Genomic DNA, 57,671 nt, shown 5'->3' on the forward strand with positions numbered 1-57,671 from the left:
TTAAATATGCGGATGTGGCGGAATGGCAGACGCGCTAGCTTCAGGTGCTAGTGTTCGCAAGGACGTGGGGGTTCAAGTCCCCCCATCCGCACCAAGAAAAGTACTGATTTCGAATGAAATTCAGTGCTTTTTCTTTTTGTAAAACCGACAGGTTTAACTTTGGTATCAAAAGCACCTCCCTTTCATTTCTACTTATTCCATCCATAACATACTACGCAGATCATATTTGTCGTCCATCCACTACGACATCAACATATACCGCGTACCTTCGATACAAAATACAATCTTGCACCATTTGGCAAAAACAGCTTTTCGATACACACCTTTCGGCAACCTCTCACCATCATATGTTGGAACAGAAAGATGCTTGCTCTAATCGTCGTGTGCTATCTACAAACTCTTAACGAAAGCGTCGTGCGGTCGGCATGCCCACTTATGCAATCAATTTCGCATTTCAAACAAGCATTTCTGCAATCTGAAGGTAAATTTCGATATGATACTTAGCTACCGAATTCCATCCCATCAATCATTCGATCCATCTCAGGCAAAACTTCTGCGGCCGATGTTCCTTGCACGCCCTGTTCCCTACTAATCTTGGCGTTCAGCAGATCCGCATACAAAGATTGTTCTGAACTGAGGGCCAATGACAACGGAACCGCAAGCCATTTCTCATTGGGCCTGTCAGCGAAAAATTGGCGACCCAGCAGGTTTTCGGCAAGATGCTGAGGATTCTTGGCCTGTCTGGTACAACCGTGGTTATTGCATTTCACAGTAGACTGTATATCTCCAGCCAGACAGGTACGCAGAGTTCTCTTGTCATTGACGCCGATCCTCCAAGCCGGCTTCTCCCATCCGCTCAAAGCGAAGCCACCTATTAATAGCTTATTCGGTATTCCAACGCCATCTCGCCGTAGTTTTTCCCGCAGATCTGCATTCTCTAACAATCCGGATGCGTTCTTCTATCGCGGTTTCCCGCCCCTGCTTCATGCAGCTTCCGCCTCCTGACCGTGTTACAGAATGAGCATTTTACACCTAAATTCATCTTCAAAGCTAGTTTTGCTTTCTAACATGACATTTTACACATTTCGATTTGGCTTTCCCTCACAGGATAAGTAATCTTCCACGTCTTGCTGCTTGCGTTCCGGACTGCACACACGATTCTTTTGCGTCAAGAAAATTCTTCTGCTCCATGTGCTTCGTAATTGTACACCCATTGCCTTATTGTTTCTCTCAAGGAACTTCCTTGATGAGCCGCATCTCGATTGCAGAGTTCACACCCGATATCCCGTGCAATTCCCAATAAAATACTGCCGAGCAGATAGCAAAAACCCTATGTAGCACATCCTTATACCGACTTGATAGCATCCTTCATTGCTGAGAGAACCTCTTTAGAGGAATAGCGCCGTCCAGTAAGTAGCGCTTCTTGCTCTGCCTGTTGGAGCTTGCAATATACTTCGCTGTCAAAAAGTTTTTCGCCCATTGTGATATGTTTTTTCAAAGTTTCTTTGTTGATAAAGTCATCCATTTTTAATATCTCCCTTCTTTTTTATCACCAAAACAACCTATAGCCCCCATCCGCAAAGTTCGATGTCCGCTGCAGAGGCTGCATAATGGTTGGCTGGAATATGCTACTTTCCGGATCGTCACAGATCAGAGCATACAGGAAGTCCGTAGTAGTCGTATTGTTCCGAATACATGTTGCCCCCAATTTTGAACGACTGAATGTTTTGCTCTCCAATGTTTTCAGGACACGAGTCGCCAGCCATTCTTCCAGCTTCAGGCCAACATCGGCGCAGAGTGCGCTCTCAAGGTAGCCGCCAACTTCCTTTTCGAAGGCCCACTGATAAAACGGTATAGCAACATTCTTTGTAAAACCCAACTGAAGTGTTTGTTTTACGCTGCAATCGCCCAGCGACGAAGCGCATTCTCCTTTTTCGTTAGTCATAGCATTACTTTTTGTTAAGTGCCAGCTTACAATAGATAGCAAGGTATATGTGCTCAGTCAGCTTCATGCAATACAATTTGACAAAGCCTGGCGCACGGGTATTGTGGGGACGTTCACGAGATAGAAAAGCCCCCCTGCATCTACATCAGATGCAGAGCCTTCTTTCCCTATTATACTATACGCTTTTCGGCGAATGTGCTCTTGGATATCTGAAATTGTTTCAGCCTTGATAAGGCTTGGCGAGTTGAATGAAATGATTTGGAACATTTCGACAACAAGCTTCGCACGCAGAGCAGATACGAATTGAAACGTTACCGAGCCGAGTATTCAAAAAGTAAACGCTCTATGATAGGATAATTGTGCTATCAAGCGCTTTATTCTTACAATACGTTGAGCAATGGGCAAGTACTTGGTATTATACATACAAACAACCTCTCATCGGTATCAAACAGCAAAAAATATAGATGCTATTTTACGCTTACCCATTCTTCTCGCTATTGGTCATATGAAAATTGATAGCGTGAAAAGCTATCATCTCCAATATTTTCTTAATACACAAGCTGGCAAATCCAATTCTCAACTCCAAAAAATCAGAGGCGTTATAACCCAAATATTTGAACGCACTGAATTAGACCGCATCAATAACCACACACCGGCCAGAAAACTTTTTCTACCAAAAGGAACCGAAAAAACCGCGCGATCAATCAAAGAGGTAGAGCGTTTGGCTTTATACAAAGCGATTGAAACCCATAGAGGAAAAATATAGGTTCTTTTCATGCTGCGATGTAGGCTAAGACGAGGAGAAACCATTCCCCTTAGATGGAAGGACATGGACTTTGAGAATAAAATTTTATCTGTCAACAAAGTCATTGCGTATGATGAGGACATTCCTAAGGCTAAATCAACAAGAACCGAGAGCAGTATTAGGCATGTACCCCTCCCGCCAGATTTTTTGCAGCTATTGAAAGAGCGTAAGCAGCTTCGTCATGAGGATGCTAACAACCAGAACGGAAGAATGTTGGATCAAACACAGGTTCGTAGGTTGCAGACGAGCATTCAACGCCAATGCGACATTGCTCTGAGAGCCGAAACCTCCAACCATGGCAAGGTAACTTCGTATGTTCTTGATCAGGACATTACTCCGCATTATCTCCGACACACTTACTGTACGGATTTGCGACGGCAAGGGGCTGCGTTAAGAGAGGCTCAGGCTTTAATGGGCATGGGGACATCAGAACGACAGCCAACATCTACGACCGCTTCGATCTTAATGGTGCCATTGCTACCGAAAAGCGAATCTATGCTCTTTGCGATAAAGAGGTTTCATGATTTTTGTAGATTCGGGCCTCAAAACCAGCAGCGCATAATTCATAAATTTATATATGAAAGTTCATGTATTGTTCCACCCATTTTCGATCCATTTCTGAAGCATCTTCGTCAATCGTTTCCACATCTATTGCACACAATCCGATAAAATACAGCAATATTTCCTGTTATTTACAGCTTAAGACCTGAAACATTATTACCGACAATGTTAGCAAAATCAATCAAAAAAAAGCAAAAACCATCCCTTTTGGGATGGTTTTTAATGGTGGACATTGACGGGTTCGAACCGCCGACCTTCCGCACGTCAAGCGGATGCTCTTCCAGCTGAGCTAAATGTCCATAGTTCGGACGATGTCTGCCATCGTCCGGATAAATCGTCTTACTTCTTGCAACGCTCCAGATACTCACCAGTGCGGGTATCAATCTTAATACGCTCACCCTGCTCGATGAACAGCGGAACCTGAACGGTCGCGCCCGTCTCAACAGTTGCAGGCTTGAGGGTATTGGTTGCCGTGTTACCCTTGAAACCGGGATCAGTCTCGGTAATCTCGAGTTCTACAAAGAGCGGTGCCTCAACCGCATAGACATTGCCCTTGTAAGAGCAAACCTTGCAGTTCTCATTTTCCTTCACAAAACGGAAATCGTCACCGAGCGTATCCTTGCTAATCGGAATCTGCTCATAAGTCTCGTTATCCATGAAGTAGTACAGATCGCCTTCATTATAAAGGTACTGCATGTCACGGCGTTCTACAAAGGCCGCCTCGTATTTATCCGTTGGATTGAAGGAACGCTCCGTTACAGCGCCAGTGATGACATTCTTCATCTTTACGCGAACGAACGCAGCACCCTTGCCCGGTTTTACGTGCTGAAACTCAATGACCTGCAGCACCTGACCGTCCATTTCAAAAGTTGTGCCGTTACGAAATTCGCCTGCCAGCATATCGGTATTCCTCCATAGTGATTTATCCTCAATTTGACTGTCTCTCAAACAGTGCTTGTTTATTCTACCGCAAATTTCTTCTTTTTGCAAGAGGTAATTATAATTTTCTTGAAATTTTTTTGCGAGCACGGAAAAAGGCGGCGCAGACATGGCCGCGCCGCCTTTACATCCACTTCGGAAATATGTGGCTCAATCAGCAGCAGCAATTATTGCCGCACGTGCAGCAGCCGTTATCCGAACCGCAACCGCAGCCACAGCCGTTGCCATTGCCCTGCTCACAGCAGATCCAGATCAGAATGATGACAACGATGATCCACCACCAGTTATTCTCGCCGAAAATAGAGTTAGAAGAGCACATAAGGAATTTCCTCCTATCAAAGATTTCACTTCATACTATGGAGCAACTCCTTATGTGGTGACAGATTCGCTAAAGGATTTTTCCACGCAGTCCGTCGCGATGCAAATGCTCCAGCTGCACAGAGACCGGCCCGTTTTTTTCAATCCGTTCCTCTTCTTCTATATATACCGGAAACCCATATGTGCCATGCGCCGCCCAAAATTTTCCCGTGTGATGCTCGGGCAGCACAGTCAGTTCTTTTCCAACAAAACTGCGGCGATATGCTTCGCTCAACCGCAGCGCCACTGCCTTGGCCCGCTCCGCGCGCACCGCCTTCTCCTGCGAAGAAAGCTGCCCCGGCAAAGACGCAGCGCGTGTGCCCTCTCGCACGGAAAACGGGAACACATGCACCGCCGCAAACGCACAGTGCTCAAGAAACGCCAATGTTGTCTCGAACTCTTCCTCGGTTTCCCCCGGAAATCCTACAATCAAATCGGTTGCGATGGAAGCATCGGGCACTGCCGCGCGAATTTTCTCCACCGCCTGATAATATTCCTCTGCCGTGTATTTCCTGCCCATCCGCTGCAGCACGCTATCGCAGCCACTTTGCAAAGACAGATGAAAGTGCCGCGCGAGATTCGGTAAACCCATCAGGCGGCTGCAAAAATCCGCATCAACTACGCGCGGGTCGAGCGAACCGAGCCGAAACCGTATCCCCGGATGCGCCGGCAGCAAATCGCAAAGCAAGTCCGTCAACGAAACAGCAGGCTGCAAATCCCGTCCATACGACGCAATCTCGATACCCGTCAGCACAATTTCGTGCACACCCTGCTGTTCCAGCCGCGCCGCCTCCTGCGCCGCCTGCGCGGGCGGTAGAGAACGCACTCGCCCACGCGCATATGGAATAATACAATAGGTGCAGAAATTATTGCATCCATCCTCAATCTTGAGCAGTGCCCGCGTCCGGCCCCGCGGAACACCGGCCGGCAGCACTTCATAGCTTCCTCGCTCCGGCGCACGGCAGGATACCGCTCGACCCTCCACAACCGCTTCGCACAGCGCAAGCGCCTCCGCGCGGTTTCCCGTTCCGCAGACGAGATCAATCTCCCCTGTTGCGCGCACGCGCTCCGGGTCGGTCTGCGCAAAGCAGCCGCAGGCCGCAATCACTGCCCGCGGATTATCCTTACGCAGCCGATGAAAAGCACGAATATTTTTATGATCGGACACCGATGTGACCGTACAGGTGTTGATGATGACCGCATCCGCATCCCTGTCCACAATCTCGTGTCCACGCGCCTGCGCCAGCTGCTCAAGCGCCTGTGTTTCAAACAGATTAACCTTGCACCCCAAGGTGAAAAAAGCAAACTTCATGAAAGACCCTACCAAATTGTTGTATTTGCCGCCCTATTGTATCACAAAATAGCAGCTTTTCCAACCAAATTTTAATTCCTATTTGACAAACGACGGCAGCCATGCTATACTGTTTCCATAATGTAACTTTGAGATGTAACCGTTTTGTAACTATAAGGAGTGCACAAAATGTCTACCACCGCCAAGAAGAAAGAGCTTCTGGAATATAAAGGCCATCCGCTGATGCGTAAAGAAAACATCATTTATTACGGCTCGATGCGTGATTCCCACATCATTATGATGCAGATTTTGGACGCCGGCGAGGTCAAGGGACTATCGGTCGCCAAGCGCGTTTCCGTTCAGTTGCAGCAGACCAATCCCAATGTGCGAATCAAGGATCGTATTGTGAAAAAGACGGAGAAAAGCAGCCTGTGGGCCGCCATGGACATCGCCTCCATCTGGCTCGGCCGCGCACTGAACAACAAGTAAACCACAGTTCGCTTAAAAAAACGGAGGCTTATCCATGAAATTAACAAAGAAATTCTTCCGCATCGCTGTCACCGGCATGCTTGCCGTATCCATGCTTCTTCCCAACTCGCTTGCAATGTATCAGGCGAAGGTGAAAGCGGATGCGTTGTATCTGCGTGAATCCCCCGGCGGTGAGGTTATCACCACCCTGTCGCAGGACACCGTTGTGGCCGTCCTGAACAACAGCAACAGCTGGTATAAGGTCGTTGCCAACGGCAAGGAAGGCTACGTCAGCGGCGAATATCTGACCGGCACAACCGCCACCGATTTTTCGCTTGGCAAGGCAAAAGTCGTCTGCGACACCACCGTAAACTTCCGTTCCCAGCCGAGCACCTCTTCCAGCGTGCTCGCTTCTTTCAGAAATGGCACGATTGTCGATGTGACCGGCGTGCAAAGCAACTGGTTTAAGGTTACATACAGCGGCAAAACCGGTTATGTACACCCGGATTATATCAGCTTCTCCGGCGTACAGAGCACAAATACCAATGCTGACAGTTCAGCTTCCAATACGGCCAACACTTCTGAAACCATCGCACCTTCTACCACCGTGGTGTCCTATACCGGCACCAGCGAGAAACGCGCAGAGGTTTTGGATTATGCCGCTCAGTTCCTCGGCATCCCCTATGTATATGGCGGCAGCACGCCGAGCGGCTTTGATTGCTCCGGCTTCACCTCTTACGTTTTTGCCAACACAGTTGGCTCTATTCCGCGTGTTGCGCAGTCCCAGTTTGACGCCACCACACGCGTAGCGCTGGAGGAACTTGAACCGGGCGACTTGGTATTCTTTGGCAGCAGCGCCTCTTCCATCAGCCACGTGGGTATCTATGTCGGCGACGATACGTTTATCCACTCCCCGCATACCGGTGAGGTTGTCAAGTATGAACCGCTTTCCGGCAACTATCTGACCCGTTTCCAGGGCGGCGGCCGCGTTATCATTGATTAAAAAGGGACAACCCTATGTTTTTAAACGGCATGGCTCAATCGGCCATGCCGTTTTTCGATTTGTATGCAGGCGTAAATGTATCTACTCCTCCGTTTTTCTCCTTTGTTACGCCGTTAACCGCAATGCACCATCCGTCCACTCTAACTTTTCCGGTACCAAATCAGCTTTTCCCAAGTACGCATTGATGGAAGCCGCCACCTGATCGGTCAACGCTGTGACCAGTTCCGCCGGTACAGAAATCCCGCCGATTTCCGCATTTTGACATTGCAGAGTTATCTTCCCCTCTGCCACCGCAGCCGTCCATGACCCATACATGCGACATTCCTCCGGCAGAAACAGCAGCGCGGTGCGAAGCCCCCCCGGTACCAGCCCGCTATCCTGCAAATCCTGCTTGCTCACCAATATCACTACGGAAATCGTTTCATCCGCTCCAATCTGCGCTGTGATTTCCCGCACCGGTATTGGCAGAGCCTGTTTCATCAGCTCGCATAAATCCGTTTCCCGCAATTCCATTCCCGTCTCCTCCTGCTCCGGTAAAGTCAGACCGTCCGCTTCCGGCGAAGCATCCTGCTCCGGATGACCCAGCAGCATTCTGCCAATCATCAGCAGGCACAGCAGCATGCACACACCCAAAATAATTGTATAGACATGGCTTTTTTCTTCCTGCATCCCAGTCCGCCCCCTTCCTACACGCTCATTCTATGCGCTGAGCGTCGTGCTTATGTATCTGCATACCTTTATACCCTTTGACATTGGGCCAGCACCGATAGACCTCTGATACCTGCAATACAAAAAGGGCGCTCCTTTCGGAGCGTCCCTTTTTCGTTTGGTGAGATCGCCGCTTGCATCAGCCGCCGCACTTGCTGCCGCAGCCGCAGCCGCCCGCATTGCTATTGCCGCTGCCGCAGCCACAGCCGTTCGAGCCACCGCTCAGCGTACCGCACAGATTATCGCCACATTCCTGCTTGGGCGGGAAGAATTCGTCAATCGGGAATTCAAAGTTTGCGAAAATCTCGCAGGGATCCTGCTCACCGCCTACGCCGCTGTTCGAGCAGTCACGGCGCGGCAGGCAGATGTCATACGCCGGCATAAGCAGCTGGATATCGCGCTCCAGACGGATGATGGAAAACTGGCCGAGCGTAACGAACAGCTGATATCCGTCGTTATCCAATACCAGATTGTCTCCGCCGAAGCAGGCGCAAATCGGGCGCGGTACCTCATGCAGTGCGCAGCAGCAGCAGTTGCACGAAGTCTCGGGCGCAACCACGCGCGCGTCCAGCACGATGGGGTCAACCACCTCGACTACAGCAGTCGGCTTATTGCTGTCGGGCGCCAGCTGAACATCCATACCGTCTTCCACATAGCGAGAGGAGAAGATACGGGCGCCGCCTTCGCCGCCGAAGAGTACCACGCGCTTGTCAAATACGGCCAAGCCGTCGATAATGCGCGGACGGCCAACCACGCAGCTGACCTCGCACTCGATGCGATAGAAGAAGCGAATGTCAACCGTATAGCAGCCACGGTTAAACGGCTGCAGAGGATACCACATCCGTTTTTCTTCTTATTTCAACCAAATGCCACCACATCTCACGCCATTATACGGCAAAAGCCGCCCGATTGGGCGGCTTTTCCACTGTGATTGTAGCTTTTCAGGCAGGATAAAGTTGCCCAAGCCGTTTATTCGTCATCCTGCAGCGCGTCAAAGCCCTCCACACCAGTGCGCACCTTGATGACGTTTTCCACATCATAAACAAAGATTTTACCGTCGCCGATGTGACCGGTGTACAGCACCTTCTTGACCGTCTCCACTACGGTTTCCACCGGTATCTTAGACACAACGACTTCCATCTTGATTTTCGGCAGCAGCGTCATATCCACCTCTGCGCCGCGGTAATACTCCGCTGCACCTTTCTGCACGCCGCAGCCGATAACATTGGTTACCGTCATGCCGGAAACACCGATTGCGCCCAGTGCTTCCTTGAGCACCTCAAACTTGGACTGCTTGGTAACAATAACAATTTTGGTCAACTTGTGATCGCTGCCCTCGGTAGTCACCTTGGTGACGGGAACTGCCTTCTCCACGGCAACCGGAATGGTATCCAACATAGATGCTGCCTTCTCTGCTGCCTTGGTGCCCAGCACATTCGGCACCACCGGCATAAAGTCCGCATACGCCGAGGACAGGCCATGCTCAGGCTTATCTAGGCCCATGATTTCTTCTGCCTCAGAAACACGCAGACCGATGGTGTGCTTGATAACCTGGAATACAATCGTCATCGTGATGACAACCCACGCAATGACCGCTACCATACCGAGTGCCTGAATAGCAAGCGCATGCACACCGCCGCCGTAGAACAGACCGACCGGCGCAATTTGCGTGCTGCCGTAAGCATAGTAACCAAAGAGGCCAACCATTAACGTACCGGTCGCGCCGCACAAGCCATGTACGCCAACCGCACCAACCGGATCATCCACCTTGAGCTTCTGGTCGACAAATTCGATACCAAATACTACAACAAAGCCTGCGATAATACCGATAACCGCTGCGCCAAAGGGTGTAACTGTGTCACAGCCCGCCGTAATGGCAACCAGACCGGCCAGAGAACCGTTCAGTGTCATGGAAACATCCGGCTTCTTGTAGCGAATCCATGTAATGCACATCACCGTCACGGTCGCAACCGCAGCCGCCATGTTGGTAGTCACAAAGACACGGGCTGCAACCTCTGCGCCCTCACCGGACAGAGCAACCGTCGAGCCGCCGTTAAAGCCGAACCAGCAGAACCACAGGATGAATACGCCCAGTGCGCCCAGCGTCAGCGAATGACCGGGAATCGCACGCGCCTTTCCGTCCTTGGTGTACTTACCGATGCGTGGCCCGAGGATGGACGCGCCAATGAGCGCCGCGACGCCGCCGACCATGTGCACCGCCGTGGAACCGGCGAAGTCATGAAAGCCCAGCTCAGCCAGCCAGCCGCCGCCCCAGATCCAGTGACCGGAAATCGGATAAACGACAGCCGAAATGATCATAGAGTAAATGCAGTAAGCTGAAAACTTGGTACGCTCCGCCATCGAACCGGAGACAATCGTCGCAGCCGTCGCACAGAACACGGTCTGAAAAATGAGCGTGGTCCAGTTGTATCCTTCGCCTACAACGCCGTCGGCCAGAAAATCAAAGCCACCAAAAAAGCCGTTCATCGAACCGAACATGATGCCAAAGCCCACCAGCCAGAAAATCGGCGTTCCGAGACTGAAGTCCATCAGGTTTTTCATGATGATGTTGCCCGCATTTTTCGCGCGGGTAAAGCCGGTTTCCACCATTGCAAAGCCTGCCTGCATGAAAAATACGAGTGCTGCTGCTATCAGTGTCCAGCCGACGTCCATCGAGGTTGCAAGTGCCGTGAAATCCATTGATAAAACCCCCTAAAAATTAAAATGGCGTGCATCCCCTGCCGCCCTTTGGGGCAAACAGAAAACACACGCCATTGTGTACGAAGATAGATGTATACAAGTATGCAGAACTTATTTCCGCGCGCTGCGCAGATTTGACGGGAAAGAACGGGTTATCGTTCTTTCCATACAAAACCGCGACACGCGCGTGGTTTTGTATACTTCTGGCTGTGAAAAGTTTCGTTCATCGGAACTTTTCGCAGCCTTATGTCCTGTTCGAGCCGTTAGGCCCCGCAGAACATCCTCATTTGCAGCTGTTGCTCAAACGAAGTCTCAAACGTAAAACAGAATGTCCGAATAGGTCGGGAACGGCCAGTACTTCTTGCCCACCAGCATTTCCAGCTGATCAGCCGGTGCGCGAACCGCATCCATTGCGGGCAGAATGGTGTTATGATAGTAATTGGCCAACGTCTCTGCGTCCGCATCCGGCGCTTGCTCTACCGCCGCATCGAGTGCAAGGCCCTTGGTGTACAGTTCCTCGGTCAGAGCAGACACGCGGCCCAGCAGATCGGCTTCCATGCCGCCCGCAACACCGGCTTCTTTCTTGTTCTTGACCGTCTTGGCCAGATCGCTCTGGTATGCCACACAAGCCGGCAGAATCTCCTCGCGCACCATGTCGCTCATGGTCAGCGCCTCGATGTGCAGGGTCTTGTAGTATTCCTCGAGCAACGCTTCCTCACGGGATTCCATCTCCACGCGGCTGTACACACCGTGACGGATAAATAGATCAACATTAGCCTCATCCGTATAGTGCGGCAGCGCGTCCACTGTGGACTTGAGGTTGTGCAGGCCACGTGCCTCTGCCTCAGCTACCCAAGCGTCGTCATAACCGTTACCATTGAAGATGATGCGCTTATGCGCCTTGATTTCACGCTTGATGAGTGCAATCAGTGCAGTCTGGAAGTCATCCGCCTTCTCCAGTTCATCTGCGAACAGGCGGAGCTCCTCGGCTACCGCCGTGTTAATCATGATGTTCGGGCAAGCGATGTTAATCGCAGACCCCAGCATACGGAACTCAAACTTATTGCCGGTGAAGGCAAAGGGCGAGGTACGGTTGCGGTCGGTCGTGTCTTTGGGGATATCCGGCAGAACGGAAACACCCAGATCCATCTTGGTCTTTGCCATGTCGGTGTAGTCCTCACCGGACTCAATCGCATCGAGAATCGCCTGCAATTCGTCGCCAATGAACATGGAAACGATAGCCGGAGGCGCTTCATTCGCGCCCAGACGATGGTCGTTGCCCGCAGAGGCAACCGAAATACGAAGCAGATCCTGATATTCGTCCACTGCCTTGATAACCGCGGTCAGGAAAAGCAGGAACTGAGCATTCTCGCTCGGGGTCTTGCCCGGCTCGAGCAGATTTTCCCCGTCATCGGTGGAAATCGACCAGTTGTTGTGCTTACCCGAACCGTTGACGCCGTCAAACGGCTTTTCGTGCATCAAGCAGATGAAGCCGTGCTTCTGTGCCACACGCTTCATGACCTCCATGGTAAGCTGGTTGTGGTCGGTTGCGATATTCGTAGTGGTGAATACCGGTGCCATCTCGTGCTGAGCAGGCGCAACCTCGTTGTGCTTGGTCTTGGCAAAGATGCCGAGCTTCCACAGTTCCTCATCCAACTCCTGCATGAACGCGGCAACACGCGGGCGGATGGAGCCGAAGTAGTGGTCCTCCATCTCCTGACCCTTAGGCGGCTTTGCGCCGAACAGCGTGCGGCCGGTAAAAATCAGATCCTTACGCTGTGCATAGTCCTTTTTGTCAATGAGGAAATACTCTTGCTCCGGGCCGACTGTCGTGGCCACACGGCGAACATTCTTGCCAAACAGTTTGAGCACACGGCATGCCTGCGTGCTGATGGCTTCCATCGAGCGCAGCAGCGGCGTCTTTTTGTCGAGGATTTCGCCTGTGTAAGAGCAGAACGCAGTCGGAATGTAGAGCGAACCGTCCTTAACGAACGCATAGCTGGTCGGGTCCCACGCGGTGTAGCCGCGGGCCTCGAAGGTCGCGCGCAGGCCGCCGGACGGGAACGAAGAGGCATCCGGCTCACCCTTAATCAGCTCTTTGCCGGAAAACTCCATCATTACGCTGCCGTCATCCGTGGGGGAAATAAAGGAATCGTGCTTTTCCGCCGTCACGCCGGTCATGGGCTGGAACCAGTGGGTGTAGTGCGTTGCGCCCTTGGACACCGCCCAGTCCTTCATCGCCGTTGCCACTACCGCAGCAACGTCGGCATCAATAGCCGTACCTTCCCGCATGGTTTTCTTCAGCTTTCTGTAAACGTCCTTGGGCAGACGTTCCTTCATCACGGTCTCGTTAAAGACCATGCTGCCGAACAACTCCGGAACATTCTTTGATGTGTTCATGAATGGTTCGCTCCTTTGTATGTGAATTTGTTACCCAACGAATGGAATATAACAAAACAGGCGCTGCGGGTCGTGTTCCCACAGCGCCTTTGCTGTTTACACTTTGCATTATAGCGGGCAGTCCCTCCTTTGTCAAGGTCTCCGAACCTTCTTTTTCGCTGAAACAGACGATTTGATGCAACCTTCTGAAAAACTGTAGAAATCGCGGTGCTCATTCTATGCAAATTGCGAAAAAATCATGATTTCCACCGTTTTCCCGCTTGACGCTGTCCCCTGTTTTGCTATACAATAGGGGCGGACAAAGGCGTCCACGATAACCGGAGATCAAAAAGGCGGTCTCCGGTTATCGTGGACGCCTTTTTTATATCGTATCCTGACCCCCGCCCGGCAGCGGTTTCCTGAATGAAAGCGCGCCGGCAACCGGCCTCCCCGCAGCGGGACGCCCTGCAACGCGCATATATAAAGGAGGAAGCACCATGTTGCAAAAAGAAGGCAAAATCCGTATTCCCGCCGGCTGTGCGATCTCCGGCATCTTTCACAAAGACGGCACACGGGAGAACGGCACGCGCATCATCGACTCCATCCGCACCATGCACGACCGTTCCAATGGTCTGGGCGGCGGCTTCGCCGGCTACGGCATTTATCCCGAGTATGCAGACTTCTATGCGTTCCATGTATTCTATGATACACAGAATGCCAAGGAAGAATGTGAAAAAGAACTGGAGCGACACTTCGACATCGTCAATCTTTCCAAGATTCCGACGCGCCGGCACCCCCGCATCACCGATGAGCCGATGATCTGGCGCTACTTCGTCACCCCCCTGCACACCAAACTCACGTCCAGCCAACTTGACGAGCGCGAATTCGTCGCCCGCTTCGTCATCCGCATCAACCACACGCTGGACGGCGCTTACATCTTCTCTTCCGGCAAGAACATGGGTGTATTCAAGGCATCCGGCTTCCCGGAAGATGTTGGCGAATACTATCGTTTGGAGGAATACGAGGCCTACTCGTGGACCTGCCACGGCCGCTATCCGACCAACACCCCCGGCTGGTGGGGCGGCGCGCATCCGTTTGCGCTGCTGGACACCACGGTGGTACATAACGGAGAGATTTCCTCTTACGATGCAAACCGCCGCTTTATTGAAATGTTCGGCTACTCCTGCGACCTGCTGACCGACACCGAGGTTATCACCTACATCGTCGATTATCTCGGCCGCAAGCTCGGGCTGACGCTCGAAGAGATCAGCCGCGTCATCGCCGCACCGTTCTGGTCTACCATTGAAAAGCAGGAGCCGGCTGAACGCGAGCGACTGACCTATTTGCGCAACGCATTCGCCTCTCTGATGGTCACCGGCCCGTTCTCCATTCTGGTCGGCTACGAAGGCGGCCTGATGGCGCTCAACGACCGCCTCAAGCTGCGCAGCATGGTGGTCGGTGAAAAGGACGAAACCGTTTATATTGCCTCGGAAGAGTGTGCCATCCGCGTGATTGCGCCCGAGCTTGACCGGGTTTGGGCACCGCGCGGCGGCGAGGCTGTCATTGTGAGCTTAAACAACGGAGGGAAGCAGTAATGGCTATTGATTTTCTGTATCCGCAGTACGAGGTCGTGCGCAATTACGACCGCTGCATCGCCTGCCGTGCCTGCGAGCGGCAGTGTGCCAACGAAGTGCATTTTTACGATCCGGAATTTGAAAAAATGATGGTGGGTGAGAGCAAATGCGTCAACTGCCACCGGTGCGTCTCGCTCTGCCCGACGCGCGCATTAAAAATTGTCAAAACCGACCACACCTTCAAGGAAAATGCCAACTGGACGGGCAAGGCCATTTCCGAGGTTTACCGTCAGGCGGGTTCGGGCGGCGTGCTGCTGTCCTCCATGGGTAACCCGGAGCCGTACCCGATCTACTGGGATAAAATCCTTATCAACGCCTCACAGGTTACCAATCCCTCCATTGACCCGTTGCGCGAGCCAATGGAAACCAAAACCTTCCTCGGCAAAAAGCCGGGCAAGATTGCGCGCGACGAAAACGGCCGTCTGGTTCCTAATCTGTCCCCGCAGCTTGAGCTGAATGTGCCGATTATGTTCTCCGCGATGAGCTACGGCTCGATTTCCTACAATGCGCATGAGTCTCTCGCCCGCGCCGCCTGCGCGCTGGGTACCTACTACAACACCGGTGAGGGTGGCCTGCATCAGGATTTCTATCAGTACGGCCCGCACACCATCGTGCAGGTTGCATCCGGCCGCTTCGGCGTGCACAAGGACTATCTGGAAGCAGGCGCGGCCATCGAGATTAAGATGGGTCAGGGCGCAAAGCCCGGTATTGGCGGTCACCTGCCCGGCCACAAGGTTGGCCCGGACATCTCCAAGACTCGTATGATCCCGGAGGGCACGGACGCCATCTCCCCCGCCCCGCACCATGACATCTATTCCATTGAAGATCTGCGGCAGCTCGTATTCTCTCTTAAGGAAGCGACTGAATACAAAAAGCCAGTTATGGTCAAGATTGCGGCCGTACATAATGTAGCCGCCATCGCTTCGGGCGTTGCCCGCTCAGGCGCGGACGTTATCTGCATCGACGGCTACCGTGGCGGCACCGGCGCAGCACCGACCCGCATCCGTGACAACGTCGGCATCCCGATCGAGCTGGCACTTGCTGCGGTTGACCAGCGTCTGCGCGACGAGGGCATCCGTGATCAGGTTTCCGTGGTTGTAGGCGGCTCCATCCGCAACTCGGCCGACCTTTTGAAGGCCATCGCGCTCGGCGCAGACGCCTGCTACATCGCCACCTCCGCCCTGCTTGCGCTCGGCTGCCATTTGTGCCGCTCCTGTCAGGAAGGCAAGTGCAACTGGGGCATTGCGACTCAGCGCCCCGAGCTGGTCAAACGCCTCAATCCGGACATCGGCTCTCAGCGTCTCATCAATCTGGTCACCGCATGGGATCATGAACTCAAAGAAATGATGGGCGGCATGGGCATCAACTCGATTGAAGCGCTGCGCGGCAACCGACTGATGCTGCGCGGCCTGGGCCTGACCCAGAAGGAGCTTGACATCCTCGGTATCAAGCACGCAGGCGAATAAGGAGGAAAGACGATGAAACGGGTTTATGTTAACGAAAAATGGTGCCTCGGCTGCCATTTGTGTGAGTATTATTGCGCCTTTGCCAACTCCGGCAAGTCCTCGATGGTCAAGGCGCTCAAAGACCATAAAATTGCGCCGCGTATCCGCATTGAAGAACGCAATAACATTTCCTTTGCGGTCAACTGCCGCCACTGCACCGACCCGCTGTGTGTCAAGGGCTGCATTTCGGGCGCGTTGACCATCGTGGACGGCGCGGTGCATATCGACTCGGACAAGTGCGTCGGCTGCTACACCTGCATCCTGTCCTGTCCGTACGGCGCGCTGTCTACCTCCAACGAAGGCGCCATTCAGAAGTGCGAGCTATGCGCCAAGAACGAGTTTGGCCAGCCTCTATGCGTACAGGGCTGCCCGAACAAGGCTATTGTGTACGAGGAGAGGTGAAACGCATGAATTACGTGATTATTGGCAACGGCACCGCCGCAGTTGGCACGATTGAGGGTATCCGCGCCGTCGATCCCACCGGCCCCATCACGGTCATCTCGGATGAGATTTATCCGGTGTACGGCCGTCCGCTTATCTCCTATTTGCTGCTCGGCAAAACGACCGAGGACAAAATGCTGCACTACCGTCCGGCTGATTTTTACGAGAAAAACGGTGTTAAAACCATGCTCGGCTGCACCGTCACAAAAATCGACCCTGCGGCAAAGGCCGTTATGCTCGAGGGCGGAGAAACCGTGCCGTATGACAAGCTGTGCATCTGCACCGGCTCACGTCCGTTCGTCCCGCCCATGGAAGGCTTGGATACTGTGCAGAACAAAACCAGCTTTATGACGCTGGACGATGCCAAGCGGCTGGGTGCGATGCTGGGCGACGCAAACGACAAGCGCGTACTCATCATCGGTGCGGGCCTTATCGGCCTGAAATGTGCCGAAGGCATCTACCAGCGTGTCAAGGAATTGACCGTCATCGACCTTGCGCCCCGTATCCTCCCCAACGTGCTGACCGAGGTGCCCGCCTCTATCATCCAAAAGCACATCGAAACCAAGGGTGTGCACTTCATTCTTGGGAACAGCGTTGCCCGCTTTGACGGCGACACCGCCACCCTGCAAAGTGGCGGCACGATTAATTTTGATGTGCTGGTCATTGCGGTCGGCGTGCGGCCGAACACCGAACTGGCAGCGAACGCAGGCTGTGAAGTAAACCGTGGCATCCTGATCGACGACCGCTCCGCCACCACCGTGCCAGACATTTACGCGGCTGGCGACTGCACGGTATCGCATGACATCACCGCGGACACCGACCGTATTCTCGCTATCCTGCCCAATGCCTATATGCAGGGCGAAACCGCAGGCCGCAACATGGCGGGCGGCAAAACGTCCTTTGACAAGGCTGTCCCCATGAACGCATCCGGCTTTATGGGTCTGCATATGATTACTGCCGGCTCTTACGACGGCGAAACCTATCTCGAACAGGACGACGAACATTACAAGCTGCTGGTGACGCGGGACAATCATCTGGTCGGCTTCATTATGATTGGCGACGTGGACCGCGCGGGCATCTACACCTCTCTTATCCGCGAGCGCACCCCGCTGGACACCATCGACTTTGACCTCATCCGCGAAAAGCCGCAGCTGATGGCATTCTCCCGCGCCGAACGCGCGAAAAAGTTAGGAGGCGCACACTGATGACTACTGTACAGGCAAACCTTACCTATTATCAGCAGCTTAACGAGCAGATTCGTGCGATTGACGATACTGACATCACAGTGGAAAACGTGATCGGACAGCGATATATCGGCTGTGGCTCGGCAGACCGCACCATCACCATCCACGGCACGCCCGGCAACGGTCTGGGCCAGTACCTGAGCGGCTCAACCATTGAGGTGTTCGGCAACGCACAGGAAGCAGTCGGCGACACCATGAATCAGGGCGACATCATTATCCATGGCAACGTGGGCGACGCCTGCGGCTACGGCATGCGCGGCGGCCGCATCTTCATCCAAGGCGACTGCGGCTACCGCGGCGGTATCCATATGAAAGCCTATGAGCAGCATTTCCCCGTCATCGTCATCGGCGGCAAAGCCGGCTCGTTCCTCGGCGAATATCAAGCCGGCGGTCTGATTCTAGTGCTGGGCCTCGGGCAGGACGGCGCCTATCCCGCAGGAAATTTCTGTGGCACCGGTATGCACGGCGGCAAAATTGTGTTAAGATGTGATAAGGCCCCTGCCGGTCTGCCGCGTCAGGTGCTGGTCAGCCCGGCATCGCAGGAGGATCTCGACGGCATCGCGCCGTATATTGAGGACTATTGCCGCCATTTCGGCGGCGATGCCGCTGCCCTGCTCGGTCAGCAATATTATGTGCTGTCCCCCAATCCGGAGGCCGGTTACCACCAGCTTTATACCTATGAATCCTGATTTTGCGCCTCATTGGCATATCATACTTTTCAGAGAGGAGCGCGGCTCTTATGGATACCACCATGCACGAAGTCATACAATTTATAGAGGAGAATGACGTTAAATTCATCCGTCTGGCCTTTTGCGACATCTTCGGCAACCAGAAAAACATTGCCATCATGCCCACCGAGCTGACCCGTGCGTTTGAACACGGCATCCACTTCAATGCGTCCTCGCTGCGCGGCTTCCTCAACGTGGACGCCTCCGACCTGCTGCTGTTCCCCGACCCGGCAACGCTGTCCGTGCTGCCGTGGCGGCCCGCACAGGGACGCGTGGTGCGCTTCTACTGCGATATCCGGTATCCGGATGGTACTCCCTTCGAGGGAGACGGCCGCCGCCTGCTTCGTGAGGCGAGCCGCCGCGCCCGTCAGTCGGGTTTTTCCATCACGATGGGTACGGCAAGCGAATTTTACCTGTTTGAACTGGATGAAAACGGGCATCCCACCATCATACCGCACGACCACGGCGAATATTTCGACGTGGCCCCGCTGGATAAAGCGGAAAATGTGCGCCGCCAAATCTGCCTGACGCTCGAGGAAATGAATATCCAGCCGGAATCTTCGCATCATGAGCAGGGCCCCGGACAGCACGAAATCGACTTCCGCTATGCGGAAGCGCTTGAGGCAGCGGACAATTTTGTCACCTTCAAATGGGTGGTCAAATCCATGGCGGCGTCGAGCGGCCTGTACGCCTCGTTTCTGCCAAAGCCACTGCCCAGCATCCCCGGCAGTGGCCTGCACCTGTCCATTTCCATCATGCGGAACGGAGAAAACCTGTTCCATCCGGACTTTGACCAAAACCAAGCCGGCCGCAGCTTTGTCGCAGGCATTTTGCAGCACGCGGCGGAAATGACCATATTCGGCAACCCGCTGACCAACTCATTCCAGCGACTGGGCGAGTTTGAAGCGCCCAAGTATATCACATGGTCACATCAGAACCGCTCGCCGCTGATTGCCATTCCGCTGGCAAACGGCAAACTGGCCAATCGCATGAAGGTGCGCTCGTTCGACGGCTGCATCAATCCCTATATCGTTTTTGCCCTGCTTATCCATGCGGGGCTGGACGGCATCGAACAGCAACTCCCCCTTGCTCCCGCGTGCAACGAAAACCTGTTCACCGCCTCGGACGCAGTGCGCGCCCAGTATCAGGCGCTGCCCGGTTCGCTGTGTGAAGCCATCCGCTGCGCACAGGACAGCCCCTTTATCGCCCGTCACCTGCCGACAAAGACACGCGAAGCGTTTTTCGCCGCCAAGCAGGTTGAGCATGACCGCATCGCGCTGGCGGACGACCGCTTTTCCGCTGAACGCGCGCTGTATTTCGAGCGCTACTGATTCCACTCCCATCCTTACCCGAAAGGAGGGAAACGCTGCTTGGAACGCATCATGATCGTTTCCGCCACGCAAAAATCCCATGCCATGCTGACACAATTTCTCACTTCCTGCGGTGTGCAGGCAAAAACCGTTGCGGTTTCTTCCGGTTCGGAGGCCCGTCGCGCACTGGTGGACGGCGACTTTGACCTGATTCTGGTCAATACGCCGCTGCCGGATGAATTCGGCCACGAGCTGGCGCAAACCGCTGCGTGCGACACGCTTGCAGGCGTTATCCTGCTCGCGAAAGCAGAGGTGGCCGACAGCGTTGCCGAAAAAGTAGAGGACGACGGCGTGTTTGTCGTGCCCAAACCGCTCTCGCGCACGCTGTTTTTGCAGGCGCTGCGCATGACGCGCGCTGCACGTTCCCGCCTGACCGGTCTGCGCAGGGAAAACCGCCGTTTGCAGCAGCACATCGAGGATATCCGTCTGGTTGACCGCGCGAAATGTCTGCTGATTGAATGTTGCTCGATGAGTGAGCCTGAGGCGCATGCCTATATCGAACAGCAGGCCATGAATCAGCGGTGTACCAAACGGCAAATTGCGGAGCATATTATTTCCGGCGGCATGCCGGAATGAGCCGCTTTTGTGCGATACCGCCCAAACTATCCGTCCCGCTGCGACAAATTTTTTCCCCTTTTTTTGAAATGGATAGAGAAATTCCCGACGGATTATGATATACTAAATGGTGTATGAGCTATGGCTTGCTGATTGGCCTGCTTATATACCATTTTTTGTTTTATCAAGGAGGGAGCCCGCTTGAAGCTGTCCTTCACCAAGATGCACGGCTGCGGCAACAACTACATTTATTTCAACTGTTTTGACCAGACGGTATCCGATCCTGCGTCGCTCTCCGTCCGGCTGAGTGAGCCGCACTTCGGCATCGGCGGCGACGGCATCATCCTGATTTCCCCTTCGGACAAGGCGGACGCGCAGATGCGCATTTTCAACGCTGACGGGTCGGAGGGCAAAATGTGCGGCAACGGTATTCGCTGCGTCGGCAAATATCTGTACGACAACGGCATGACTGACGGACGCACCACCATTACGGTCGACACGCTTTCGGGCGTAAAAACACTTGAGCTGACCGTCAAAGACGGCAAAATGGTTTCCGCCCGCGTGGATATGGGCGCGGCCATCTTGAAGCCTGCCGACATTCCGGTTGACCTGGAGGGCGACACGGTCATCGGCGCGCCGCTGGTCGTCGATGAAAAAGTGTATCATGTCACCTGCGTCTCCATGGGCAACCCACACTGTGTGATTTTCCTCGATGAGGATATCGACGGGCTGGATCTTGAGCGGATCGGCCCCAAATTTGAACACCACACGCTGTTCCCGGAGCGCGTCAACACGGAGTTTGTCAATGTCCTGCCGGACGGCACGCTCAAAATGCGCGTGTGGGAGCGCGGCTCGGGAGAGACCTGGGCCTGCGGCACGGGTGCCTGCGCAGTGGGTGTGGCCGCAGTGCTGACCGGACGCGCACAGAAAGGCGAGGATATCACCGTACATTTGCGCGGCGGTGACCTGACCGTGCGCTACACCGACCAGACCGTGTTCATGACGGGCGCGGCAACGACCGTATTTAAGGGGGAAATCGAGTTATGACAAAATATATCTTTGTGACCGGCGGCGTTGTCTCCGGTCTGGGCAAGGGCATCACGGCCGCGTCGCTCGGCCGTCTGCTTAAAAGCCGTGGCCTGAAGATTGCCGCGCAAAAGCTGGATCCGTATATCAACGTTGATCCCGGCACCATGAGTCCGTTCCAGCACGGCGAAGTATATGTTACGGATGACGGCGCGGAAACCGACCTCGACCTTGGCCACTATGAGCGCTTCATCGACGAGGACCTTAATAAGTTCTCCAACCTGACCACCGGCAAGGTATACTGGAACGTTCTGAACAAAGAGCGCGCGGGCGAGTATCTGGGCGAAACCGTGCAGGTAATCCCGCATATCACCAACGAAATTAAATCGTTTATTTACTCGGTTGGTAAAAAGACCTCGGCGGACGTGGTCATCACTGAGATCGGCGGCACGACCGGCGATATCGAGTCCCAGCCGTTCCTTGAAGCCATCCGTCAGGTGGCGACCGAGGTTGGCCGCCGCAATTGCCTGTTCATTCATGTCACGCTTGTGCCGTTTATCTCCGGCTCGAACGAACCGAAAAGCAAGCCCACCCAGCACTCGGTCAAGGAACTGCGTGGCCTGGGTATTTCCCCGGACATCATCGTCGCGCGCGTCGATCAGCCGCTGGACGACGACATCAAACGCAAAATTTCTCTGTTCTGCACCGTGCAGGAGGACTGTGTCATCGAAAACCGCACGTTGCCCGTGCTATATCAGGCACCCATGATGCTTGAGGAGAGCCACCTGTCCGATATCGTCTGCCGTGAACTTGCCATCGGCGCGCCCAAGGGCGACATGAGCGAATGGGTTGAAATGCTCGAGCGCATCGCCTCCCGTAAGGATCATGTGAAGATTGCGTTAGTCGGCAAATATGTCAAGCTGCATGACGCATACCTCTCGGTTGCGGAGGCGCTGCAGCACGGCGGCTATGAGACCGGTTGCTTTGTTGACATCGACTGGGTCGATTCCGAAGAGATCAACGATTCGACCGCGGACAAGCTGCTCGGCGAGGTCGACGGCATCATCCTGCCCGGCGGCTTCGGTCCGCGCGGCATTGAGGGCATGATCTGCGCGGCGAACTATGCACGCACGCAGGGTATCCCCTACTTCGGCATCTGCCTCGGCATGCAGATTGCGGTCATGAGCTATGCGCGCAATGTGCTTGGCTTTGAGGACGCAAACTCGTCCGAGTTCGATCAGGATTCCACCCATCCGGTCATCGACCTGATGGAAAGCCAGCAGGGCGTTTCCAAAAAGGGTGGCACGATGCGTCTGGGCGCATATCCGTGCAAAATCCGTCCGGATACCATCATGGCTTCGGCCTACGGCGCGGAGATGATCTCCGAGCGTCACCGTCATCGCTATGAATTCAACAACAGCTTCCGTGAGCAGATCGAAAGCCACGGCATGCAAATCACCGGCACCTCCCCCACGGGCGAGCTGGTGGAAACCGTCGAAATTCCGAACCATCCGTTCTACATCGGCGTGCAGTTCCACCCTGAGTTTAAATCCCGTCCCAATCGCGCGCATCCGCTGTTTAAGGCGTTTGTCGCAGCATCGCTGAAAAGGAGCAAAGAACATGCAGATCAATAAGCACTATGACGATCTGGAGCAGAGCTATCTGTTCTCCACGATTGCACGTAAGGTAAACGAATATTCCGCCGCGCACCCGGAAGCGGATATCATCCGTCTGGGCATTGGCGACGTCACCCGTCCGCTCGTGCCTGCTGTTATCGACGCACTGCACGCGGCGGTCGAGGATCAGGCCAAGCAGGAAACCTTCCACGGCTATGGCGATGAACAGGGCTACGGCTTCCTGCACGAAGCTCTTGTAGGCTACTACAAGACCCACTGTGTTGCGCTCGACACCAGCGAAATTTTCATTTCGGACGGCGCTAAGAGCGACCTTGGCAACATCCTTGACATCTTCGGCGCGGACAATACCGTCCTGATTCCTGATCCGGTTTATCCGGTATACGTGGACACCAACGTTATGGCGGGCCGTAAGGTTGTATTCATGAATGCAACTGAGGAAAACGGCTTCCTGCCGCTGCCGGACGCTTCTGTTCAGGCGGATATTATCTATCTCTGCTCTCCCAATAACCCGACCGGCGCAGCATACGACCGCGCGGGCCTCAAGGCTTGGGTGGATTACGCCAACGCACAGAAAGCGGTCATCCTGTATGACGCGGCGTATGAGTGTTTCATTGAGGACGAGAATCTGCCCCGCTCCATTTATGAAATCGAGGGTGCAAAGACCTGCGCCATCGAGTTCTGCTCGTTCTCCAAGATGGCCGGTTTCACCGGCACACGCTGCGGCTGGACGGTTGTCCCGCAGGCACTGATGGACGGCAAGCTGAATAAGATGTGGCTGCGCCGCCAGACCACCAAGTTTAACGGCGTTCCCTACATCGTGCAGAAGGGCGCAGCAGCCTGCTTCACCGAAGAAGGTATGAAGCAGATCAAGGAAACCCTCGGCTACTACAAGCAGAATGCCAAGGTGCTCTCCGAGACGCTCGATTCGCTCGGTATCTGGTACACCGGCGGCAAGTCCAGCCCGTATCTGTGGCTCAAGTGTCCGAACGGTATGGGTTCGTGGGAGTTCTTCGACTATCTGCTCGAAAACGCCAACGTGGTTGGTACACCGGGCGCCGGCTTCGGTAAAAACGGTGACGGCTTCTTCCGCCTGACTGCCTTCGGCGACCAGAAGCGCACGCTCGAAGCGGCGGAACGCCTGAAAAAGCTGCTTTCCAAGTAAAATCAAAGGGCTGTCCGTCGGACAGCCCTTTGGTCATGCAGGAGGAATCCACATGGGAGTTCTATTTACCAAACATTGCGTACTGTGCGGTGAAATGCTGCCCGCCGCCGGGACAGGCAAAGCCATGCTGTGTCCTCCCTGCGCGGCTGAGGTGCGGCAGCGCTACCGCTGCACGGAAGCAATCCATATTACGGGCGCAACGGACACTGTGGCCGCGCTGTACTACACCGGCAAAGTCAAGCAGGCAATGCAGCGGTTCAAATTCCAGCACAAGCAGCACTATGCGGACTGGTTTGCTGCGCAGATGCTGCCTCTGTTGACCGAGCGGCTGGACACATGGAAGCCCGACCTTGTCACCTTCATGCCGATTGGCTGGCTGCGGAGACGAGAGCGCGGCTACAATCAGGCGGAACTGTTGGCAAAAGCTGTAGCGGAACCGCTTGGCCTCCCCTGTCGAGCGACGCTGCGCAAGCGTGCGTTCACACCTAAGCAATCCGCGCAAAAGGATGCGGCTGCACGACAGCAAAATGCCGAACGGGCACTGCTGCCGCGGGAAAGCGCCGAGACGCGCGGCAAATCCGTTGTGCTGATAGACGACATTGTCACCACAGGCGCAACGGCGGCGGCTGCGGTCAAGCTGCTGCGCGAAATGGGAGCCGCAAAGATTTTTGTGCTGGCTGCGGCGTATACACCCGGAAAATAGAAAACCCTGCTAAAAATTAAAGGTTATTTCTGTTTCTCCACCATCTTTTGCATCCTGTACGAGCTGATGCACGCGGCCATAATTATCGGTATATTCCATCATCAGCTGCAATTGCTCCGGGGGGATGTCCACCGTCCAGTCGACCGCACATTCCGCATGGTAACGCTCCAAATCCGCATCCCACTCAGGTGCCGAAAACGCCGCGCTTTGCAGCTCGGTATCCCCTTGCAGCAATACCATTCGCGCACTGACGGGATGACACCGCATTGGCATGCCATCCAGCCTATACCAAATCTGATAGAAAAACGCCGAAACTGTGCCGGACACAGTGGTGACACCGTTTTGCACCTGCACTACATTATCATCCGGGTTGCTTCCATTATCTCCGGCATGCCATGTGTATCCGCAAGAGATGTCAAACTCTTTTTCCAGCCCGCTGACGGTCTCCAGCAACAGATTACGCACCGTACCGCTCTCCCGGTCGGTTAGCGTCAGATAAACCGTAAAGGCATCCCGCAGCGGAATCTCCGTACTGCCCACATAGGAATTGTCCTGTTCCAGAATCGCAGCGCACGTCCAGCTTTCGCCCGCGCTCTGGATAGTGAATTTGGGTGTTTCGGTATTTTGGTTCAGTTCCTTAGGCCGTGCAGACAAGGACAGCTTGAGCGTGGTCGTCACCGTCTTGTTCGGGTTATACTGCAAGTCATAAGCGATGTCATAATCCGACAAGGCATCTTGTTCGGTTTTCCCCTCTGCCGGAGCATATTCCGTATCCGCCTGCTGCATCTGTGCAGCCACGGATTCTACGCGCAGCCGCAGATTTTCTACCTGTGTTTGCAACATTTGCACATACCCAATCGAAAGCAAGTTACCGATGACGCTGACAAACAACAATAGCGCCACTATAATGATAAACCACTTCGTCTTTTGTGTTAATACCGGTGAGTATGTGACCCTAAATCCGTCCGGTGCAATTGTTATTCCTTCCGACGGCTTCTTCTCTTTATCCGGCAACGGCTCGTCCGGTCGCAACAGTGTATCCACCGGCACACCGAACAAACGGCTCAGTTCCACCAGATTATCCATGGTTGGCACGGCCTGATCGGCCTCCCACTTGCTTACCGCCTGCCGGGACAGACCGAGTTTTTCGCCCAGCGCTTCCTGACTCAAGCCCTTCTCATGCCGGAGCGCTTCAATCTTCTCTCCTGTTGTCATATTTAGGCACCTCCTTACTGTGCTTCCAGTGTGCCTGAAATATCGAAAAAGCACCACCAACCCGGCGTTTCTTTTTGTCAACCAGCAGTTGCCTCTGCTTTTTGGCGGGAAAAAGCCCCGAAAGACGTCTCCTTCGGGGCTTTGCTGGCAGTAAGTAACGCGGGTTTATTCGACTCCCTCGCCCTCACCATCATGACGATTGTTAAATGCGTATTCCGGGCACTTGGCCTTTGCCTCTTCCTCGGTCTCATACGGACAAGTACGAACACGACCCTCTGTCTCGGAAAATGCAACACACATTTTATCATTTCCGGTGGCAAATCGGCGCCGGAACAAGCACCAGAGTTTCTTCATGACATAACATCCTTTCCCGCCAATTGACAATAATATCACAATAATATTATAACGAACCCGACTTCGCTTGTCAATCAGGTTCGTTATTTTTTTATCAAATTCTCAGTACCGCCTTACTCGCCGAAGAATTCCTCGTGGATGGCCTTGACTGCCTTTTCGCTGTCCGCCTCGTTAATCAAAACAGAAATCTTAATTTCCGAGGTGGAGATCATGCGAATATTAATGCCGGCCATAGCCAATGCCTCAAACATCTTAGATGCAACGCCTGCAGAGGATGCCATACCCGCACCAACAATGGATACCTTGGCAACCTTGGTGTTGATTGACACATCCTCATAGCCAATCATCTCGGCGTTTTCCTCCAGAATTTTGCCGACGCGCTCCGCGTCATCCTCACGAATGGTAAAGGAGATAGACTTTTTATTGTCGCGGCCGACCGACTGGAGGATGATGTCGATATTGACATTGTGCTTGGCCATGAGCGAAAACACCTTGAACGCTGTGCCCGGCGTATCCGCTACATTGATAATAGCCACACGCGCACAATTATTATCACGGGCCACGCCCGATACATTCATTTTTTCCATGTGAGAACCCTCCTTGACTTTCGTACCCGGGTTGCGGGTAAAGCTCGAAACGACCTCCAGGTCGACGTTATACTTTTTCGCCATCTCCACCGAGCGGTTATGCAGAACCTGTGCGCCAAGCGACGCCAGTTCCAGCATTTCATCATACGTAATCGCATCCAACTTGCGCGCATTGGAAACGATACGCGGGTCTGCGGTATATACGCCGTCAACATCGGTGTAAATCTGACACAGGTCGGCGCCCAGCGTCGCCGCAATCGCCACAGCAGTCGTATCCGAGCCGCCGCGGCCGAGCGTGGTCACATCCCCGAGCTTATTGATGCCTTGGAAACCCGCTACGATGCAGATTTTTCCGTTATCGAGTTCTGCCTGCAGGCGGTCGCCCACGATGCGCTTGATACGCGCATCCGAATAATTGCTGTTGGTTTCCAGACCAATCTGCCAGCCGGTCAGCGAAACAACCGAAAAGCCGAGCTTCTGAATCGCTATCGCCAGCAGCGACATTGAAATCATCTCACCGGTGTTAAGCAACACATCCATCTCACGTTTGGACGGATGTTCGTTCAGCTCCGCCGCCTTTGCAATCAAGTCATCGGTAGTATCTCCCTGCGCGGAGACCACAACAACCACCTTGTTGCCGGCCTGCGCAGTCTTGGTGACAATATCCGCAACATTTCTCAGCCGTTCGGTGTTCGCCACCGAAGTGCCGCCGAACTTTTGCACAATAAGACTCATACTGATTCCGTTTCCTCCTTATATAGCCTGCCGCAAACGCGGCCTCGCTCACATGCGTTTCACGGTCGCACCAACCTCGTCGCAGCGCAGCTGTACGGCCTTCCAATGCGGATATTTTTCCGCACAGACCGCCTGCGCGCGCGACAGATAGTCGCGGTCCCCCTTATAAACCATCGCAACGATGGACGGGCCGGCGCCCGAGATGAATGCCCCCAGCGCCCCCAACTGCTTCGCCTCGCGGACAATGTCCTCTCCGTTTTCAATCAGGCTGAAGCGATATGGTTGATGCAGACAGTCCCCCGTTGCCACATCCAGATTTTCCAGCTTGCCGGTTGTCAGACTGCCGGCGAGCAGTGCCGCGCGCGCCAGATTATACACCGCATCATGGTGCGCGATGGTTTTGGGCAGCGCCGCGCGCGCCTTCTCGGTCGAGAGCTTGAAATCCGGAATGAACACGATAAAGTCAATCGCGCCGTGCACCGGCACGCGCACATGATGTACATGACCATTCTCCAGCAGCGCCACACAGAAACCGCCCAGAATGGCGGGCGTGGAGTTATCCGGGTGGCCTTCAATCGTCGCTGCAAGGTCGATAACAGCTTGCCGGTCGAGCGGCTCGCCGAGCAGTGCATTCGCGCCCATAATGCCCGCAACCGTGCAGGCCGAAGATGAACCCAAGCCACGCGTCTGCGGGATGGCGCAGTCCTCAATAATTTTCAGGCCGGAAAGCGGCTTACCACATTCATCATATACCCGTTTTGCACACTGATAAATCAGATTGCGTGCATCCTTTGGCACAAACTGACCGTTTTTATCGGAAATATCAATACGCTCGCTTTCTTCCATGTCGATCACGTTATACAGTTCGAGCGCAATGCCGATGCTGTCGTAGCCCGAACCCATATTGGCGCTCGTAGCCGGAACAGTAACACGAACCATTTTCCTGTTATCCTCCTCTTACAGCATACGCATAGCAGCACGCACTTCGCCACAAGCGTTCAGCTTTTCCATCTTTTCCTGCATCTCGGCCGTGGACATCTTGCGTGTCTTGACCACCGTTACACCGTTGACCGGCTCGGTCAGACTTTCCACCGGCAGCAATGCCTCCAAATCACGCGATGCACCCTTGAAACGAACATACCATGCGCTTTGCAACGTGTCAAGCGGACGGAGCAGGTTTTTCGACCCATCGCCCCAGAAAATACGGCGGCGGTGGTCCGCATGCTCAATGCAGTCAAGCATATCCGCCACAACAGCCGAAGCGGTGGCGAGCTTGCCCGCGCCCTTACCGTAGAACATCACGTCACCCGTTGCATTACCATTGACCATAATGGCGTTGAATACATCCTCCACCGCAGCCAACGGGCTTTCTTTATGAATCAGATGCGGCGCAACATACGCATAGGCCGTGCCGTCCTCGCACCGCACCGTGCGGCCGAGCAGTTTAATCACGCAGCCGAGCTTGTCGGCGTTGGCAACGTCCTCCAGAGTAATCTTGGTGATGCCCTCACAGGATACCTGGTCGGGGTTAAACTTGTCACCAAATGCCAAATCCGCCAGAATACAAATTTTACGGCAAGCGTCATGACCCTCGATATCCGCCGTCGGGTCCTTTTCCGCGTAGCCATTGAGCTGGGCCTGCTTGAGTGCGTCCTCAAAGGTGACACCGTTATGAATCATCTGCGTCAAAATGTAGTTGGTCGTACCATTGAGAATACCGCAAATCTCATTGAATTCATTGGCGGCAAGGCATTGCAGCATCGGCCTGATAATCGGGATACCACCGCCGACCGAAGCCTCAAACATGTAATTTACGCCTTTTTCCTCTGCAATTCTCAGCAGTTCTTCACCGCGCGTGGCAACCAGTTCCTTATTAGAGGTGCATACGCTCTTGCCGGCGAGCAGGCAGCGGCGCGTAAACTCGTAGGCGGCGCCCACACCGCCCATGACCTCGGCTACGACCGTAACCTCAGGGTCATTTTCAATAACCGAAAAATCATTCACAAATTTGTGTCCATACGGCAGCGCGGAAAAATCGCGCAAATCCAGTACATATTTTACCTCAACCGGCTGACCAACCACACGCGCAATTTTTTCGGCGTTCATTTCAAACACCTCATATACGCCGGAGCCAACCGTACCGTGTCCCATGATTGCTGCTTTTATCATAACCCAGTTTCCTCTCCTTCGGTTCTATTTCTATTCGGATGCCAGAATTTCCACCTTGCTTACGCCCTCCATCTGTTCTGCACGACGGAGCAGCTCCTCAACCGAGTACTTCATCTCTCCGGTACGGGCGGCAATAGTCACGGATGCCTGCCCGCGCATCGGTATCGACTGATTGACCGTCAGCAAATTTGCGCCCGAGCGGGCCATCAGCCCCAGAATACTCGATAACACGCCCGGCTGGTCGTGCAGCATAAAGTGGAAGGTCACAATCCGGTCGGTTGTCGCCTCGAAAAACGGGCGCACACCATCCTTATATTTGTAATACGCACTGCGCGACAGTCCGGCGATTTTCGCCGCCTCGCTTGCCGTCGCCGCCCTGCCCGAGGCAATCGCCTCGTTCGCTTCGATCACACGCTGGAACACTTCCGGCAGCAGTGTACGTTCGACCAGATAGTATTTTGGTTTTACCATGCGCTGTTTGTCCTCCCTAAAAAGACATGTGTCTTTCTCACGCTTTCCTATCATACCATAAGCAGGCGATAAGTGCAAGGGAATAACTGATAAATTTCCCGAATTTCCGCACGCGCTTTTGTCGGATATGACAAAGCGCTTGTCCTTTTCTGGTGAAATCGCGTATGGCTTTATCCCCACTGTTATGATATACTATATAGACTTGTGAAAAGAAACCGGAGATTGAAAAAATGAATGAAAAAAGTGTGAATGGTACCTTTACCTCCAAAATCGGCTTTGTGCTGGCGGCAGTTGGCTCCGCGGTTGGCATGGGCAACATCTGGATGTTTCCTTATCGTACCGGACAATACGGTGGCGCGGCCTTCCTCATCCCCTATCTGCTGTTTATCGCTCTGTTCGGCTATGTCGGCCTATCCGGTGAATTCGCCTTCGGTCGATTGACCGGCACCGGCCCGATCGGCTCCTATGAATATGCAATGAAAACGCGCGGCAAAAAGAGCGGCGCAATTCTGGGTGCCATTCCGCTGTTCGGCTCGCTGGGCATTGCCATCGGCTATTCGATTATTGTTGGCTGGGTGCTGCGATGTGCGTTTGGTGCACTGACCGGCACGCTCATGTCTACCGAACCGGAAACTTACTTTGCGCAGATGAGCGCCACGCACCTATCCAGTGTTCCGTGGCATGCAATCGTTGTGGTAATAACGGTCGCCATCCTGATTTTCGGTGTTTCGGGCGGTATTGAAAAGATTAACAAAGTGATGATGCCGACATTCTTCATTTTGTTCCTGATTATTGCGGTGCGTGTGCTCTTTTTGCCGGGTGCGCTGGATGGCTATAAATATCTGCTCGTTCCCCAGTGGGAATATCTGCTCAATCTCCGCACATGGATTATGGCGATGGGGCAGGCGTTCTTCTCGCTTTCCGTAACTGGATCGGGTATGATCATCTACGGCTCTTACCTCTCCAAAAAGGAAGATATTGTCCACTCCTCGTGTATGACCGCTGTGCTGGACACCTGCGCGGCCATGCTGGCGGGCTGCGCGGTCATCCCATCGGTATTCGCCTTTGGACTGGACCCCGCTTCCGGTCCCAAACTGCTCTTTATCACGCTGCCGCGTGTGTTCCAGCAGATGCCGCTCGGCCGGCTATTTGCATTCCTGTTTTTCATTTCCGTGCTGTTTGCCGGTATCACTTCGCTGGCCAACATGCTGGAAGCAGTATCTGAAGCTGCGCAGACACGCCTGAAGCTAAACCGTAAGGTCGCCGTTGCAGTGGCAGGCGCGGCAACACTCGCGGTCGGCCTGCTGATTGAGCAGGAAGCCCTGATGGGCCGCTGGATGGATATCATCACAATTTATATCGTGCCAATCGGCGCAATCCTTGGCGCTGTGATGATCTACTGGGTGCTCGGCGTCAAAACCATAAAGAAAGAGTTGATGGAGGGCCGGGACAAGCCCCTCAGTCCTGCGTATGATTTCCTTGCCAAATATGTCTATGTTTTTCTTGCCGCACTGGTTGTAATATGCAGCTTCGTCATCCCCGGCGGCATCGGCTGAAACATCCAAAAGGGAGCGGTTTTCCGCTCCCTTTTCTTGCGCCGGGCAAACAAAATCCCACGGGAAACCGTGGGATTTTTTATTGCAGAAATCAGTTCTGATTGTCCGAATGAGTGGGCGCGGCCTTTTCGTCCTCATCCGACTCGCCTGCGTCAGCGGCTTTGGCAGCGCTTTCCGGCGCCTTGCCAACCTTAGCATCGAGTTCTTCCTTCAACTCGGTCATCAAATCCTCACCGACCACCTTATCCGGTACAACTTCGCCGTTGAACACCTTGACAAAAGTCTCACCGTCCATGGTTTCGTTCCGGATCAGATACTCCGCCACACGAGTCATTTGCTCCAAATGCTCATTCAGCAGCTTTTTGCAGGCCCGGTACGCCTCTTCGATGATGCGATGGACCTCATCGTCAATCTCTGCCGCCTTGACCTCGGAATAGCCCTTGCCCGCTGCAAAATCGCGGCCAAGGAAAATCTCCCCGCTGTCAGAGCCGTAGTCGATGGGGCCGATTTTCTCGCTCATACCATAGCTGGTGACCATCGCGCGGGCCATCTGCGTCGCCTGCTTGATGTCGCCGTATGCACCGGTCGAAATATCCTCCATTGTCAGCTGCTCGGCTACACGACCGCCAAGGCAGACAATGATATACTCCTCCATATACTTACGGGTGCGATAAGCCTGATCCTCTTCCGGCAGCGGCATGGTAAAGCCGCCTGCACCAGAAGAACGCGGGATAATCGTGACATGATGCACGGGATCCTGCGTGGGCAGCACGTGGAAGCAGATTGCATGACCTGCTTCATGGTACGCCGTCAGGCGCTTATCCTTATCGGTGATGATGTGGCTCTTCTTTTCCACACCCATAACCACCTTGAGCAAGGATTCCTCAATCTCCTCCTGAGAAATCAGCTTTTTGTTACGGCGCGCCGCCAGCAACGCCGCCTCGTTGAGCAGGTTTTCCAAATCCGCGCCGGTAAAGCCCGCAGTGGTCTTTGCGATATCCGCGAACTTGACATCCGGATCAAACTGCTTGTTGCGTGCATGCACCTTAAGGATAGCCTCGCGTCCCTTGACATCCGGTGCGCCGACATAAACCTGACGGTCAAAGCGCCCCGGGCGCAGCAGCGCGTTATCCAGAATATCCTTACGGTTTGTGGCCGCGATGACGATAACGCCTTCATTTGCGCCGAAACCGTCCATCTCAACCAGCAGCTGATTGAGCGTCTGCTCACGCTCATCGTGTCCGCCGCCGAGACCCGCACCGCGCTGACGGCCGACCGCGTCAATCTCGTCGATGAACACGATTGCCGGCGCGTTTTTCTTAGCTTGCTCGAACAGGTCACGCACACGCGACGCACCGACGCCGACATACAGCTCGACAAAGTCCGAACCGGAGATGGACAGGAACGGTACGCCTGCTTCGCCCGCAACCGCACGCGCAATCAGGGTTTTACCGGTACCCGGAGGGCCAACCAGCAGCACGCCCTTGGGGATACGTGCGCCGATCTGCACGAATTTCTGCGGATTTTTCAGGAATTCCACGATTTCCTGTAACTCCGCCTTTTCTTCGTCCGCGCCGGCCACATCATTGAACGTCACCTTGCGCTTATCGTCCTGCGCCAGACGCGCACGCGCCTTGCCGAACTGCATCGGACCTGCGCCGCCGCCGGACTGTTTGTTCATCATGAAATACCAGAATGCACCAAGCAGCACAAACAGAATGACATACGGCAGGAACTGCGCCCACCACGGAATGGTGGTAATCACATAATCGACCTCTTTGAGCGTACCATTCCGCATCTGCTCATCAATGGTTGCGCCAAGCTGCGCCCACCAAATATCACGCGAACCGCCCAGATCGTAGCTGACTACGCGATTTTCGTCGCGCAGGTGCATCGTGAGAACCGTGTCGTCTACCTTGTATTCATCTACTTTGCCTTCGATGAAATAGGTATACACATCAAAATAGGTGACCGGTTCGGTCTGCTGGGTCTGGCTGATAACATAACTGACGCCCGCCAGAAGGAACACCAGAATGATGAGATAAAGGCCAAAGCCCTTCATTTTTCCTTTCAAATTGGTTTGACACCTCTTCCTTGTTTGTATTTACTCGCCGCCATAAACGCTCGGCTTCAGAATACCGATATATGGCAGATTGCGGTATTTTTCAGCATAATCCAGTCCGTAGCCGACCACAAATTCATCGGGAATCTCAAAGCCCAGATAATCGATCGGCACATCCACTCTATGTCGCGCGGGCTTGGACAAAAGCGTGCACAGCCGAATGGAGCGCGCGCCGCGCGCGGTCAGCACCTGCATCAGATAACTGAGCGTCACGCCCGAATCCAGAATATCCTCCACAATCAGCAGATCTCGTCCGTCGATCGGCTGCTCAATATCCTTGATGATCTGTACCTCGCCCGAGGTCTTGGTTCCCTTGCCATAGCTCGACACGACCATGAAATCCACGTTGCAGGGCGTGTCAATCTTGCGCGTCAAGTCAGCCATGAACACATAGGACCCTTTCAGTACGCTGACAATCAGCGGGTTCTTGTCCCGATAGTCCTCGGTGATACGGGCACCCAACTCCGCAACCTTTGCCGCCAATTGCTGCTCGGTAAAATAGATTTCCTTGATATCGTCCCGCATATCATATGCCATTTTTCAATACCCCTCTATTTTGATTTGTATACGCGCGCCCCCCTGTGGGGAACGCGAACAATCCATACCTATATCCTGCACGGCAATCACACCGGTTTTATCCGCTATGACCGCCAGCCCATCCCGCTTGCAGCGTGGGATTTTGCGGTCGATGAGCAGTTTTTTGAGCGTCCGACTGCCGCCTTTTTCTGTCAGACGGATACGGTCACCCGCCCTGCGTGTACGAACGCACAATGATACGAAATCTATTGTACCACAATCCACGCAAAAAGTATTGAATGATTTGTAAAAAACTTCGTTATTTTCTAAGACATGCACAGAAACCCGTACACTGCCCTCCCACATCAGCTGATCAGACGGAACAGACAGCGGCACCGCCGGTCGTGTCGGTTGGTTTTCCTCCCGCATCAGCCGCAGCACACCATATTCGCGCCGCGCGGTGAACCTGTGCGGCAAAGCGCAGCAAGCGGATGGATTTTCGCTTTCCAGCAGTCGCTCCAACGCGAGAACATGCTGCGCGGTTACATCCCGCAGCGGCATACCGCTCTGCGCCAGCAAGCGCCGCAGCGCACGCGCACGAACCGCGGGATGTGCTTGCCGCATCGGAGCAATCTCCCATGCGCCGTCGGGACGCGCGGCCTGCGCCAGACATTCCTGCGCCAAACCGCCTAAGCAGTCCTCATCTTGCCGCAGCAGGTCACCCAACCGCGCCACAGCCTGCGCCGCCGACGGCTGAATCGCCCGCAGCGCAGGCACAACTGTGTGCCGGATGCGGTTGCGGGTGTAGGTTTCATCCGCGTTTGTACTATCGGTGACATAATCCTGCCCGAGCAACGCAAGGTACGCTTCCACCTGCGCGCGCTCCACCCGCAACAGCGGACGGATGATCTGTCCGCGCACAGGCGGGATGCCCGCCAGCCCCTTGGGGCCAGTGCCGCGCACCAGATGAAACAGCACGGTTTCCAGATTGTCGTCCGCGGTGTGTGCGGTGGCAATCTTTGCGCCCTGCGCAGCTTCTTGCAGCCGCGCATAGCGAATGCGGCGGGCGGTTTCCTCCACGCCGCTGCCCTGCTCACGCGCCGCCGCGGCAATGTCTATCCGTTCAACCGTCAGCGCGATTTCCAGCCGCGCGCACAACGCTCGGCAGAACGCCTCATCCCTCTCGGACTCCGCGCCACGCAAGCAATGATTAAGATGGAATGCCCGCACCGGATAACCAAGTTCGCACAGCACGCGCAGCAGCGCCACCGAATCCGCGCCGCCCGACAACGCGACCAGCACCGACTCGTCCGGCCGCAGCATATCATATGCGGCAATGCTCTGCTTTACCGTTTTCAGCATAAGTTTAGTCTCCATGGATACGATCCGGATTGGAGAAGGTGGTGTACTGACCGACCCACTGCAATTCAATTGTACCCGTTGCGCCGTGGCGGTTTTTGGCGATGATGATTTCCGCAATGTTCTTGTTCTCACTCTCATCATCATAATAGTCGTCGCGGTAAATAAACATGACGATATCCGCGTCCTGCTCGATGGCGCCGGATTCACGCAAATCAGACAGCATCGGTCGCTTATCCGAGCGCTGCTCGGACGCACGCGACAGCTGCGACAGACATACAACCGGCACATTAAGTTCCTTCGCCATAATTTTGAGTGAGCGCGAAATCTCCGCCACCTCTTGCACACGGTTATCCATATGCCGCCCGCCGACGTGCATCAGCTGCAAATAGTCGATAACAATCAGGCCGAGTTCCTCGCCCAGCCGCCTGCATTTCGCTTTTATCTCCGCAACCGTGATCGCCGGATTGTCGTCTACATAAATATTCAGCCCGGCCAGCACGCCCGACGCGCGGGCAATCTTGACCCAGTCCTCTTCATCCAGATTGCCGGTTTTGAGCTTTTGTGACTCGATGAGCGCTTCGCTCGACAAAAAGCGGCTGGCAAGCTGCTCCTTGCCCATCTCGAGCTGGAACACACACACACCCGTCCCCTTTTTGTAACCGCGCGGCTTATCTTTCACACTCGCCTTTGCGGCATTGAGTGCGACATTGAGTGCAAACGCTGTTTTGCCCATACCGGGGCGTGCCGCAATCAAAATCAGATCGGATTTGTTCAGGCCGGTCAGCGCGGTATCGAGCGCATGGAATCCGGTCGACATGCCCGGAATGTCGCTGTCCGACTTGGCGCGCTCATCCAGTTCGGTATACAGATCGGCAATAACCTCGCTGAGCTTGGACAAGCCCTTAATTTCACGCCCCTGCCGGATGCCGTAAATCCGCTGCTCGGCCAGTTCCGCAATGCTGGACGCCTCGCCGCGCGCTTCAAGCGCGTTTTGCTGGATCTCGCTGCCTGCGTCTGCGAGCTGACGCAGCAGGCTTTTATCGCGCACGATACGAACATATTCGTTTACATTACGCGCGCCGGGCGTAACCTCCATCAGCTGAAATAGGTACGCACGACCGCCTGCTTCATCATAATAGCCCATACGCGTGAGCATATCGAGCACCGTAACCGGGTCAATACGCTGCGCGCCGTTAAACATGGAATAAATCGTCTCAAAAATGCGCTTGTTCTCGTCGGCATAGAAGTCGTCCGCGCGCACCTGCTCAATAGCCTCCGGGATGCAGTTCGGGTCGACCAGCATCGCACCTAAAAGCGACTGCTCCGCTGTCAGGTCCTGCGGCACCTGCCGCATCAAAAGCTCATCCAAAACCGCACCGCCTTTCTGCAAATGGATTTGCTTTGCCGCGCTCAGCACGGCTATCGTTGCGCAAACCGCTATGCGGTTTGCATCCAAACGCCCCGCTTTGCCGGGCGTTTGGATACCCCCGACTCAGCGCCTGGGGCGGCGTCGTTCGGGTATCGAAGGTCGGTTTGTTCGGAACCGACCTTCGTATATGGGGGCTTATGAAGCCTCCTATAGGTGTATTACGCTTCTACTACCTGCACCAGAATCTCTCCCGCGATATCCTGATACAGCTTTGCCTTAACGCGATGCACGCCGAAAGTCTTAATCGGCTCCTCCAGTACGATTTTCTGCTTGGGTACGTTCAGACCGTACTGCTTATTCAGCTCCTCGGCAATTTCTTTGGAAGTCACCGCGCCGAACAGACGACCGCCTGCACCGCCCTTGGCGGGCACCTTGACCGGGCTTACCTTGAGTTTTTCCGCCGCTTCACGCGCGGCCTGCTGTTCGAGCGCAACCTTGCGCGCATGTGCCTCATCCTGCGCCTTCTTTACGTTCAGGTTATCCGCCGTTGCCGGCTCAGCCAGTCCGCGCGGCATGAGGAAATTACGGCCGTAGCCCTCGCTGACCTCGATAAGGTCGCCCTTCTTGCCCTTACCTTTAACATCGGCTTTTAGAATCACTTTCATAATTTATTAACTCCTTTTCTGAATTTCTATATCTGATAGAAGCCGGACGGCTCATTGCTCCGCCGGTTTATCGGTTTGCTGATCGGCAAAATAGCCGCTTATTGCCTCGGTTATCATACGATCCGCTTCTTCGGGCGTGGTGTTGCGCAATTGCGCACCCGCTGCCGAATGGTTGCCGCCGCCGCCCAGCCGCTCCATAAGCAGCTGCACATTGACTTGACCCGAAGCGCGCGCCGAAACCGCCATATCATTGCCGCTGCGAAACGCTACCACGCTTGCGCGCGTACCAATAATGCTCAGCAGCTCGTCTGCCGCCTGCGCTGCGGCTATACGGTCCACTTCCTCGTCAGTAATGGCGAAAATAACGCCCTGCCCACAGTCGCGCGCGGACGAAATCAGTTTCTGCCGCTCCATGTATTGCGTAAAGCTGGACTGGAACAGATGCTTCACATCGCTCGCCTCCGCGCCCGCGCGGCGCAGGTAGGCCGCTGCCTCAAAAGTGCGCACACCGGTGCGCATCGAGAAGCCCTTGGTATCCAGATAGATGCCCGCAAGCATCGCTTCGGCCTCACCCGTTAAAATGCCGCTGGTCGGCACCAGATATTGCAGCAGTTCACTGACCAGTTCGGATGCAGACGAGGCATACGGCTCATGCAGCGAAACGACTGCGTTTTCAATATAATCCGCGGCGCGGCGGTGATGGTCAATAACCGCCACCTTATTGATGGATTGCAGCAGCGCTTCGTTTTCGACATACCCCGGACGGTTAACGTCCACCACAATCAAAAGCGTGTTGAAATCACACAGAATCATTGCATCCTCTGCGCTGATAAACACGTCCTTGTACTCCGGCAGCGACTCCAGCCGCTCGATCAGGTCGCCTGCCATGGTGCGCTCCCGGTCGACCACGATGTGCACCGGCTTGCCTTTCACACGGGCGGCACACACCATACCGGCTGCGGCGCCGATGGCGTCCATATCGCTGTTTCGATGGCCCATAATCAGCACCTGTGAGGAATCGCGGATGAGCTGAGAAAGCGCGTTTGCCACCACGCGGCTTTTGACCTTGGTGCGCTTTTCGACCTCCTCGGTCAGGCCGCCGTAAAACTCAAAGGTATAGCGGTTTTTGATGACCGCCTGATCACCGCCGCGCGACAGCGCCATGTCGATCGCCAGACCGGCATATTGATAGCACTCCGCCAGCGTTTCGCCATCCTTGCCGATGCCGATGGACAGCGTCGCAATGACCCCTTCATGATTCTGAATATCGCGCACATCCTGCAGCACCGCAAACTTACGCGCGCTGAGCTTGTCAAGCTCGGCATTTTCGATGATGAAGATATATTTATCTCGGTCATATTTGCGCAGCACCGCATTACAGTCCTTGATCCACGAAAACAACCGCTTATCGATATCCGCAAGAATGGTGGATTTCTCGGAATCGGTTGCATTCTTGGTCAGTTCTTCATAGTTATCGATTGCAATGACCGCAATCGCTGGGCGGCGGGTTTCCGCTGCATCGCGCAGATGCACATATTCTGTGCAGTCCAGAAAATGCAGCATCATCATCTGTCCCGCATCGCTTTGCACTAGGCTGCCAAACACATGATACGCATTCCGGCCCATCCGCAGCTCGCCTGGAAACTCGTTTTTCCCTTCGATCAGCCAACGGGTTTCAAAGGTCGGCGCAAGTTCGGTCAGCCGCATATGCCGCGCACCGGCAAACTGTCCGCTGATATCCGCAAACGCTCTGTTTGTCCAGACAATTTCACCCGTTGTGGCCAAGGCAACTACGGTCGGCAACGGAGAATGTGTCACCGCAGGATGGATTTCCCCGCCGTCAACCACAATGTTGTCCATCAACGCCTGCATCTGGCGGCTGCGCTCTTCCTCCCCATGCAGCGCGATCATACGCAAAACCACGCCCATGGCAAGGCCTATCAACCCGTACATCACGGAAAAATACATGGTGCCCGCGGCAAACAGAAGATACAATACAAAAAACACTCGACTACCCGCCCGAAGTGTTTTTCGAGATGGCTTATTCAACTTCTCGTCCCCCTTTCGGACGCAAAAATTCACGTTAATTATACCATCGCTCTGTTATAATGTAAACAAAAATCGTATAAGCCTCCCTGTACCGCGCGGGCCGCATACGGTTCGGGGCATATTGACAGCGGCATGCCCTCAGGGTATGATTATTTTACGAAAGCGAGGCGAAGAATCATGGCGCAATATATTCTGGCTCTGGACCAAGGCACCACCAGTTCGCGTGCCATTTTGTTTGACCGCGAACAGAACATTCTGGCCATCCGCCAGCATGAACTGGCGCAGCACTATCCGCACGAGGGCTGGGTCGAACAGGACCCAATGGATATCTGGTCGACACAATACGCCGCGATGCTTGAGGTGCTGGCAGCCTCCAGCGTATCGCCGCAGGAAATCGCCGGCATCGGCATCACCAACCAGCGCGAAACCACCATTCTCTGGGATCGGAAAACCGGCCGACCTATCTATAACGCCGTGGTTTGGCAATGCCGCCGCACAGCCGATATCGTTGACAGACTTGTGGCGCAGGGGCTTTCCGACTATATCCGACAAACGACCGGTTTGATACCGGACGCTTACTTTTCCGGCACAAAAATCAAATGGATCCTCGATCATGTGGAAGGGACGCGGGAAAAAGCCGCGCGCGGCGACATTTTGTTCGGCACAGTGGACTGCTGGCTGGTCTGGAAGCTGACCGGCGGCAAGGTACACATCACAGATGCGACCAACGCCGCCCGCACCATGATTTTCAATATCCACACACTGGACTGGGACGATACGCTGCTGGAGGCGCTTGATATCCCGCGCGCCATGCTGCCTCGCGTATGTTCCTCGAGCGAGGTGTACGGCACTGTCGCCATACCCGGCGGCGACATCCCAATCGCCGGTATTGCGGGCGACCAGCAGGCCGCTCTGTTCGGACAGACCTGTTTCGCGCCGGGCGACGCCAAAAACACCTATGGTACCGGCTGCTTCCTGCTGATGAACACCGGCGCACAAGCCTGCGAAAGCAAAAACGGACTGCTCACCACCATCGGTATTCGCCTCGGCGGCGAAACCCAGTATGCGCTTGAGGGCAGCGTCTTTGTCGGCGGTGCAGTCATTCAGTGGCTGCGCGATGAAATGCGCTTTTTCGCGGAAAGCCGCGACGCAGAATACTATGCGAAAAAAGTACCGGATACGGGCGGCGTATATCTTGTGCCTGCGTTCACGGGCCTTGGCGCGCCGCACTGGGATATGTATGCGCGCGGCTGTCTGATCGGCTTGACACGCGGCACCTCCCGTGAGCACATCATCCGCGCCGCGCAGGAATCCATCGCCTATCAGGTCAACGACCTACTGGATGCAATGGCGCGTGACACGGGCGTACCATTGTCCTCACTGTCCGTGGACGGCGGCGCAAGCCGCGACAGTTTCCTGATGCAGTTTCAGGCGGATATCTCGCACTGCACCATCCGCCGTCCGGTCATCCGTGAAACCACCGCACTGGGCGCATGCTATCTGGCGGGACTTGCTACCGGCGTGTGGCACAGCCGCGATGAGCTGACACAGCTCTGGCGCTGTGATACATTCTATGAACCGACCATGCAGGAGGATGCCCGCCGACGGCTGCTGGCAGGCTGGTCAAAGGCGGTCGGCCGGAGTCTGGACTGGGAAGAGCACCGCTAAAAGCAAAAGAACGGCCTTACGAAGGCCGTTCTTTTTTCTTGCGTATAATCGCGTAATCGTCCACCGCAAACGGAAAAGAGAAATGCACGCGCATCTGCGGTACATTAAACAAATCGAGCGCCTCGCCCTCCTCATTGACCACACCATCCGCGTGGAAGCGATACGGCGGCTTGCCCGGCTGGATAAGCTCCAACTCCTCGCCCTTGAAAATGCGGTTTTTCAAGGCGAATACCGCATGCCCGTCCGCTCCGCAGTCGACCGGCATGCCCACCACCTCGTATTCACGAATATACTGGCTGTCGCCGTAGTGCTGTCCGTTCTCCTCCGAACCAAAGTAAAATCCGGTGTAGTATTCACGGTGGCTGACCTTGTTTACTTCCTCACGGCAAAACTGCGGCAGCACAAAGCCGGCTGGGTCGGCGGCATAGGCGTCAATCGCCGCACGGTATGCGCCGGTCACACAGGCGGCATAATACGCCGTCTTGTTGCGCCCCTCAATTTTGAAGGAGTCCACCCCGGCGCGCACCAGCTCCGGAATATGCTCAATCATGCACATATCCTTGGAATTATACAGATAGGTGCCGCGCGCATCCTCCTCGACCGGAAAAAACTCGCCCGGCCGCTTTTCCTCCATCAGCGTGTAATTCCACCGGCAGGGCTGGGCGCATGCGCCGCGATTGGCGTCCCGTCCGGTCATGTACTGCGAAATCAGGCAGCGGCCGGAATAGGAAATGCACATCGCGCCATGCACAAACGCTTCGATTTCCAGCTCTTTCGGGGTTTTCGCGCGAATCTCCGCGATTTCCTCCAGCGACAGCTCACGCGCGAGCACAACGCGCTCCGCGCCCAAATCCGCCCAAAAGTTGGCCGCCTCATGGTTGAGGATGCTGGTCTGGGTCGAAATGTGCAGCGGTACCTTGGGCGCATAGCGACGCGCCAGCCGGATCACACCCATATCCGCTACAATCAGAGCATCCGCGCCCGCATCCGCGAGCAGCTCCAGATATGCGGGCAACGTGGGTAAATCACACTCGGATGGCATGATATTGACCGTAATATAGCATTTTACGCCGTGTGCATGCGCATAGGCGATGCCTGTGCGCAATTCCTCATCGGCAAAGTTTGTGGCAGCGGCCCGCATCCCGAACCGCTGTCCCGCAAGATACACCGCGTCCGCGCCATACGCAATGGCAAAACGCATTTTTTCCATATCGCCCGCAGGCGAGAGCAACTCCGGCATTCTATTATTCACCGCTGCCCTCCGCATTGGCGGCGGCTGCTGCGGCTGCCGCCTGTGCCGCATTGGATTTGGCAATGTTCGCCTCATGTTCCGAATAGCTGTTGGCAAACAAATGCGTGCCGTCCGGCATAGCTACATAATAGTAATAATTGTGCTGTTCCGGATGAGAAGCGGCATACAGGGACGCATAACCCGGATTGCAAATCGGTCCGGGCGGCAGACCCTGCTTGGTATACAGGTTATACGGTGTATCGGACGCCAAGTCCTCATTGCTGAGCGTACCGCTTGTCCGGCCAAGGCCGTACAGGACGGAAGCATCCACCTGCAGGTACGGGAACTCGCTGGCATTATTCAGACGGTTATAGATAACGCCCGCAATCGTCGCGCGCTCGCTGTCCGCTTGCGCCTCACGCTCCACCAGCGATGCAATCGTTACGATGTCATGCATCGAGCGGCCAAGGCTTTCCGCACCGGCCTGAACGTCGGCATCATACTTGGTCTCAAAGTTGTTGAGCATCTTGTTGAGGGTGTCGACCACCGTTGCGTTACCCTTGTAAATCTCATAGGTATCCGGGAACAGATAGCCCTCCAGCCAACCCTCGGTTGCCGGCAACTCATTTTGCAGGAAGGTATGCTTGAACGGATATTCGTTCAGCGCTTCGTTGAGCGCATCCTCGGTGCAGACATGCTCATCGAGCAGCAGCTGCTTGATTTGCGCGACCGAATAGCCCTCCGGAACGGTGATTTTCATGGTTTCCTTGCTCGAAGCATTGACCAACGTGTCAATAATCTGGCCGTAATCCATATTGGGGTTGAGCGAATACGAGCCGGCAAGCACGCCATCATTGTCGCCCTTGATACGGACATAAAACTTGAAAATAGTACCATAATTGATGACGCCTTCGTCATCAAGCTGCTTTGCCAGAGAAATCAGATCGGTGTTTTCCGAAACCGTGATTTCCTTGACCGCGTTCTCCTTGACAAACGCAAACACGTCATTGGCAACGAAAATAGCCGCCAGCGACAGGATAATCGAAATGCCAAGCACCGCAATGACATACACCACCGTACCCGCACATCCGCCGTTGATTTGGCGACGGCTGCGACGATGACGCTGCGATGACTGCGGAATGCGCTGAGTCTCCTGGCCCACCTGATTGTTATCCATATTTTCCATCGTTTCACCTCAATATTTTCTATTTTTCCTTATAACACGCGGTTCATGACAATCTTTGCAATAAACGCAAGCACAAAAGCCAGCATACCCGGATTGCGTACCAGCAACCACAGATCATACAAACCGGCGCTTCTTTCAAAATGAGGAATACGGCCTGTGGTCAGCAGATTTTCCAGCTGACGCAGCGTCAAATAGAGAAACAGCAGCAGCACTAGTGCATTGATTGCCGCAAAATAGCTCCATATACCGAAGGCCGCATAAGTATCCGTAATCCAAAGCACAAACATATAGTACAGGTTGTTGACGCCGTGCGCCAAAACCGCGGGCCATACGCTGCCGGACACAAAAGTCAGATACGCATAAACGATACCAGCCAGAAACGGACCTGCAAAGTTCAGCATACTGCCGTGCAGCATGGCGAACACCAAGCCGCTGAACAGCAGGCAGGCCGAAGTGCCGACGATTTCCTCATGCACGGTGAACAGCGCACCGCGCAGATATACTTCTTCCATCACGGCCGAAAGCACAACAATGACGGCAAACCGGGCGGTCATACTCAGCCCGGACTGCGGCGCGTCCAATGCAATGGCCGTCAAATCCGCGCCGACCAAACCCGCCAAATGATAAATCAGCAAATTCAGAAACAGCGAAAGCACCGCTACCGTAACGCCCAGCCGAACCGTCAGCCCCAGCAATCCCTTGCGCAGCCGTCGCGGCTGTAGTCTTTTTCGCAGCTTTTTCTGATCTCGCATGGAGAACACCAGCATAACCAGCGGCAGCGCAAACGAAACAAATTCCGCCAGTGCAAGCAGCGGCGCGCCGCCGCCAAAGCGGTACGCCAGTTTTCCGGTACCCGTTAGCAGGCAAAAGCACAAAAACAACGAAAGGCCGGGCAGCAGCGCGATTTTGTTATTCTTCATTCGTGCGCAGCACCTGCCTTTCCGTAATAATCCACTGGCATCGTTGATCCAGCGCGGTATGCGGCAGACTGTCCACCAGCCGCTGTTCGGCGCAAAGCGCCATGCCGACGCCTCCCGTCCGGCAAAGAAAGCGGTCGTAGTACCCGCCGCCATATCCCAAACGATACCCCTTCCGGTCACAGGCCAGCGCCGGAACCAGTACCAACTCGATTTCCTCTGGCGGAATCTCCTGCGCGCAGGCGTTCGGTTCATCGATGCCATATGCGCCCGGTCGCAGCTCGTCAAGCGACCGGATTTGCCGCGCGGTCATTTCGCCTGCCGCTCCACAAAGCGGAACACAGACGGTTTTCCCCGCTGCCAGCGCCGCGCGCAGCAGCACACGGGTATCAATCTCCTGCGGGGTCGAAACATAGACAAACACGCAGCCCGCGTGACGATAGCTTGCATGCTCCAGCACATGACCGGCAATTTTTTCATCAATATATCGTTTTTCCACCGCATCCTGTGCGGCACGTTCGGAAAGAAATATTCTACGCAGTGTTTTCTTATCGCTCGACATGGTGCACAATTGCAGCGGCAATCCGACGCGCCTGCTCTTCTCCGCACAGCGCGGACACCAGCGCACAGCCAAAATCCAGCGCGCCGCCCACGCCGCAGGCGGTGATAATCCGACCGTCCACCACGCAGGTACGCTTGAGCGGAGTTGCACCCGTCATGCCGTCCTCCATGCCCGGATAGCAGGTGGCCTTGCGGCCCTTGAGCAGGCCCATCCCGCCCAGAATAATGGAAGGCGCGGCGCAGATGGCGGCAACGTACTTGCCCTCGTCATAGCACTTGCGCACCGCACCGGTGACACGCGCATCCGCGTACAGATTCTTCGTCCCCGGCATACCGCCCGGCAGCACCACCATATCCGCTTTGTCCCAGTCCGCTTGATCCATGGGCAGATCAGTCTGGATGCCGATACCGTGCGAGCCGTACACCAAATCGCCCGTCACGCCCACCAGCTTGACCTCCACTCCCGCGCGACGCAGCAGGTCAATCGGCGCAATCGCCTCTGTCTCCTCAAATCCTTCTGCCAGCAGTACATATACCATGTTTTGTCACACCTTTCAGTTCAGCATTAAATTCATATATCCGCGGGCATCCTCCCGCTCCTCATACCATTTGATGCAGCCGAGCGCTGTCTGCGTGCCGCAGCCCGTCACCGTGCATTGTTCCAATCCCAGCACCGCAAGCAAACCTTGCTCCCGCGCCGCCGTCAGGCCAAGTGCTTCCTGGACGGTATCCGTCCAGCAAAAGGCATACGCTGCGAGGGTATTCCCTACAAACCAGCCGAGTACGCCTGCACCCAGCGCATCGAACATTTCCAGCTGTGCCCGCCAGTAAGCCTCCTCACGCACAATGCGGCAATCCGATGCCAAACGGTCATACAGCGCCGCCATCTGCGGCACATCAGCCTGCGTCAGCCGCCGCGGTGCTTCACCATTTGCAATTCGTGTAATGCTGCGCTTTTCCACTTCAAAAAACGGCACATACCCGAATGGCCGGTAAAAATCAAACAGCCACGGCTCAGCCGGAATGAGTGTGGAAGCCGCTCTACCCTGTTCGCAGTCTATCACAAAAGATGCTTCGAGCAGACGCGCCATATGGCCTTTGCGGCGATGATTCGGGTCGGTGCATGCACCGTAAATATAGGTGATCTCTTTTTCCTCGCCGCCCATCAGCAGTCGATACGGCAGCATCTGTACCATCGCGCACAGCGCCCCCTGCTCTTCGCTGAGCAGCACCGTGCCGCAGTCAAAGAAATGCGCGAAAAAATAATCATTAAAGCCACCCTCGTCTGGAAAACAGGTTTCCCACAACTGTCGGATGCGCGCCACATCCTGCGGCTGCGCCCACCGAATCATGCCTGTGACTCCTTCGGCACCGCAGTGTATTTTACACCGCGCATGACCGGATAATATGACTTTTTCGCCTTGCGCAAACCTTCCAAACCGAGGTCTTCCTCTCTATTGACGTACTGTACGTCGCCGCAGTTGTGCAAAACAAACTGCTGGTTGATCATCTGATAGGCGCCGGCAATGGTGTGGTCGGCTTTTTCGATTTGCACCACATACATATCCGGTTCCGCTTTACAACCAAAGGTAAAGGCGATCACCTCTCCGTCCAGCCGCAGCAAGCCGCCTCGCAGCTCGAGCGCGTCAAAGTTATGCAGTGCCTGTACAATTGCGCACGTCTCTCCCTGAAAATCCCGGTTTTGCCCACAGCCGTTCTGCTTGCACCAGCGGATGTGATAGCCGAAGGCATCCTTGACGTTGTCGCGCGTCATGTCCTCGTAGCTCCAGCGGCCTTCGTATGCCGCCCGGAACCGATTGACCAGATTGCGCTTGCTTTGCAGCTTTTTTCCCGACAGCGTGCACAGCTTTTCCGCCAGATAAATATAGTCGTCGCCATCCTCGCTGTCATGCGAAAAGACAAATTTACCCGGACGCACTGCCTCAATCCGCTCAATCATAGGCTCTGCCACCGATACTACTACAAACGGAATACCACGTTCAGCGGCATCCTTCTCCAGTGCATCGAGCGCGTCACCCAGATCTCCCTCTCCCACCGGGGCCAAATAGCAATCATGCTCACCGTCCAGCGGCGTCATCTTCACCAGCAGAAAGCCGTCCCGAAAGCAAATCTGCGTATTATAGTGGCTGCGCCACATGAATAAATCAACGAAGCAGCGCTCGCACAAGTGATAATAATAGTGTGAACCGCATGCCTCTACCGCCTGCTTATCCTCCAATGTGATTTCTCTAAATGGTAACATAAACAATCCTTTTCTTTCAATTTTCGCGGCGAACCCGCATCGCCTGTATCCGACTTCCGGCAAATCATTGTGATTATCTTTTCCTCTGCCGATCCATTTTCTCCATATTTTCCGGATTTTATCGCAAAACGCCGGTTTGTTCCGTCCTCTGTTTTATTTGCGTTTGCCGCCGAACAGCCGCTCTCGGATAACGATGAGCAGGAATTTGGGCAGCTTCATCATGCGCCCGATACGGCTTGGCTGACAGAGCAGTCGGTAAAACCATTCGAGTCCCAGCTTGATAAAGAGTTTCGGCGCACGCTTGGACACGCCCGCGAACACATCCAGCGAGCCACCCAGACCGCAAAATAAAGTTGCATGGATATCATCCATATAATGCGCCATAAACCGTTCCTGCTTCGGTGCACCAAGGCAGACAAACACTACATCCGCACCGCCGCAAGCGTTGATGGCATCCACTGCCGTCTGCGGGTCGGCAAAGTAACCGTCCTGCGTGCCAGCCAGAACCAAACCCGGATATTTTTCGCACAGGTTTTTCCCGGCTTTTTCCGCAACCCCCGGTTTCGCCCCTACAAGAAACAGCCGCATGCCCTCCTTGGCCATCGCCGCGACCAGCTGCTCGGCAAACTCGACGCCTGCCACCTTGCCGCAAAGCTCCTCGCCAAGAATTTTCGCCGCATAAATAATGCCGATTCCATCCGGCAGCACCAGTGCCGCACGATTGACAATGCCCATATATTCGCTGTCTCTGCAGCAAAGATCAACGATCTCCGGATTTGGCGTTACCACATAGCCTTTCTGCCTTGCGCGGATACGGCTCATTGCCACATCAACAGCCTGCTGCATCGTCACAGCATGGAAATGCACGCCCAAAATTGAAGCGGTTTTCATTTTCTATCTCCTGCATTCTTTATTTTCACAATAAAACAGTGGGTATTCAAAATCTATCTTATTATACAGCAGTCTCTGCAAAATCTCAAGTCTCCGCACGGCAAATCTCTTTTTGGCACAAATACAGACAAGAAGTCAGGCATTTCGCCCGACTTTTTGCACATTTATTCCTTTTTCTCCATATCTTTTCGACAAGTGCCCCCTCCGCTCTTACTTCATGAAAATGAAAGAAAAGGGGCCACAACGTTTGCTGTGTCCCCTTTTTCCAGTCTTAAAGCTGTGCGCGGATGAGTTCGCCCATCTCGCTGGTGGAAAGCACCTTTTCCCCTTTTGCGGCAATATCCGCGGTACGATGTCCGGCATCCAGTACGCTTTCGACTGCGTTCTCGATTGCGTCCGCTTCAGCCTTCAGGCCGAAGGAGTAGCGCAGCATCATCGCGCAGGACAGGATGGTGGCAATCGGGTTGGCGATGCCCTTGCCCGCGATATCGGGCGCGGAGCCGTGAATCGGCTCGTACATTCCCTTGCCGGTTTCGTTCATCGAAGCCGAGGGCAGCATGCCAATCGAACCGGTAATCATCGAGGCCTCATCCGACAGGATATCGCCGAACAGATTGCCGGTCACAATCACGTCGAACTGGCCCGGGTTGCGTACGAGCTGCATCGCGCAGTTGTCCACATACATATCCGAGTATTCGACCTCGGGATATTCGTCCTTGATGCGGTGCATAGTCTCACGCCAGACTCGGCTGGTCTCCAGCACGTTCGCCTTATCAACCGAGCAGACCTTCTTGCCCCGCTTCATCGCCATCTCAAAGGCACGGCGGCCGATGCGCTCCACCTCATGAACCGAATAGTTCATATCGTCCGCGCCGACCTCGCCCCAGCCCTTTTCGCTTTCGCGGCGGTAGTGCTTACCGAAGTATACGTCGCCGGTCAACTCACGGCAAACCAAAATATCAAAGCCGTCCCCAATGATTTCCGGCTTAATCGGGCAGGCATCTGACAGCGCCTTGTGCATCTGCGCAGGACGCAGGTTAACGAACAGGCCGAGCGCCGCGCGCAGGCCGAGCAGCGCCTTTTCCGGGCGCTTTTCCGAGGGAACTTCATCCCACTTCGGGCCGCCCACCGCGCCGAGCAGCACGGAATCCGCGTTTTTGCAGATTTCGATGGTTTCCTCGGTCAGCGGGATGCCGTTGACATCAATCGAGCATCCCCCCGCGAGCACCTCGGTATAGTTGAACTGGTGACCGAACTTCTCGCCAACCTTATCGAGCACTTTCATTGCCTCAGTGACGATTTCCGGACCGATACCGTCGCCCTTAACGACTGCAATATGGTACTGCATCGCTTACTCCCCTCTTTCCTTGAGCGACTTGAGCAAACCGCCCGCCTTAATAATGCTCTGGATGAACGGCGGGAAAGCCGCCGCCTGATAGGTCTCTCCCTTGGTCTCGTTGGTGATAACGCCGGTGTCAAAGTTGACCGAAACCGTGTCGCCGTTGTCAATCCCGTTGGCCGCCGCCTCGCACTCGAGAATCGGCAGGCCGATATTGATGGCATTGCGGTAGAAAATGCGCGCAAACGATGCGGCAATCACGCAGGAAACGCCGTTTTCCTTGAGCACCAGCGGCGCATGCTCACGCGACGAGCCGCAGCCGAAGTTGCGCGTTGCCACGACGATATCGCCCGGCTGCATTTTTTTCACAAATTCCGCGTCGATATCCTCCATCGCGTGGGTCGCTAATTCCTTAGGGTCTGCAATATTTAAGTAACGTGCGGGAATAATAACGTCGGTATCGACGTTATCCCCGTATTTGAAAACTCTGCCTTTTGCGTTCATTGTGCTGTTTCCTCCCTTACTTCAGGTCGTCAGGCGCGCAGATATAGCCCGCAACAGCACTTGCCGCCGCGACCGCCGGGCTCGCCAGATAGATTTCCGAGGTAATATGGCCCATGCGGCCGACAAAGTTGCGGTTTGTGGTCGAAACCGACTTTTCGCCGTGCGCCAGAATACCCATATGACCGCCCAGACACGGGCCGCAGGTCGGAGTGGAAACGATGGCACCCGCCTGAACAAAAATCTTGGCGAGGCCCTCCTCAATACACTGGAGATAAACCTCCTGCGTGGCAGGGATGATGATGGTACGCACGTTCGGATTGACATGACGGCCCTTGAGAATCTCGGCTGCAACACGCATATCGTCGATGCGACCGTTGGTGCACGAACCGATGACCGACTGCTGAATCTCGATATGCCCCAGCTCGTCGATCGTCTTGGTGTTTTCCGGCAGATGCGGGCAAGCAATCGTCGGCCGCAGCGCGGACAGGTCGATTTCAATGACCCGCTCATACTCCGCGTCCGCGTCAGCCTCGAATACCGTGATATCGCGGTTTACGCGGCCCTTGATGTACGCCATGGTCTTATCGTCAACCGGGAAAATGCCGTTTTTCGCGCCCGCTTCAATGGCCATGTTGCAAATGGTGAAGCGGTCGTCCATCGACAACGACGAGACGCCTTCGCCGACAAACTCCATCGATTTATACAGTGCGCCATCCACGCCGATTTGACCGATGATGTGCAGAATGACATCCTTACCGGACACCCACGGGCGGAGCTGCCCCTTGAGCACAAACTGAATCGCGCTGGGCACCTTAAACCATGCTTTGCCCGTCGCCATGCCGGCGGCAAGGTCGGTTGAACCGACACCGGTCGAAAACGCGCCGAGCGCACCGTAGGTGCAGGTGTGGCTGTCCGCGCCGATAATCAACTCGCCCGGAGCGGTCAGGCCTTTTTCGGGCAGCAGCGCATGCTCAATGCCCATGCTGCCGACATCAAAGAAATTGACGATGCCATGCTTTTGGGAAAATTCACGGCAGGTCAGGCACTGCTCGGCGGATTTGATATCCTTGTTCGGTGCGAAATGGTCCATAACGAGCGCGATTTTGGTGTTATCGAACACCTTATCAAAGCCCGCCTTCTCCATCTCGCGGATTGCGACCGGACCGGTGATATCGTTGGCGAGCGTCAAATCGACATTCGCCTCAATCAGCTGTCCGGCGCAAACGCTGTCCAGCCCCGCGTGCTTTGCGAGGATTTTTTGCGTCATTGTCATACCCATAACGGTTGTTTCCTCCTGCCCTCAGTCGATGAAATACTTGTTGATGCCGTTGATGTAGGCCTTGATAGATGCCTCGATCACGTCGGTCGATACACCGCGGCCGGTTACGATCTCGCTGCCGTCGATGCTGATCTTGGCGATCGCTTCCGCCTGCGCGTCCTCACCGTCGGTCATGGAGCGCAGCGTGTAATCCTCCAGTTCCACATCCTTGCCGACAATCTTATTGATAGCGCGGAACGCAGCGTTGATCGGGCCGTCGGAAACCGCAGCGCGCTCGAACATCTCGTCGCCCTTCTTCACGCGGATAACCGCTGTCGAGGTGATGGTGTTGCCGGAATTGATGACAAAGCGGTCAAGCGTATAGCGCTCCTCGCCGGAAACCGGCACCGCGCCGACCAGAGCTTCCAAGTCTCGATCCTTGATAACCTTTTTCTTATCGGCCAGCGCCTTGAACTTATCGAAGGCTTTATCGAGCTTTTCCTTATCCAGCGAATAGCCGAGCTCACGCAGGCGCTCTTCAAACGCATGGCGGCCGGAATGTTTGCCCAGTACGATGGCATTCTTCGGAATACCAACCGATTCGGGCGTCATAATCTCATAGGTTTCCTTGTTGGCCATCACGCCGTGCTGGTGGATGCCCGCTTCGTGTGCGAAGGCATTGGCGCCGACGATCGGCTTGGTCGGTGCAACCGAAACACCGGTAATCGTCTGAATCATACGGCTGGCGCGGTAAATCTGATGGGTGTCAATGTTGCACTGCACGCCAAACAGATCCTTGCGGGTATTGAGCGCCATAACGCACTCTTCCATCGAGGCGTTGCCCGCGCGCTCGCCGATGCCGTTGATCGTACATTCGATCTGATCGATACCGGCTTCCACACCGGCCAGCGAGTTGGCTACCGCCATGCCGAGGTCGTTGTGCATATGGCAGGACAGGATGACGTTCTCGATGCCCTCCGTGTGCTCACGCAGATAGCGGATGCGGGCCGCATACTCCTCAGGGATCATATAACCGACGGTGTCCGGGATGTTCAGCGTGGTCGCGCCGGCCTTGATAGCGGTCTCGAACACGCGGCACAGAAAGTCCATATCCGAACGGCAAGCGTCCTCGGCCGAGAACTCAACGTCCTCGCAGTACTTCTTGGCGTATGCCACATTGTGCGCCACCGATTCAATGACCTCGTCCGGCGTCATCTTGAGTTTATATTCCATATGTAAGGGCGAGGTTGCAAGAAAGGTATGGATACGAGCGGAGTCTGCATGGCGGATGGAATTCCATGCCGCGTCAATATCCTTTTCCACGCAGCGCGCCAGCGAGCAGATGGTCGAGCCGTGCACATTATCCGCAATTGCCGCGATTGCCGCCGCGTCGCCGGGCGAGGAGGCAGCGAAGCCCGCTTCAATAATGTCTACCTTCAAAGCCTCCAGCTGCTTGGCAACCTCGATTTTTTCATTCAGGTTCATGCTGCAGCCGGGAGACTGCTCACCGTCACGCAGCGTCGTGTCAAAAATTCGGATGGTTCTTGCCATGTTCTTGTCCTCACTTTCTTGTCTTTTGGTGTACAGGGACAAAAAAAGCTTCGTCCCTTAATCAAAATTAAGAGACGAAGCATAACTCCGCGGTACCACTCTTGTTGCCGCATAAAAGACGGCCACTCAGCGCGCATCAAACAATACGCCGCCCCTGTAACGGTGGGCATCCGTTCCCTCCTACCGGCCGGACGGCTTTCAGCGGACCGCTCCCGGGCGAGTTTCACCGTTTCCTGACGCTGCCTTGCACCAACCGACAACTCTCTGCGGACAGGGATGCGATTACTTTACCCGTTCATCACCTTTTGCAATATGTTATTATATTAGACTTTGGCCGCGCGATTGTCAAGAGGTATTTTTAATTTTTCCTTCCAAAGCTGTCGACTTGCGAAGATTGCAGCAATCTGGTATAGTAATAGCTATACTGCAAAAAAGAGGAGCAAAAATACGTGAAACAACTGGGATTGCTTATTCGTTTGATTGTCGGCATCATCGCCGGTACACTGATTGGCCTGTGCGGCAGCTGGTTCGGCATTGCAGACTCCGCCGCATTCATCGCCGTCGTACGCTTGTTCGCCACCTTTACGTCGCTGTTTTCCACCTTTCTGTCCTTTATGATTCCGCTGATCATTCTCTCATTTATCACGGTGGGCATGGCGGAACTGGGCAAAAAAGCCAATCGCCTGTTTGGCATTACGCTGCTGCTGGCATACGGCACCACGGTCATCTCCGGTTTTCTCACTTTCCTTATCGGCAAGGCGGTTCTCCCTTCGCTCATCCAGCCCATCACGGGCGATGTACTGGAAAGCAATGCCTTCCAACCGTTTTTTACCATTGAAGTGCAGCCAATCTTCAGCGTAATGACCGCACTGGTGCTTGCGTTCGTGCTTGGCATCGGCATGGCAAACCTGCGCGGTTCCTCCCTGCTGGACGTGTGCCGCGATCTGCAGCGGATTGTCTCTGGCGTGCTCAAACGAATCATCATTCCGCTGATACCGGTCCACATTGCGGGCCTGTTCTGCAACATTGCCGCAGAAGGCCGCCTGTTTGCTACGATTACGATGTTTGCCTCCCTGTATGGCATCATCATTGTACTGCAGCTTGTGTATATCTTCTCACAGTTTGGACTGGCCAGCGTGGTTTGCCGCAAAAATCACTTTAAAAGCATGAAAAATGTTGTGCCCGCTTATTTTACCGCACTGGGCACCCAGTCCTCGGCCTCCACAATTCCGGTGGCGCTGGGCTGTGCCTATAACAACGATGTCAATGAAGATGTCGCGGATTTTGTTGTGCCGCTGTGCGCAACCATCAACTTAAACGGCGACACCATTTGTCTTGTTCTCGGCTCGATGGGCATAATGATCGCCAGCGGCCTGACGCCTACCCTTGCCATGTTTGTCCCCTTCATTATGATGCTCGGCGTGACCATGGTTGCCGCACCGGGCGTGCCCGGTGGCGGCGTGATGGCGGCGCTCGGCCTCATCACCTCTATGCTCGGCTTCACCAACCCCATGCAGCAGCTGATTATTGCGCTGCACTTCTCACAGGATAGCTTCGGTACTGCGACCAATGTAACGGGCGATCAGGCGATTGCGCTGATCGTCGACCGGATTGATCGCGCGGACAGCGAGAAAACTGCTTACTGATTGACAGAAAGGAGCGCCTGCCTTGGAGGTACTGCTTGACATCATCCGCTCATTTGACTTTGATATTCTGTATGAGATTTCCACGCATTTGCGCGGCGGTATATCCGACACATTCTGGAAATTCTTTTCACTGATCGGCAATGCCGGCGCCGTTTGGATTGTGCTGGCCATTGCCTTACTTTGCTTTCGCAAAACGCGGCGCGCGGGTGCCGCGATGCTGGTGGCACTGCTCATCGGCCTGCTCATCGGTAATGTATGGCTCAAGGAATGGATCATGCGTCCCCGCCCCTTTGTGACGCATCCGGAGCTGACCGCCCTGCTCGATCCGGGCGACCGGTGGTCCTTCCCGTCCGGTCATACCCTGTCCTCTTTTGCGGCGGCGACAGCCTTGTGCTTTTTCCATCGCAAATCCGGCGTGTTTGCCTACATCTTGGCGGCGCTGATTGCTTTTTCCCGGCTCTATGCCAGCGTACACTATCCTACGGATGTGCTGGCCGGTCTGCTGCTGGGTATTCTGTGTGGCCTGATTGGCGCTTGGCTGACCGACCGCGTCGCTGACCGCATCCATACTATACGGCTGAGAAAGGGTTCGTAAATGAATCAGTATAAGCGGCTTTTGAGCAACACCTTTATCTTTGCAGTCGGCACGTTCAGCTCCAAAATCCTTGTCATCCTCATGCTGCGTTTCTATACCGGTATGATGACCACGGACGAGATGGGCGTTGCCGATTTGATTGTGAAAACCACCAGCATCCTTTATCCGGTCGTTTCGCTCTCCATCGGACAGGCAATCATCCGCTACGGTTTGGAACGCCGCCGTCGCAAAAGCGATGTGTTCACCATCGGTCTGGCAACCATCCTGTGCGGCTTTGTCATTGCGCTGCCCTTCCATCCGCTGCTCGGCCTTATCCACTACAACACCTCAACCGGCGCGACCGGTTCGCTGCTGGAATACCAGTGGCTTATCTATCTATATGTACTGACCTCCTGCACGCAAAATGCCTGCAGCCAGTTCATCCGAGCGCTGGGATATGTACGGCTGTACGCCGTTGACGGTATTTTCCGAACCTTTGTCACCATCCTGCTCAACATCCTGTATCTGACGGTATTCAAATGGAATATCTTCGGCTATGTATTCTCCATCATCTGCGCGGACGCGCTTTCCACGGTCTGCCTGTTCCTGCTGGCAAGCCTGTGGAAGTATATCCGGCTGCGCAAACCCAATTTTTATTTATGGCGCAGCATGCTGGCCTACTCGCTGCCGCTCGTACCGGATGCGATTCTGGTCTATATCATCGGCTTTTCCGATCAGGCATTCCTTGCGGCCATGCAGGACACCTCGGTCAGCGCCATTTACTCCATTGCGTACCGTGTGCCGACGTTGATTGCTCTGGTTGCCTCCATTTTCGTCGATGCGTGGCAGATTTCCATTGTCAACAACAACTCGCGGGAGGAGCAAATTCACTTTTTCTCCAATGTCGGCAACACTTACAGCTCGATTGTATTCATCATCGCGTCGGGCGGCATCATGTGCGCCAAGCTCGCCATCACCGTATTGGCCGTGCCCAGCTACTATATCGGCTGGACCTTCATTCCGGTACTTGCGGTTGGCGCGGGCTTTAACTGTCTTTCGAGTTTTCAGAAAAGCGTATATCTGCTGGAAAAACGCACGGTTCCCTCGTTCCTGTCCACCGCGTTTTCCGCAGTTGTCAATATTACGCTCAACGCGCTGCTCATCCCGCGCTACGGCGGCATGGGCGCGGCGACGGCGACACTCATCAGCTATGTTGTCCTGTTCCTGTACCGTGCGATTGACAGCCGTCGCTTCATGCCGGTGCGCTGGAATAAAAAGCGACTGGGCGGCACTGTGCTTCTGCTGTGTGTGCAGGGGGCTTTGATGCTGCTCGAGCCGCCGCTTTGGTTGCTGTGGCAGCTGCTGCTGTTTCTTGTTGTATTTCTGCTCAATTGCCGCGAACTGCTGGTGGGCGTCAATAAGCTGCTGCACCGCGCATAAACAGCCCCATACCAAAAGAAAACGCCGGACTCCTGTCCGGCGTTATTTTTTTCAAATGGAAAAATCCAATGCTTTGCCTCGATTGACCAATTCTTCGAGCGTGACCGAATCCACATACTGATTGATCACCTCGTACAAGCCGCGCCAAAAGTCCAGTGTGATACATTCCTGCGCACGCGTGCACTCTACCGGGTCATGTTCCAGACACGCCACCGGCACCAGAGCACCTTCTGTAATGCGTAAAATATCTCCCGCTGTATATTCCGACGGATGTCGCGCCAATTGGTATCCGCCCTGCGCGCCGCGCGTGG

At 54.7% G+C, this 57,671-nt stretch carries 55 protein-coding genes, 2 tRNA genes and 1 other annotated feature (1 of these 58 running past the window's edge); of the genes, 21 read left to right on the forward strand and 36 right to left on the reverse strand.

Features of this window, described 5'->3' with window-relative positions; translation table 11 throughout:
• The first annotated feature begins 8 nt into the window (after positions 1–8).
• Positions 9–94: transfer RNA gene (locus ACTQ3V_RS01000), tRNA-Leu, on the forward strand.
• A gap of 406 nt (positions 95–500) precedes the next feature.
• On the opposite strand, the gene ACTQ3V_RS01005 is transcribed toward ACTQ3V_RS01000, so the two are convergent.
• The 3 genes from ACTQ3V_RS01005 to ACTQ3V_RS01015 form a co-directional block, all read right to left on the reverse strand.
• Entirely contained in the window at positions 501–860 is a 360-nt protein-coding gene (locus ACTQ3V_RS01005; RefSeq protein WP_441465863.1) for a hypothetical protein, read from the reverse strand.
• Between the two features lie 485 nt (positions 861–1,345).
• A complete protein-coding gene (locus tag ACTQ3V_RS01010; RefSeq protein ID WP_441465864.1) occupies positions 1,346–1,525 on the reverse strand; it encodes a hypothetical protein in 180 nt (59 codons plus the stop codon).
• Between the two features lie 24 nt (positions 1,526–1,549).
• Positions 1,550–1,945: a hypothetical protein gene (locus ACTQ3V_RS01015; RefSeq protein WP_441465865.1), complete on the reverse strand. Its 396-nt coding sequence runs from the start codon at positions 1,943–1,945 to the stop codon at positions 1,550–1,552.
• A 397-nt stretch (positions 1,946–2,342) separates the two neighbouring features.
• Between ACTQ3V_RS01015 and ACTQ3V_RS01020 the strand changes: the two genes are divergently transcribed.
• Both ACTQ3V_RS01020 and ACTQ3V_RS01025 read left to right on the forward strand, forming a co-directional pair.
• Positions 2,343–2,711 (forward strand): hypothetical protein, encoded by a 369-nt coding sequence (locus tag ACTQ3V_RS01020; RefSeq protein ID WP_441465866.1) that lies wholly within the window; start codon positions 2,343–2,345, stop codon positions 2,709–2,711.
• A gap of 9 nt (positions 2,712–2,720) precedes the next feature.
• A complete protein-coding gene (locus ACTQ3V_RS01025) occupies positions 2,721–3,419 on the forward strand; it encodes a tyrosine-type recombinase/integrase (protein ID WP_441465867.1) in 699 nt (232 codons plus the stop codon).
• 115 nt (positions 3,420–3,534) lie between these two features.
• On the opposite strand, the gene ACTQ3V_RS01030 is transcribed toward ACTQ3V_RS01025, so the two are convergent.
• The 4 genes from ACTQ3V_RS01030 to mtaB form a co-directional block, all read right to left on the reverse strand.
• A tRNA-Val gene (locus ACTQ3V_RS01030) sits at positions 3,535–3,610 on the reverse strand.
• Positions 3,611–3,650: 40 nt separating this feature from the next.
• Positions 3,651–4,211: an elongation factor P gene (efp, locus tag ACTQ3V_RS01035; protein WP_441465868.1), complete on the reverse strand. Its 561-nt coding sequence runs from the start codon at positions 4,209–4,211 to the stop codon at positions 3,651–3,653.
• Positions 4,212–4,404: 193 nt separating this feature from the next.
• Positions 4,405–4,569 (reverse strand): hypothetical protein, encoded by a 165-nt coding sequence (locus tag ACTQ3V_RS01040; RefSeq protein WP_441465869.1) that lies wholly within the window; start codon positions 4,567–4,569, stop codon positions 4,405–4,407.
• A 69-nt stretch (positions 4,570–4,638) separates the two neighbouring features.
• The gene (mtaB, locus tag ACTQ3V_RS01045) at positions 4,639–5,919 is read right to left on the reverse strand and encodes a tRNA (N(6)-L-threonylcarbamoyladenosine(37)-C(2))-methylthiotransferase MtaB (protein ID WP_441465870.1); all 1,281 of its coding nucleotides are present in this window, start codon (positions 5,917–5,919) and stop codon (positions 4,639–4,641) included.
• A gap of 168 nt (positions 5,920–6,087) precedes the next feature.
• Between mtaB and ACTQ3V_RS01050 the strand changes: the two genes are divergently transcribed.
• Both ACTQ3V_RS01050 and ACTQ3V_RS01055 read left to right on the forward strand, forming a co-directional pair.
• A complete protein-coding gene (locus ACTQ3V_RS01050; protein ID WP_441465871.1) occupies positions 6,088–6,387 on the forward strand; it encodes a hypothetical protein in 300 nt (99 codons plus the stop codon).
• A 34-nt stretch (positions 6,388–6,421) separates the two neighbouring features.
• Positions 6,422–7,369 (forward strand): C40 family peptidase, encoded by a 948-nt coding sequence (locus tag ACTQ3V_RS01055; protein WP_441465872.1) that lies wholly within the window; start codon positions 6,422–6,424, stop codon positions 7,367–7,369.
• A 105-nt stretch (positions 7,370–7,474) separates the two neighbouring features.
• Here ACTQ3V_RS01055 and ACTQ3V_RS01060 read toward each other — a convergent pair whose 3' ends face one another.
• From ACTQ3V_RS01060 to ACTQ3V_RS01075, 4 genes are all read right to left on the reverse strand, one after another.
• Entirely contained in the window at positions 7,475–8,038 is a 564-nt protein-coding gene (locus ACTQ3V_RS01060; RefSeq protein ID WP_441465873.1) for a hypothetical protein, read from the reverse strand.
• A gap of 178 nt (positions 8,039–8,216) precedes the next feature.
• Entirely contained in the window at positions 8,217–8,918 is a 702-nt protein-coding gene (locus tag ACTQ3V_RS01065) for a hypothetical protein (RefSeq protein WP_441465874.1), read from the reverse strand.
• Positions 8,919–9,046: 128 nt separating this feature from the next.
• Positions 9,047–10,777 carry an ammonium transporter gene (locus ACTQ3V_RS01070; RefSeq protein ID WP_441465875.1) on the reverse strand — a complete coding sequence of 577 codons (1,731 nt, stop codon included), beginning with the start codon at positions 10,775–10,777 and terminating at the stop codon, positions 9,047–9,049.
• 312 nt (positions 10,778–11,089) lie between these two features.
• A complete protein-coding gene (locus tag ACTQ3V_RS01075; RefSeq protein WP_441465876.1) occupies positions 11,090–13,177 on the reverse strand; it encodes a glutamine synthetase III family protein in 2,088 nt (695 codons plus the stop codon).
• Positions 13,178–13,653: 476 nt separating this feature from the next.
• Here ACTQ3V_RS01075 and ACTQ3V_RS01080 point away from each other — a divergent pair, with 476 nt between their 5' ends.
• The 11 genes from ACTQ3V_RS01080 to ACTQ3V_RS01130 all read left to right on the forward strand — a co-directional run bounded on the left by ACTQ3V_RS01080 (position 13,654) and on the right by ACTQ3V_RS01130 (position 25,161).
• Positions 13,654–14,751 (forward strand): class II glutamine amidotransferase, encoded by a 1,098-nt coding sequence (locus ACTQ3V_RS01080; RefSeq protein WP_441465877.1) that lies wholly within the window; start codon positions 13,654–13,656, stop codon positions 14,749–14,751.
• Positions 14,751–16,256: a glutamate synthase-related protein gene (locus tag ACTQ3V_RS01085; RefSeq protein WP_441465878.1), complete on the forward strand. Its 1,506-nt coding sequence runs from the start codon at positions 14,751–14,753 to the stop codon at positions 16,254–16,256. Before ACTQ3V_RS01080 ends, ACTQ3V_RS01085 begins: the two co-directional genes overlap by 1 nt.
• A gap of 12 nt (positions 16,257–16,268) precedes the next feature.
• The gene (locus ACTQ3V_RS01090) at positions 16,269–16,697 is read left to right on the forward strand and encodes a 4Fe-4S dicluster domain-containing protein (RefSeq protein ID WP_441465879.1); all 429 of its coding nucleotides are present in this window, start codon (positions 16,269–16,271) and stop codon (positions 16,695–16,697) included.
• Positions 16,698–16,702: 5 nt separating this feature from the next.
• The gene (locus tag ACTQ3V_RS01095; RefSeq protein WP_441465880.1) at positions 16,703–17,941 is read left to right on the forward strand and encodes an NAD(P)/FAD-dependent oxidoreductase; all 1,239 of its coding nucleotides are present in this window, start codon (positions 16,703–16,705) and stop codon (positions 17,939–17,941) included.
• Positions 17,941–18,669 (forward strand): GltB/FmdC/FwdC-like GXGXG domain-containing protein, encoded by a 729-nt coding sequence (locus ACTQ3V_RS01100; RefSeq protein ID WP_441465881.1) that lies wholly within the window; start codon positions 17,941–17,943, stop codon positions 18,667–18,669. Before ACTQ3V_RS01095 ends, ACTQ3V_RS01100 begins: the two co-directional genes overlap by 1 nt.
• Positions 18,670–18,719: 50 nt before the next feature.
• Positions 18,720–20,039 (forward strand): glutamine synthetase family protein, encoded by a 1,320-nt coding sequence (locus ACTQ3V_RS01105; protein WP_441465882.1) that lies wholly within the window; start codon positions 18,720–18,722, stop codon positions 20,037–20,039.
• Between the two features lie 39 nt (positions 20,040–20,078).
• Entirely contained in the window at positions 20,079–20,654 is a 576-nt protein-coding gene (locus ACTQ3V_RS01110) for an ANTAR domain-containing response regulator (protein WP_441465883.1), read from the forward strand.
• Positions 20,655–20,834: 180 nt separating this feature from the next.
• Positions 20,835–21,680 carry a diaminopimelate epimerase gene (gene dapF, locus ACTQ3V_RS01115; protein ID WP_441465884.1) on the forward strand — a complete coding sequence of 282 codons (846 nt, stop codon included), beginning with the start codon at positions 20,835–20,837 and terminating at the stop codon, positions 21,678–21,680.
• Positions 21,677–23,293, forward strand: a complete 1,617-nt coding sequence (pyrG, locus tag ACTQ3V_RS01120; protein WP_441465885.1) for a CTP synthase — start codon at positions 21,677–21,679, stop codon at positions 23,291–23,293. Before dapF ends, pyrG begins: the two co-directional genes overlap by 4 nt.
• On the forward strand, positions 23,280–24,458 hold the full coding sequence (locus tag ACTQ3V_RS01125) for an LL-diaminopimelate aminotransferase (protein ID WP_441465886.1): 1,179 nt from the start codon (positions 23,280–23,282) through the stop codon (positions 24,456–24,458). Before pyrG ends, ACTQ3V_RS01125 begins: the two co-directional genes overlap by 14 nt.
• A gap of 52 nt (positions 24,459–24,510) precedes the next feature.
• Complete coding sequence (locus tag ACTQ3V_RS01130) at positions 24,511–25,161, forward strand: ComF family protein (RefSeq protein ID WP_441465887.1); 651 nt, start codon at positions 24,511–24,513, stop codon at positions 25,159–25,161.
• Positions 25,162–25,170: 9 nt separating this feature from the next.
• On the opposite strand, the gene ACTQ3V_RS01135 is transcribed toward ACTQ3V_RS01130, so the two are convergent.
• The 6 genes from ACTQ3V_RS01135 to ACTQ3V_RS01160 all read right to left on the reverse strand — a co-directional run bounded on the left by ACTQ3V_RS01135 (position 25,171) and on the right by ACTQ3V_RS01160 (position 30,692).
• A complete protein-coding gene (locus ACTQ3V_RS01135; RefSeq protein ID WP_441465888.1) occupies positions 25,171–26,376 on the reverse strand; it encodes a helix-turn-helix domain-containing protein in 1,206 nt (401 codons plus the stop codon).
• Positions 26,377–26,541: 165 nt separating this feature from the next.
• Positions 26,542–26,730, reverse strand: coding sequence for a hypothetical protein (locus ACTQ3V_RS01140; RefSeq protein ID WP_441465889.1), 189 nt, complete (start codon positions 26,728–26,730; stop codon positions 26,542–26,544).
• 113 nt (positions 26,731–26,843) lie between these two features.
• On the reverse strand, positions 26,844–28,052 hold the full coding sequence (locus ACTQ3V_RS01145) for an aspartate kinase (protein WP_441465890.1): 1,209 nt from the start codon (positions 28,050–28,052) through the stop codon (positions 26,844–26,846).
• 48 nt (positions 28,053–28,100) lie between these two features.
• Positions 28,101–28,991, reverse strand: a complete 891-nt coding sequence (thrB, locus tag ACTQ3V_RS01150; protein WP_441465891.1) for a homoserine kinase — start codon at positions 28,989–28,991, stop codon at positions 28,101–28,103.
• An 18-nt stretch (positions 28,992–29,009) separates the two neighbouring features.
• Positions 29,010–30,221 (reverse strand): homoserine dehydrogenase, encoded by a 1,212-nt coding sequence (locus tag ACTQ3V_RS01155; protein ID WP_441465892.1) that lies wholly within the window; start codon positions 30,219–30,221, stop codon positions 29,010–29,012.
• Between the two features lie 30 nt (positions 30,222–30,251).
• A complete protein-coding gene (locus ACTQ3V_RS01160) occupies positions 30,252–30,692 on the reverse strand; it encodes an ACT domain-containing protein (RefSeq protein ID WP_373163385.1) in 441 nt (146 codons plus the stop codon).
• Between the two features lie 230 nt (positions 30,693–30,922).
• Between ACTQ3V_RS01160 and ACTQ3V_RS01165 the strand changes: the two genes are divergently transcribed.
• A complete protein-coding gene (locus ACTQ3V_RS01165; protein WP_441465893.1) occupies positions 30,923–32,248 on the forward strand; it encodes a sodium-dependent transporter in 1,326 nt (441 codons plus the stop codon).
• 91 nt (positions 32,249–32,339) lie between these two features.
• Here the strand turns inward: ACTQ3V_RS01165 and ftsH are convergent, their stop codons facing one another.
• From ftsH to ACTQ3V_RS01195, 6 genes are all read right to left on the reverse strand, one after another.
• The gene (ftsH, locus tag ACTQ3V_RS01170) at positions 32,340–34,310 is read right to left on the reverse strand and encodes an ATP-dependent zinc metalloprotease FtsH (RefSeq protein ID WP_441466032.1); all 1,971 of its coding nucleotides are present in this window, start codon (positions 34,308–34,310) and stop codon (positions 32,340–32,342) included.
• A 42-nt stretch (positions 34,311–34,352) separates the two neighbouring features.
• Entirely contained in the window at positions 34,353–34,907 is a 555-nt protein-coding gene (gene hpt / locus ACTQ3V_RS01175; protein WP_441465894.1) for a hypoxanthine phosphoribosyltransferase, read from the reverse strand.
• A 3-nt stretch (positions 34,908–34,910) separates the two neighbouring features.
• Positions 34,911–36,248, reverse strand: a complete 1,338-nt coding sequence (gene tilS, locus ACTQ3V_RS01180) for a tRNA lysidine(34) synthetase TilS (protein WP_441465895.1) — start codon at positions 36,246–36,248, stop codon at positions 34,911–34,913.
• A 4-nt stretch (positions 36,249–36,252) separates the two neighbouring features.
• The gene (gene dnaB / locus ACTQ3V_RS01185; RefSeq protein ID WP_441465896.1) at positions 36,253–37,704 is read right to left on the reverse strand and encodes a replicative DNA helicase; all 1,452 of its coding nucleotides are present in this window, start codon (positions 37,702–37,704) and stop codon (positions 36,253–36,255) included.
• 131 nt (positions 37,705–37,835) lie between these two features.
• Positions 37,836–38,282 carry a 50S ribosomal protein L9 gene (gene rplI, locus ACTQ3V_RS01190; protein WP_441465897.1) on the reverse strand — a complete coding sequence of 149 codons (447 nt, stop codon included), beginning with the start codon at positions 38,280–38,282 and terminating at the stop codon, positions 37,836–37,838.
• Between the two features lie 51 nt (positions 38,283–38,333).
• Positions 38,334–40,289, reverse strand: coding sequence for a DHH family phosphoesterase (locus ACTQ3V_RS01195; RefSeq protein ID WP_441465898.1), 1,956 nt, complete (start codon positions 40,287–40,289; stop codon positions 38,334–38,336).
• Positions 40,290–40,508: 219 nt separating this feature from the next.
• On the opposite strand from ACTQ3V_RS01195, the gene glpK reads away from it, so the two are divergent.
• On the forward strand, positions 40,509–41,999 hold the full coding sequence (gene glpK, locus ACTQ3V_RS01200) for a glycerol kinase GlpK (protein WP_441465899.1): 1,491 nt from the start codon (positions 40,509–40,511) through the stop codon (positions 41,997–41,999).
• A 16-nt stretch (positions 42,000–42,015) separates the two neighbouring features.
• Here the strand turns inward: glpK and ACTQ3V_RS01205 are convergent, their stop codons facing one another.
• The 12 genes from ACTQ3V_RS01205 to ACTQ3V_RS01260 form a co-directional block, all read right to left on the reverse strand.
• Positions 42,016–43,266: a peptidase U32 family protein gene (locus ACTQ3V_RS01205; RefSeq protein ID WP_441466033.1), complete on the reverse strand. Its 1,251-nt coding sequence runs from the start codon at positions 43,264–43,266 to the stop codon at positions 42,016–42,018.
• Entirely contained in the window at positions 43,244–44,416 is a 1,173-nt protein-coding gene (mltG, locus tag ACTQ3V_RS01210; protein ID WP_441465900.1) for an endolytic transglycosylase MltG, read from the reverse strand. Before mltG ends, ACTQ3V_RS01205 begins: the two co-directional genes overlap by 23 nt.
• A 29-nt stretch (positions 44,417–44,445) precedes the next feature.
• Positions 44,446–45,336, reverse strand: coding sequence for a CPBP family intramembrane glutamic endopeptidase (locus ACTQ3V_RS01215; protein ID WP_441465901.1), 891 nt, complete (start codon positions 45,334–45,336; stop codon positions 44,446–44,448).
• On the reverse strand, positions 45,326–45,916 hold the full coding sequence (locus tag ACTQ3V_RS01220; RefSeq protein WP_441465902.1) for a 5-formyltetrahydrofolate cyclo-ligase: 591 nt from the start codon (positions 45,914–45,916) through the stop codon (positions 45,326–45,328). Before ACTQ3V_RS01220 ends, ACTQ3V_RS01215 begins: the two co-directional genes overlap by 11 nt.
• A complete protein-coding gene (locus ACTQ3V_RS01225; RefSeq protein ID WP_441465903.1) occupies positions 45,882–46,433 on the reverse strand; it encodes a DJ-1 family glyoxalase III in 552 nt (183 codons plus the stop codon). The genes ACTQ3V_RS01220 and ACTQ3V_RS01225 overlap by 35 nt, the downstream gene beginning before the upstream one ends.
• Positions 46,434–46,448: 15 nt before the next feature.
• Entirely contained in the window at positions 46,449–47,246 is a 798-nt protein-coding gene (locus ACTQ3V_RS01230) for a GNAT family N-acetyltransferase (RefSeq protein ID WP_441465904.1), read from the reverse strand.
• Entirely contained in the window at positions 47,243–48,157 is a 915-nt protein-coding gene (locus tag ACTQ3V_RS01235; protein WP_441465905.1) for a DUF2156 domain-containing protein, read from the reverse strand. The genes ACTQ3V_RS01230 and ACTQ3V_RS01235 overlap by 4 nt, the downstream gene beginning before the upstream one ends.
• A 153-nt stretch (positions 48,158–48,310) precedes the next feature.
• Positions 48,311–49,048, reverse strand: coding sequence for a WecB/TagA/CpsF family glycosyltransferase (locus ACTQ3V_RS01240; protein ID WP_441465906.1), 738 nt, complete (start codon positions 49,046–49,048; stop codon positions 48,311–48,313).
• 271 nt (positions 49,049–49,319) lie between these two features.
• The gene (gene leuB / locus ACTQ3V_RS01245; protein ID WP_441465907.1) at positions 49,320–50,396 is read right to left on the reverse strand and encodes a 3-isopropylmalate dehydrogenase; all 1,077 of its coding nucleotides are present in this window, start codon (positions 50,394–50,396) and stop codon (positions 49,320–49,322) included.
• Positions 50,397–50,399: 3 nt separating this feature from the next.
• Positions 50,400–50,891, reverse strand: a complete 492-nt coding sequence (leuD, locus tag ACTQ3V_RS01250; RefSeq protein ID WP_441465908.1) for a 3-isopropylmalate dehydratase small subunit — start codon at positions 50,889–50,891, stop codon at positions 50,400–50,402.
• Between the two features lie 16 nt (positions 50,892–50,907).
• A complete protein-coding gene (gene leuC / locus ACTQ3V_RS01255) occupies positions 50,908–52,170 on the reverse strand; it encodes a 3-isopropylmalate dehydratase large subunit (RefSeq protein WP_441465909.1) in 1,263 nt (420 codons plus the stop codon).
• 21 nt (positions 52,171–52,191) lie between these two features.
• The gene (locus tag ACTQ3V_RS01260) at positions 52,192–53,736 is read right to left on the reverse strand and encodes a 2-isopropylmalate synthase (RefSeq protein WP_441466034.1); all 1,545 of its coding nucleotides are present in this window, start codon (positions 53,734–53,736) and stop codon (positions 52,192–52,194) included.
• A gap of 31 nt (positions 53,737–53,767) precedes the next feature.
• Positions 53,768–54,008, reverse strand: a binding site (T-box leader).
• A gap of 141 nt (positions 54,009–54,149) precedes the next feature.
• Between ACTQ3V_RS01260 and ACTQ3V_RS01265 the strand changes: the two genes are divergently transcribed.
• From ACTQ3V_RS01265 to ACTQ3V_RS01275, 3 genes are read left to right on the forward strand one after another with little or no spacing between them, the layout of a single operon-like run.
• Positions 54,150–55,346 carry a dicarboxylate/amino acid:cation symporter gene (locus ACTQ3V_RS01265; RefSeq protein WP_441465910.1) on the forward strand — a complete coding sequence of 399 codons (1,197 nt, stop codon included), beginning with the start codon at positions 54,150–54,152 and terminating at the stop codon, positions 55,344–55,346.
• A 22-nt stretch (positions 55,347–55,368) separates the two neighbouring features.
• Positions 55,369–55,941: a phosphatase PAP2 family protein gene (locus ACTQ3V_RS01270; RefSeq protein ID WP_441465911.1), complete on the forward strand. Its 573-nt coding sequence runs from the start codon at positions 55,369–55,371 to the stop codon at positions 55,939–55,941.
• Positions 55,942–57,360: a lipopolysaccharide biosynthesis protein gene (locus ACTQ3V_RS01275; protein ID WP_441465912.1), complete on the forward strand. Its 1,419-nt coding sequence runs from the start codon at positions 55,942–55,944 to the stop codon at positions 57,358–57,360.
• A gap of 51 nt (positions 57,361–57,411) precedes the next feature.
• Here the strand turns inward: ACTQ3V_RS01275 and ACTQ3V_RS01280 are convergent, their stop codons facing one another.
• Positions 57,412–57,671, reverse strand: the 3' portion of a protein-coding gene (locus tag ACTQ3V_RS01280; protein ID WP_441465913.1) for an RrF2 family transcriptional regulator. Its footprint extends 169 nt past the window's final position; the window shows 260 of its 429 coding nt (coding positions 170–429); its start codon lies beyond the right edge, outside the window — the gene reads right to left on this strand; its stop codon occupies positions 57,412–57,414.

The organism is Candidatus Agathobaculum pullicola (assembly GCF_052117205.1).
Classification (GTDB): domain Bacteria; phylum Bacillota; class Clostridia; order Oscillospirales; family Butyricicoccaceae; genus Agathobaculum; species Agathobaculum pullicola.

Coding starts and splice junctions, on each gene's coding strand:
- ACTQ3V_RS01230 (WP_441465904.1), bottom strand. CDS start 47,246: ATGATTCGGTGGGCGCAGCCGCAGGATGTGGCGCGCATCCGACAGTTG.
- ACTQ3V_RS01025 (WP_441465867.1), top strand. CDS start 2,721: ATGCTGCGATGTAGGCTAAGACGAGGAGAAACCATTCCCCTTAGATGG.
- ACTQ3V_RS01095 (WP_441465880.1), top strand. CDS start 16,703: ATGAATTACGTGATTATTGGCAACGGCACCGCCGCAGTTGGCACGATT.
- leuB (WP_441465907.1), bottom strand. CDS start 50,396: ATGCAGTACCATATTGCAGTCGTTAAGGGCGACGGTATCGGTCCGGAA.
- rplI (WP_441465897.1), bottom strand. CDS start 38,282: ATGAAAGTGATTCTAAAAGCCGATGTTAAAGGTAAGGGCAAGAAGGGC.
- efp (WP_441465868.1), bottom strand. CDS start 4,211: ATGCTGGCAGGCGAATTTCGTAACGGCACAACTTTTGAAATGGACGGT.
- ACTQ3V_RS01050 (WP_441465871.1), top strand. CDS start 6,088: ATGTCTACCACCGCCAAGAAGAAAGAGCTTCTGGAATATAAAGGCCAT.
- hpt (WP_441465894.1), bottom strand. CDS start 34,907: ATGGCATATGATATGCGGGACGATATCAAGGAAATCTATTTTACCGAG.
- ACTQ3V_RS01060 (WP_441465873.1), bottom strand. CDS start 8,038: ATGCAGGAAGAAAAAAGCCATGTCTATACAATTATTTTGGGTGTGTGC.
- mtaB (WP_441465870.1), bottom strand. CDS start 5,919: ATGAAGTTTGCTTTTTTCACCTTGGGGTGCAAGGTTAATCTGTTTGAA.
- ACTQ3V_RS01100 (WP_441465881.1), top strand. CDS start 17,941: ATGACTACTGTACAGGCAAACCTTACCTATTATCAGCAGCTTAACGAG.
- ACTQ3V_RS01090 (WP_441465879.1), top strand. CDS start 16,269: ATGAAACGGGTTTATGTTAACGAAAAATGGTGCCTCGGCTGCCATTTG.
- ACTQ3V_RS01275 (WP_441465912.1), top strand. CDS start 55,942: ATGAATCAGTATAAGCGGCTTTTGAGCAACACCTTTATCTTTGCAGTC.
- pyrG (WP_441465885.1), top strand. CDS start 21,677: ATGACAAAATATATCTTTGTGACCGGCGGCGTTGTCTCCGGTCTGGGC.
- ftsH (WP_441466032.1), bottom strand. CDS start 34,310: ATGAAGGGCTTTGGCCTTTATCTCATCATTCTGGTGTTCCTTCTGGCG.
- ACTQ3V_RS01015 (WP_441465865.1), bottom strand. CDS start 1,945: ATGACTAACGAAAAAGGAGAATGCGCTTCGTCGCTGGGCGATTGCAGC.
- ACTQ3V_RS01235 (WP_441465905.1), bottom strand. CDS start 48,157: ATGTTACCATTTAGAGAAATCACATTGGAGGATAAGCAGGCGGTAGAG.
- ACTQ3V_RS01080 (WP_441465877.1), top strand. CDS start 13,654: ATGTTGCAAAAAGAAGGCAAAATCCGTATTCCCGCCGGCTGTGCGATC.
- ACTQ3V_RS01160 (WP_373163385.1), bottom strand. CDS start 30,692: ATGGTAAAACCAAAATACTATCTGGTCGAACGTACACTGCTGCCGGAA.
- ACTQ3V_RS01205 (WP_441466033.1), bottom strand. CDS start 43,266: ATGCGGAGGGCAGCGGTGAATAATAGAATGCCGGAGTTGCTCTCGCCT.
- thrB (WP_441465891.1), bottom strand. CDS start 28,991: ATGGTTCGTGTTACTGTTCCGGCTACGAGCGCCAATATGGGTTCGGGC.
- tilS (WP_441465895.1), bottom strand. CDS start 36,248: ATGCTGAAAACGGTAAAGCAGAGCATTGCCGCATATGATATGCTGCGG.
- ACTQ3V_RS01010 (WP_441465864.1), bottom strand. CDS start 1,525: ATGGATGACTTTATCAACAAAGAAACTTTGAAAAAACATATCACAATG.
- ACTQ3V_RS01225 (WP_441465903.1), bottom strand. CDS start 46,433: ATGGTATATGTACTGCTGGCAGAAGGATTTGAGGAGACAGAGGCGATT.
- ACTQ3V_RS01140 (WP_441465889.1), bottom strand. CDS start 26,730: ATGAAGAAACTCTGGTGCTTGTTCCGGCGCCGATTTGCCACCGGAAAT.
- ACTQ3V_RS01155 (WP_441465892.1), bottom strand. CDS start 30,221: ATGATAAAAGCAGCAATCATGGGACACGGTACGGTTGGCTCCGGCGTA.
- ACTQ3V_RS01215 (WP_441465901.1), bottom strand. CDS start 45,336: ATGAAGAATAACAAAATCGCGCTGCTGCCCGGCCTTTCGTTGTTTTTG.
- ACTQ3V_RS01125 (WP_441465886.1), top strand. CDS start 23,280: ATGCAGATCAATAAGCACTATGACGATCTGGAGCAGAGCTATCTGTTC.
- ACTQ3V_RS01065 (WP_441465874.1), bottom strand. CDS start 8,918: ATGTGGTATCCTCTGCAGCCGTTTAACCGTGGCTGCTATACGGTTGAC.
- mltG (WP_441465900.1), bottom strand. CDS start 44,416: ATGGAAAATATGGATAACAATCAGGTGGGCCAGGAGACTCAGCGCATT.
- ACTQ3V_RS01135 (WP_441465888.1), bottom strand. CDS start 26,376: ATGACAACAGGAGAGAAGATTGAAGCGCTCCGGCATGAGAAGGGCTTG.
- ACTQ3V_RS01075 (WP_441465876.1), bottom strand. CDS start 13,177: ATGAACACATCAAAGAATGTTCCGGAGTTGTTCGGCAGCATGGTCTTT.
- ACTQ3V_RS01165 (WP_441465893.1), top strand. CDS start 30,923: ATGAATGAAAAAAGTGTGAATGGTACCTTTACCTCCAAAATCGGCTTT.
- glpK (WP_441465899.1), top strand. CDS start 40,509: ATGGCGCAATATATTCTGGCTCTGGACCAAGGCACCACCAGTTCGCGT.
- leuC (WP_441465909.1), bottom strand. CDS start 52,170: ATGGGTATGACAATGACGCAAAAAATCCTCGCAAAGCACGCGGGGCTG.
- ACTQ3V_RS01105 (WP_441465882.1), top strand. CDS start 18,720: ATGGATACCACCATGCACGAAGTCATACAATTTATAGAGGAGAATGAC.
- ACTQ3V_RS01055 (WP_441465872.1), top strand. CDS start 6,422: ATGAAATTAACAAAGAAATTCTTCCGCATCGCTGTCACCGGCATGCTT.
- ACTQ3V_RS01130 (WP_441465887.1), top strand. CDS start 24,511: ATGGGAGTTCTATTTACCAAACATTGCGTACTGTGCGGTGAAATGCTG.
- ACTQ3V_RS01040 (WP_441465869.1), bottom strand. CDS start 4,569: ATGTGCTCTTCTAACTCTATTTTCGGCGAGAATAACTGGTGGTGGATC.
- ACTQ3V_RS01085 (WP_441465878.1), top strand. CDS start 14,751: ATGGCTATTGATTTTCTGTATCCGCAGTACGAGGTCGTGCGCAATTAC.
- ACTQ3V_RS01020 (WP_441465866.1), top strand. CDS start 2,343: ATGGGCAAGTACTTGGTATTATACATACAAACAACCTCTCATCGGTAT.
- ACTQ3V_RS01070 (WP_441465875.1), bottom strand. CDS start 10,777: ATGGATTTCACGGCACTTGCAACCTCGATGGACGTCGGCTGGACACTG.
- ACTQ3V_RS01240 (WP_441465906.1), bottom strand. CDS start 49,048: ATGAAAACCGCTTCAATTTTGGGCGTGCATTTCCATGCTGTGACGATG.
- ACTQ3V_RS01145 (WP_441465890.1), bottom strand. CDS start 28,052: ATGAGTCTTATTGTGCAAAAGTTCGGCGGCACTTCGGTGGCGAACACC.
- leuD (WP_441465908.1), bottom strand. CDS start 50,891: ATGAACGCAAAAGGCAGAGTTTTCAAATACGGGGATAACGTCGATACC.